This window comes from Nostoc sp. T09 (assembly GCF_002154695.1).
GTDB lineage: Bacteria > Cyanobacteriota > Cyanobacteriia > Cyanobacteriales > Nostocaceae > Aulosira.
The window spans coordinates 57,672-115,342 of sequence record NZ_MTAV01000078.1; the positions used below are offsets into that span (position 1 = coordinate 57,672).

The window sequence follows — 57,671 nt, forward strand, 5'->3', positions numbered from 1 at the left end:
GCTTTACAACAGCATCCAGAAGCAGGTGTTGTTTATAGCTGGACGCTATTCATGGATGAACAAGGAAAATCGTTTCATCCAGATAAACCTATATTTTTTTCAGGAAATGTTTACGGTAATCTATTAGTCAAAAATTTCCTTGCCAGTGGCTCAAATCCCCTGATTCGTAAGCAAGCAGTTGATTCTGTGGGAGAGTTTTATCCACCAGCAGGAGGCTCTGCTGATTGGGATTATTGGTTAAGGTTAGCAGCTCGCTGGCATTTTGTTGTTGTTCCAAAACCACAAATTTTCTATCGTCAGTCTTCAAGCTCAATGTCATCTAAAATTGAGTTTATGGAAGAATGCAAATCGATTGTGCTTGAACGAGCGTTTGAATCGGCTCCACCCGAATTACAAGCCCTGAAAAACCAAAGCTTGGCTAATACATATCAGTATTCAGCCCATTTATGCTTAACGCGTATTTCTGGAATTGATGGAGTTAGGCAAGCTGGTCAAAAGTTGATGATGGCAATCCGAGTCTATCCGAAGACTTTACTAGATAGGCAAACTCAGAAATTATTGTTTAAGGTTCTCTTAAAGCGAGTACTTTCACCAAAAGTTGCTAATAATTTTCTCCAAGGAATTAGTAAAATTCGTGCTACTCGTCTCAAAAACTCTGGCAATAGAGAAAACTTTTCTATCTAAGAATACTTTCTCAGAATTGTAGAGATAGCAGATAGATTTGCGTTAACTTTAGAATTGTCAAGCATAGAGCAAGCATTAAGGATTTATTATGAATATTCAATCTAACGATACCATCTTCCAAGCAAACAACAGCTTAGAGAATCAGAATAAACAAGAAATTTTTTTTACTACCAAACTGGTCAAATCTGGATTGGCAGATATGCTGTGGCAGCTATCTCTGCTATATAGAATTGGTCAATTATTCGATTACACTTATGTACACACACTAATTTCCCATGATAAACGGCACAGGTTAAGTTTATTTGGAAAGATTACCAAAAAACTTGAAAATGTTATAGCCAAGTTTCTTAAGATTGATAGATATTCTTATAAAATTAGTAATTTCATGGGTCTTGATACGATAGGACCTAATATAAATGACAAAAATTTTATTGACTATAAAGTTATTGAAATACCCATTGATAAAATTTATCAAGAATCTGAAATTTCAGATATTGCTCAGCTAAAAAAACGTCTTAAAAAATTTATCGACGAGATAACTCCATCCTCAAAAAAAGTTATTTATCGTTTAGCATTTACACCTGAATTATATAAATCATTACGTGCTTATCAGCTAGATGAATTACTCAAAAGTGCAGATCCAGAGGCAATCCAGCTTAAACCCCTTAAGTTAAAACTATCCGAAGGTTACCGCAAAGCAAGAGAAAATAGACCTATCAATATACCTTTTGATGCTCAAAAAGTTAAGATTGTAGTGCATTTGAGGAAAGGTGATAGGGTCCGGCTCAATATAAATAAAAAAATCCTTGGAGTTTTTAGCACAAGAGTTAAAGTATTTGAGAATACAAGTGACTTGAATGAATGGGAAAGTACTAACTACTCAAGTTCTAATGATACCTATAGTGCTTATAATCTTATTCAAAGAATATTTGATAAATATGGCAAGGAAAATTTCTCTGTGATAGTAATTTCAGATGGCTATGAGAGGACATTTCAAAATATTAGACATGCTATGTCTAAGGGGGAGATAGAACTGAGTCAAAACGAAAAAAATAAATTAGATGAAATTGAAAAAATAGCAAATAAAGAATTTGATATTTTTGCTAAATATTCAAATATTTTTACTATGATTGGTGAATCAGAACAAAATACATTTCCAAGTATCCATGCGGTCATTAGTGCTGATATCGTAATCAAGACAACAGGGGGCTTTGCTTGGGTCTTGCATAGCCTATTCAAAAATCAAAATCGCCCTTCAACCATAATTCAATTGGAACAAGATGAAGACAAGAGTATTGAGAATATTGGACTGTTTTTAGCAGGAAATGTTTCAGGCAATAAAAAATATAAATAATTTTTATTGCCTGCTCTACTAAAACAGTAGCTTTAACTCCTACGCATTAATCAAACATCTTTTTCACATTTAAACTTAGGAGCATTAAGCATGACACAACAGAAGCGAGCGTTAATCACTGGAATTACAGGACAAGATGGCTCCTACTTAAGTGAGTTTTTGCTGGGGCAAGGTTATGAGGTACATGGCATTATCCGACGCACTTCCACATTCAATACAGATCGGATTGACCATATTTATGAAGATCCTCATAACGAAGGAGCGCGCTTGTTTCTTCACTACGGAGATTTAACTGATGGCACTACTTTGCGCCGGATTTTAGAAGAAGTCCAGCCGACAGAAATTTATAATCTGGGATCTCAGTCCCATGTGCGAGTAAGTTTTGACTCGCCAGAATACACTGTAGACTCTGTAGGTATGGGAACCCTCCGTCTACTAGAAGCCATTCGAGACTACCAGCAGCGCACAGGAATTGAAGTCCGATTTTACCAAGCTGGTTCTTCTGAGATGTTCGGTCTGGTGCAGGAAGTACCCCAAAAGGAAACAACACCGTTTTATCCCCGCAGTCCATACGCTTGTGCCAAAGTTTATGCTCATTGGCAGACAGTAAATTATCGAGAATCTTACGGTTTATTTGCATGTAATGGCATACTTTTTAACCACGAAAGTCCACGTAGAGGCGAAACATTTGTAACGCGCAAAATTACACGAGCAGTCGCTCGCATAGTTGCTGGAAAACAGAAAAATCTTTACATGGGCAATCTAGATGCTAAACGAGACTGGGGATATGCCAAAGACTATGTAAGAGCAATGTGGTTAATGCTACAGCAAGCCCAACCTGATGATTATGTCATTGCCACTGGTGAAACTCATTCAGTAAGCAAGTTTCTGGAACTAGCTTTTAATTATGTCAATCTCAATTGGCAGGACTATGTAGAGTTTGATGAGCGCTATCTCAGACCAGCAGAAGTGGAATTGTTAATTGGCGACCCCAGCAAGGCACGGCAGAAGTTGGGCTGGGAACCTTCAGTTACGTTTGAGCAATTGGTCGCCTTGATGGTAGAAGCAGATTTACAAGCACTGGGTTGCACTTCATCGAATGGTAATGGTTCACAAGTAATTCAGGATATTGCTACTATTCGGCAAGAATTGGGCAGTTTGCACTTCTAATCAGCGAACAGCAAACAGTTATTAGTTGAAAACATGACTACTACTGATCTGAAAAACAAAAGAATTCTCGTCACTGGTGGAGCTGGATTTCTGGGCCGTCAGGTGATAAACAAACTCTGTAAGGCTGGGACAGATTTAGCAAAAATTACAATGCCGCGATCGCGTGAATGTGATTTGCGTATCTTAACAAACTGCCAGCGAGCAGTCGATCAACAAGACATTGTCATTCACCTGGCAGCCCACGTCGGCGGTATTGGACTTAATCAAGTCAAGCCAGCCGAGCTGTTCTACGACAACTTGATGATGGGCACTCAATTGATTCACGCTGCCTATCAAGCCGGAGTGGAAAAATTTGTTTGTGTTGGCACTATTTGCGCTTATCCCAAGTTCACCCCAGTGCCATTTAAAGAAGACGATCTCTGGAATGGCTATCCAGAGGAAACCAATGCTCCCTATGGAATTGCCAAAAAAGCTCTATTAGTTCAACTCCAAGCTTATCGGCAGCAATATGGCTTTAATGGCATTTACTTATTGCCAGTGAATTTATACGGGCCGGAGGATAACTTTGACTCCAGTAGTTCCCACGTCATACCTGCTTTAATTCGCAAAGTACACGAGGCTCAAATTAAGGGAGAAAAGAAACTGAGAGTTTGGGGTGACGGCAGTCCCACCCGTGAGTTTCTCTACTCAGAAGATGCGGCGCAGGGAATTGTTATGGGTACTCAATTCTATCAAGAGTCTGAACCCGTTAACTTGGGAACGGGGTATGAAATCTCGATCCGGAACTTGATTACCTTAATTTGTGAACTGATGGAGTTTGACGGCGAAATTGTCTATGAAACTGACAAACCTAACGGTCAACCGCGTCGTTGCTTAGATACAGAACGGGCAAAAAAAGCTTTTGGTTTTGTCGCTCAGGTGGACTTCAAACAGGGATTGCGGAACACGATTGACTGGTATCGGCAGCACGCTGCATAGGTGTAGTGATTGTTTGGAAGGTTTGCACACTACGACTAAGCGGTTAACCAGGTGGATAATTTTCGTATTTCCTTGGATGATATCAGCTTCATGTGCGATCGTAGCCAGCAGATAGTATTTCTATTGCTATCTCAGAGATTACTGTACTAACAGTACAACCTGAGAAGGTGACTGAAACAAAGTCAGTCTGAAAGATGAAAAAAGTTTCTGTAATTATTCCAGTTTATGGAGTCGAGAAGTACATAGCAGCTACGGTACAATCCGTTCTTGATCAAACTTATAAAAATTTTGAGCTTCTGATTATTGATGATGCTTCTCCTGATAGGAGTATAGAGATTTGTCAGCAATTTACAGATTCTAGAATTAAAATCATTCATCAGGCAAATCGAGGACTGGCTGGAGCTAGAAATACCGGTATTCGCCATGCCCAAGGGGAATATTTAGCTTTTTTAGACGCAGATGACCTTTGGTTACCAGAAAAGCTAGAACAGCACATTAGTCACTTAGAAAACTCACCAGCTGTCGGTGTTAGCTTTAGCCGCTCTGCTTTTATTGACGAAACTGGAAAATCCTTAGGTACGTATCAGATGCCTAAGCTTAAAGAAATTACCACACCTTATTTACTATGCCGTAATCCCGTTGGTAATGGCTCGGCGGCGGTGATTCGCACAGAAGTTTTTGAAGCAATTAAATTCCAAGATAATCTGCACGGTACTATCGAGGATTTTTATTTTGACGAACACTTTCGCCGAACAGAAGATTTGGAATGTTGGATTCGCATTTCCATTAAGACGGATTGGCAAATAGAAGGTATTCCCGAAGCCCTGACTCTATACCGAGTTAATTCAGATGGGCTTTCTGCAAACTTGCTTCAGCAGTTAGATTCTTGGGAAAAAGTAATTGAAAAAACACGCTCCTACGCTCCAGGAATAGTTACTCAATCGGAAAAACTAGCCAGAGCCTACCAGTTGCAGTATTTAGCTCGCAATGCAGTTCGTCTGCAAGCTGGTGCAATGGCTGTGAAACTCATCAATCAAGCTTTAGTAAGCAACTGGCGTATTCTGCTGGAAATTCCACGCCCTACAATTTTGACCTTGGTTGCAGCCTATTTTCTTTGGCTCCTACCTCAGTCTCTTTACAGTTCTATTGAGACAGTTGCTTTAAAGAGCACAGGAGCTAGCCAAAAACGCCGCATTCTGCAAGAGCAGCTGGCTCGTTAAGAAGTTTGCATATACAGAGCCTAATCAAATCTCTTAGATGTTAATTCACTCAAATTAGTAGGAATAATCACAAATGAACAAAGTTTCTATCATTATTCCGGTGTACAAAGCCGAGAAATATATAGCTGCTACATTGCAATCCGCTCTTGACCAAACTTACAAAAATATTGAAATTTTAATTATTGATGATGGCTCTCCCGATCGGAGTATAGAAATTTGTCAGCAATTTACAGACTCTAGAATTAGAATTATTCGGCAGGAAAATCGTGGATTAGCTGGCGCTAGAAATACTGGTATTCGCCAGGCCCAAGGAGAATTTTTAGCTTTGATAGATGCCGATGATTTGTGGCTACCAGGAAAATTAGAAAAACATATTGCTCATTTAGAAAAATCACCAGAGGTGGGAGTTAGCTTTAGCCGTTCAGCTTTTATTGATGAAGCAGGGCAACCTTTAGGAACTTACCATATGCCTAAACTCACTGGCATCACCCCACCTTATTTACTTTGCCACGATCCAGTAGGAAATGGCTCAGCAGGTGTATTCCGGCGAGAGGTGTTTGAAGGCATTCGGTTCCAAGATAATCTTCGTGGTTATCTAGAAGATTTTTATTTTGAAGAACGGTTCCGGATGTCACAGGATATGGAACTTTTGCTGCGGATTGCGCTTCAAACCCCTTGGCAAATTGAGGGCATTCCTGAAGCTTTAACGCTTTATCGAGTTACTAGTGGAACAATTTCAACTAACTGGTTTAAGAAAATAGAGGCTTGGGAAAAGGTAATTGAGCGAGTACGCACCTATGCACCCGAACTGATTGCCCAATGCGCAAACCAATCTAGAGCCTATCAACTTCGTCATTTAGCTCGCAGAGCAGTACGTCTGCAAGCTCAGGGAAATATAGCTATGCAATTAATTAATCGGACTTTGGCTACTCACTGGCGCATCCTCTTGGAAGAGCCTCGTCCTACGCTTATGACTTTGGCAGCGGCTTATTTGCTTTGGCTGCTACCCCAATCTGGCTACGCTAATATTGAGACTATTGTAGCAAAAATTACAGGATTTCTCCAAAGACAATACATTCCTGAAAGTCAGTCAGAACCAAGTATATAAGCAAATGTATTTTATGCAGCTTACATATCGTTACTAATATAGAAAAAGGTGTATGTCAAAATGAAAAAAGTTTCTGTAATCATCCCAGTATACAAAGCAGAAAAGTATATAGCTTCTACACTACAATCGGCTCTTGACCAAACTTACAAAAATATTGAAATTCTGATTATTGATGATGGCTCTCCTGACCGGAGTATAGAAATTTGTCACCAATTTACAGACCCTAGAATTAAAATTATCCGTCAAAAGAATCGGGGATTACCTGGGGCTAGGAATACTGGTATTCGCCATGCTACAGGTGAATATCTGACTCTTTTAGATGCTGATGACCTATGGTTGCCAGAAAAATTAGAAAAACATGTTCAGCATTTAGAGAATTCACCTAAGGTAGGAGTAAGTTTTAGTCGCTCTGCTTTTATCGATGACAATGGACAACCCTTAGGTATTTATCAAATGCCTCAACTTAAAGGAATTACCCCATCCGTTGTCCTTTGCCGAAATCCAATTAGCAATGGTTCGGCAGCAGTGATTCGTAGAGAAGTTTTTGAAGCAATTAAATTCCAAGACAATCTTTACGGTACTGTTGAGGATTTTTACTTCGATGAGCGATCGCGCCATACCAATGGTGACTCAACAGATGTTGAATGTTGGTTTCGGATGTCTGTTAAAAGCAATCTGCAAATAGAGGGTATTCCTGAAGCTTTGACCTTATATCGGGTAAATTCAGGGGGACTATCAGCAAACTTGCTCAAGCAGTTAGATTCTTGGGAATTGGCAATCTCTAGAGCACGTTTATACGCCCCAGAAATAGTTAATCAATGGGAAACACTGGCTAGAGCTTATCAGTTCCGGTATTTAGCTCGCAGGGCTGTAACTCTGCAAGATGGTGCAATGGCTGTAAAACTAGTGAATAAAGCCTTGGCAACTAACTGGCGTATTCTGCGTGAGGAACCGCGCCGTACCCTGATCAGCTTGGCTGCTGCCTATTTCCTTTGGCTACTACCCCAGTCTGTTTACAATTCAATTGAGGCTGTTGCTTTAAAGACAACAGGAGCTAACCAAAAACGCCGTATTTTACAAGGTCAGTCTAGTTAGCGATCGCCGCGCGCTCTCTGCCCTAAGATAAGTGCCTCGGGCATCTTGCCTTGAGGTTCCCTCTGAGCAGATATGGGCGGGCGATATCGCATTACTATGAAGAGCATTGAAACTGACCATACTATCTAGGTAAAGCTAAACCACAAGACCTTCTAATGGCTGTAATTAATTAGCAAACTATGAGAATTTTAGTCACAGGCGGTGCTGGATTTATTGGTTCTCATCTCATCGACAGACTAATGGCGCAGGGACACGAAGTTATTTGCTTGGATAACTTCTACACTGGTCACAAGCGTAACATCCTTAAGTGGTTAGAGCATCCATATTTTGAACTGCTCCGCCATGATATTACTGAACCAATTCGTTTAGAAGTCGATCAAATTTATCATCTAGCTTGCCCTGCTTCTCCAGTTCACTACCAGTACAACCCAGTCAAAACGGTTAAAACCAATGTGATGGGAACGTTAAATATGTTAGGGCTGGCTAAGCGCGTAAAAGCGCGTTTCCTTTTAGCCTCAACATCAGAAGTCTACGGCGATCCAGAGGTTCATCCGCAGTCGGAAGAGTATCGGGGTAACGTCAATCCAATTGGAATTCGCTCATGTTACGACGAAGGCAAGCGGATCGCTGAAACTCTAGCATTTGACTATCATCGACAAAACGATGTGGACATTCGGGTTGCGCGAATCTTCAATACCTATGGTCCAAGAATGTTGGAAAATGATGGTCGAGTGGTGAGCAACTTTGTTACTCAAGCTCTACGTAATATTCCTTTGACTGTGTATGGTGACGGTTCGCAAACCCGCAGTTTCTGCTATGTTTCAGATTTAGTAGCAGGGCTAATGCGGCTGATGAATGGCAACTTCATTGGTCCTGTAAATTTGGGAAATCCGGAAGAATACACGATTTTAGAATTGGCTTCTACTGTTCAACAATTAGTTAATCCCAACGCCGAAATTCAGTTTAAGCCATTACCTCAAGACGATCCGCGTCGTCGTCGCCCAGATATTACAAAAGCGAAAACTCATCTCAACTGGGAGCCTACCGTTCCTGTAAAAGAAGGTTTAAAACTAACCATCAAAGATTTTCGGACTCGCAGCAAGGATGAGCACTCGTTAGGGGTCATTGAACTAGCAAAGTAAAAAATGAGAGGAAAAGAATATGCGTGTATGTGTAATTGGTACTGGGTACGTAGGTTTGGTAACAGGTGCTTGCTTAGCCCATATCGGGCATCAAGTAATCTGTGTGGATAACAACGAAGAAAAAGTCAAGTTAATGAAGGCTGGGCGATCGCCAATTTTTGAGCCAGGACTCTCAGAAATTATCCAATCTGCTATTGAGTCTGGCAACATTGAATTTACCACTGATCTTGGTGCAGGAGTTGCCCACGGAGAAATTTTATTCATTGCTGTAGGAACACCACCTTTACCTACAGGTGAAAGTGATACACGCTACGTAGAAGCTGTTGCTCGTGGAATTGGTACGCACCTCAACGGCGGTTATAAGGTAATTGTGAATAAATCCACTGTGCCGATTGGCTCAGGTGACTGGGTACGCATGATTGTCATGGACGGAATTGCAGAACGTCAAAAAGTTCTAGTTACAGCTGATGGTACGAGTAGTAGCGAGACCTTTTTAGATAAGCTGCCAAAGTTTGATGTAGTCAGCAATCCCGAGTTCTTGCGCGAAGGCTCGGCAGTATATGACACATTTAACCCAGATCGCATTGTACTGGGTAGCAATAATCCCAAAGCGATCGCGATGATGGCAGAATTGTATGCCCCAATCGTAGAGCGCCAGTTTGCCGCCGATTCATCTTTACCACCTGTACCTGTAGTTGTGACTGACATTAGTTCAGCGGAGATGATCAAGTATGCTGCTAATGCGTTTTTAGCAACTAAGATTAGCTTTATTAATGAAGTTGCTAATATTTGCGATCGCGTTGGTGCTGATGTCACCCAAGTTGCCAAAGGAATTGGTTTAGACTCCCGCATTGGTAACAAGTTCTTACAAGCTGGTATTGGCTGGGGTGGTTCTTGCTTCCCTAAGGATGTCTCTGCTCTGGTTCACACTGCTGATGACTATGGCTACGAGGCTCAGTTGCTCAAAGCTGCTGTCAGTGTTAATGAGCGTCAGCGCCTAATTGCCCTGGAAAAACTCCAGCAGGTACTCAAAATCCTTAAAGGTAAAACTGTAGGACTATTAGGTCTTACCTTCAAACCAGACACAGACGACATGCGCGATGCTCCAGCACTCAAGCTCATCGACAGCCTCAACAGACTAGGAACCAAAGTTAAAGCATACGATCCAATTGTTTCGCAAAGTGGTTTGCGTGATGGTTTATCAGGCGTGCTAGTAGAAACCGATCCAGAACGTTTAGCAGACGGCTGCGATGCGTTGGTACTTGTGACAGACTGGCAGCAATTCCAGAATTTAGACTACCGTAAGATGGCGACTTTGATGAACAATCCCGTCATCATCGACGGTCGTAACTTCCTAGACCCGAAAGACTTGCAGCTAGCTGGGTTCCATTATGTAGGAGTTGGACGATAAGCAAACTTTTGTTATGTCTACAAATGAGGTAACTATGGCTAAATATCAAGAAACAACACAAATTAACGCCCTGTCCATACTTCCATCTGTCACTTCGACAGGTATTAGCGGAACTGAGTTACGCCCTTGGGGTTCTTTTACGGTTTTAGAGGAAGGACGTGGATATAAAATCAAGCGCATAGAAGTTAAGCCTGGACAGCGTCTCAGCCTGCAAATGCACCACCACCGCAGCGAACATTGGATAGTTGTCTCTGGTACAGCTAAGGTAACTTGTGGCGATCAAGAACTGTTGCTGAGCAATAATCAGTCTACTTATGTACCTCAGTGTACAACTCATCGTTTGGAGAATTCTGGCGTAATTTCCTTAGTCTTGATTGAAGTTCAAAATGGCGAATATTTAGGAGAAGATGATATCATCCGCTTTCAAGATGACTATGCTCGTATCCAAAATTAACAGTTGAAGAGCAATGGCACTATAGATTTGATTAGCAGATGCTGCCAAAGTTAATTAGTAATGCGAATAGATAAATGGATTTACCCTATCTAAAGGCTACAATTTATGTATGAATTAGAATTTACAGCTGACATTTTCACCGTTCTAATTTAAAGTGGGGACTTAACAATGTGTGCCTGCACGCTATTAAGAGTAAGCTAGCTAAATGAGATCTATATTGGCTGAAAATGAAATAGCGAGGCTGGAGGTTCTTCGGCAATATCGGATTCTAGATACTGCCTGCGAAGTTGCTTTCGATGACCTCACCCTTTTAGCAGCACAAATTTGTGGCACTCCTATAGCTTTAATTAGCTTGATTGATAACTGCCGTCAGTGGTTCAAATCGAAAGTCGGATTAGATGTTGAGTCAACACCACGGGATATAGCGTTTTGTGCCCATGCTATTTTGCAGCCTAATGAAATTTTAATTGTTCCGGATACATTACTTGACCAGCGGTTCGCTAACAATCCACTGGTAACTTCCGAGCCTTATATTCGGTTTTATGCTGGTGCTCCGTTGGTTACATCCGACGGATATGTGCTGGGAACACTTTGTGTAATTGATCGTATCCCACGAGATCTCAGTCTAGAACAACAAAATTCATTGCGGATCTTAAGTCGTCAGGTTATGTCCCAATTTGAGCTTAGACGTAATTTAGAGAAGCTGGAACTTATAACCACCACAGAACGCCAACGGACTGAAGATTTAATTTCTGCGCTTTCCCACGATATGCGTACTCCCTTGCTAGCAACTCGTGGTACTCTGCGCGCTATGCTAGGTGGGGCTTTTGGCACCGTGAGTGATAGTTGCAGAGAAGGACTTGAGGATTGTCGTCAGGCTAACGAAGATGTCTTAAAGCTTGTCGAGGTGCTATTAGATATTTCTCGCCATCACACTCCAGTTTTGAAGAATCTGAACTACGAGATCCTTAACTGGAAAAATATCTTTGCCGAAGCCATTATCCGCAGCAACGCCAATTGGCAGCAAAAGCAAATAATTAAACATCAAATTTCTCCTTCACTACCAACTGTCTACGGTATTGAGTTAGAAATTCAACGGGTAGTGCAGAACCTACTTGAGAATGCTTTACGAGTCACCAAGCCAGATCAGTCAGTTAGCTTGGCGGTGGTAGCGCGGGGAGATACCGAAGTCAAGGTATCAGTGCACGACTATGGGCCAGGGATTGCTCTCCAATACAAAGAAAGGCTTTTTCAACGCTTTAGTCAACAACGAGGTCGCAGTGATTTATCTGAACTCAATCTCTACTTATGCCGCCTCATTGTAGAGGCTCACGGAGGCACGATCAACGTTGAAAGTACTTTTGGTGAGGGTAACACTTTCTGGTTTACCTTACCTGTTACCCCACAGTCTAGGCTTCAGAATCGACACGAGATATAGTCATTGATTACAAGTTGAGATCGCATCAGCTTTGCGAATATTTTTTATCTAAAATTACCTTTTATACTAAAAACTATAGGCAATCGGTATGAGCGATCGCAATTTCTGCGCTGTGTTAGTCAAAGCAAGCTGCATTAGTACGATTGCACTGGCTACTATCATAGCACTTGCACCCCTTAAGCCTACTTGCAGCACTACATCGACGTATCGCTGGAGTAATGTAGCTATCGGGGGAGGTGGCTATGTCACAGGCGTTTATCTGCATCCGCTACAGCAGGATCTCGTTTACATCAGAACTGATATCGGTGGCTTTTATCGTTGGAATTCAATAGATAAAAAATGGATTCCACTAACTGATCACTTTGGGCTAGAACAGAGCAACTACTACGGGGGAGAAGCCCTAGCACTTGACCCAAGCAACCCCAATATTGTCTATATTGCTGCTGGTAAATACACTGCCAGTTGGTCTGAATTGGGGACAATCTTTAAGTCCACCGATCGAGGTAAAACCTGGAGCAAGCTGAATATAGACTTGCCAATGGGGGGTAACGAGAATAAGCGATGGCTGGGAGAAAGACTAGTTATTAATCCGTTAAATTCCAATGTCATCTTCTTCGGTTCGCGGTTGAATGGGTTATGGAAGTCTGCGGATGCAGGGAAAACATGGGACAAAGTTACCTCTTTCCCAGGAAAGCCTAAAGTAGATATTGGTATTGCAGGCATCTTGTTTAACAAAAAAGTGCCTGGTCTTGTCTATGCCAATGCCTACGGAGATGGGATATATAAATCCACTGACATGGGTGTTACCTGGCGCAAAATAGTCGGAAGTCCATCACGAGTTAATCGAATGGCTCTCGCTAGTAACTCAGTCCTGTATGTGACGCACGCATGGGGCGTCAGCAAATATGCGAACTCAGTCTGGAGCCGAATCACCCCAACTCATGCGAAAACTGGATTCAATGCCGTTGCTGTAGATCCAAATAATCCCGATCGCGTTTTAATTGCTTACGACCAGTACCAAAAAACAAGAGATTATTGTAGAGTATTTCAATCGGCGAACGGTGGAGCTACATGGGAACAGAAAAGGCATTCGTTGAAGCCTCAAGTGCCTTGGTGGCCTGAGTGGTATTTTGGCTCCGCAGCTTCGGCTATTGAATTCGATCCCAAAATTCCTGGCAAAGTCTGGTTAACAGACTGGTTTGGAACATGGCAAACAGATAAAATTAATGCACAAAGATCTGTTTGGTTGAACTATGAAAAAGGACATGAGGAAGTAGTTAGCTTTGCGTTAGCCTCACCTCCAAGAGGATCTCTATTGTTGAGTGGCGTAGCTGATGTAGACGGGTTTAATCACAACAATAGCCTAGATGTCTACCCGACTGCACAGTTTGGTGGCACTAGCAGCCCCAGATTTCAGGACACATACAGCCTTGCCTACAGCGAAAGCAATCCTTTACGAATGGTTCGTGTTGGTGGTAACCGTTGGAATCATACTTACACAGGAGCAACTTCTACAGATGGCGGACTTACTTGGAAAAGCTTTTCCTCATTTCCGCGGAACATAATACCCTTGCGCGTAGCTATATCGGCAAGTAATCCAAATCTATTTGTGGCGATCGCCAGTGAGAAACAGCCTATACGCACAACTAACGGCGGAGTTTCTTGGAGTAAAGTATCAGGATTGCCTAATGGGCCCAAGGGACCGTGGTATTGGGGTCAACCCTTGGCAGCAGATAAAGTCAGCAGTAATATCTTTTACTACTACAGTAGAGGCAAAGTTTATCGCAGCACCAACGGAGGAGCATCCTTCAGCGTTGTAAACTCATCGCTTCCCAGCGAAGACTGGTCCATGCTCAAAACGGTTCCGGGGAGCAGTGGTAAAGTCTGGGTCAGCCTCAACTGGCATGGACTTTATCGTTCAACAGATGGCGGTGCAAAGTTTACAAAGATTGTTGGAGTGGAGAGAGCTTATTTATTTGCGTTTGGCAAGCCGCAAAACGGAAGTATAATTCCAGCACTGTATCTGTATGGTAAAGTCACTGGTCTTGGTGACGGCATCTTTCGTTCTCTGGATGATGGAAAAACCTGGTCAAGCATTGGCGAACCGCACAAGCCTATTGGCGATCGCCCAAATGTCATGGAGGCTAGCAGACAGCAATTCGGTCTAGTCTTTATTGGTACTAACGGTAGGGGAATTTACTATGGAATACCCTAACCTCATCAACTATATAGGACTCATATTTGATTTTTGAAAAAAACTCAGTACAGTTTTATTCCTTCTTCCCTGTTCCCTGTTCCCTGTTCCCTCCCTACGTAAATAATTTTAGTAATCAAATCGGATTGCTATAGCAACCAAGTAATCAATTTTTTATAATAGTTATTTTTATTAATTGACAAAAGTAATAAAATATGCACCTTGAATAAATAAAAACAATATATTGCTCAACATATCAACTTTACTATATTGCCTACTAAAAATAATATCGATAAAATTATTCGATAGTATGAGTACTTTCTTCGATTAATTGCTCGTAATGAAATACATTATGATGATGAAGTTTAGTACTTTGAAAGCAGATAATTAACTTAGTCTTGGAAATAAACTGCTGATAGCTGGGCTGAGTGCAATTACTTTAAGCATTCAAGTATTCAATAAATAATGAATCTACTACCTACAAGGGATTTTTCAGTATTTTCTCAATCATCTTTTGAATGATTAGTGCCTGCTTAATAAGCGTCAAAAATCAGGTTATATTCCTGAAATACTACACCATATCTGCCAGTTTCTGTCAATACATATTTTCATAAATAAAATGCATATTTTTTAGCATTTTATCTATGAAAAGAAAATTGTTAAATTTTATGGTACATTTACGTATGTAAAGCCGTAAAATAAACTCGGAAATTGTATTATAAAATTTATGAAATTAACAAAAGGCATAATTCTTAAGATAGATAAAAAATAAAATAAGTACTGTTAATTTTTAAGTGTTATTTGATACAAATGCTTATTAATAGATATAGTTAATGTAATGATTATGATTAAAACTATTTTTACTTAATCTTGTATGAGACGATGAAGTTTCTACTAGGTGTCTACAAACGTAGAGGAGAGTATGTAATATATGGCATAGCTACACTTTAATAAGTACTACCAAAATCTATGACTGGCAGAAGCTTTAGGGTATAGCAAATATGTCAGTTAAGTCTTAGGTATTGCCTGTAATAAACTTACGGATTGGCTAAATAGTGTTGGCGACTAATTTACTACGTTCAATAAGTCCATTGACTCGCAAAAGTCATTTATTTAGACCTGTTTATACTAGCTTGTTCATGTTGGTTTTACTGATATTTGGTCAACATGGTTTAAACCTTTGGCTAGGATATCTTAATCACAAAGCATGTGAAAGGGTTACTCATACTTTAGTAGTAGAAAGAGAAGGACAGCATCTACTCAACGCTGTAATAGATAAGGAAAGAAGCACACTAGAGGGTTACCAGCAAGAGCAATTCGTTTTCAACAACAGCTTAAACCACCTATACCAGCTACTCAAAGATGACCCTAGCCAACTCAAGCAACTTGATAGAATCAAATATCTCTATAACCAGTGGCAAAGTGAGTTGAGCCAAGAAAAGGTTGCTAATTCTCCCAGGAGCCATAGCGGGGAGGAAATAGCTTTATTCGATGCTTTGCGCACTCAGATTGATAACTTGATTGTGTACGAAGAAAAACTTTTGAGCGATCGCAAGAATTTTTTATCCAATCTATACCAGATAAACATTTTTATAAATTTCTTTAGCTCAGTAGCAATCTTGCTATTAGCAAGTTTTAACATCCAGGTTTTGCATCGCCGCGCCAAGGTTCCTTTGCACAAATTGACACAAGTGAGCAAACTGTGGCGGAAAGGAGAGATGGAGGTGCAAACTGGCTATTCCTATCCCGACGAAGTCGGCGAATTAGCAGAAGTTCTGGATGCAATGACAAGTGAGATTAATCAGCGTCAAATAAGTATTAAAGAGCGCAACCAGCATCTTGAAGATCTGATCTGCGCCCTCTCTCACGACCTACGTTCACCTCTGCTTGCCACCCGCAATACGTTGGATGCCATGCTCAGAGGAGCTTTTGGTCCCGTAAACGATACCTGGAGGGAAGTGTTTGAAGAGTACCACCAGGCTAATACTGATCTTCTCAAGCTTGTGGAAGCCTTAGTAGATGTTTCCCGTTATGAAGCTGGTTGTGGGATTCAACTCAACTATGAGCCTCTTAATTGGGAACAGATTTTTGTGAAAGTAATTGCTCAGATTAAAGCCACTTCAAAGCCTGAGTTAGCTTTTATCTATAGAATTTCTCAATCACTACCGACCATTTATGGTGATGAGTTAGAGATTCGACGAGTTTTACAAAATCTGCTAGAAAATGCGGTGCGAGTGAGTGATGCTAACAAGGAAATTGTTCTAGAGGTAGCAACCCTCAAGGAGGAGCAAGTACAAGTTTGTGTGCGCGATCAGGGTTTAGGAATTGCGCCAGAGGAGAAAGAACGACTCTTCCACCGCTTTATTCAGGGACGAACTCGCCGTGGGAAATCTGGGCTTGGTCTTTATTTGTGCCGTCAAATCGTCGAGGCTCATGGAGGTAGCATTGGCGTTGAGAGTTCCCTAGGAGAAGGTAGTACCTTCTGGTTTACTCTGCCAGTTCACACAGATGAGGCTAGATTTCAGGATGAAAGCAAATTGAGGAGAAGTACAGATGTCCGAGAGTGTAGAACAGAACACTGTGAAGATTTTGCTGGTAGATGACCATGCTTTGATCCGTCGAGGGATGAGAGGCCAATTTACTCTACAATCTGGCTTTAGTGTAGTTGGAGAGGCATATAATGGTGCACAGGCTATCGAATTGGCGGCTCAACTCCAGCCTGATGTTATTTTGATGGATATTGATATGCCAGTTATGGATGGGATCACAGCTACGCAGCGGATAAAAAGCGATCGCCCTACCATTCGTATTCTTGCTGTGAGTGCATTTGACAGTGATACCCAAGTAATGGGGATGCTAGCTGCTGGTGCTGATGGTTACTGCCTTAAAACTATTGAATGGGAACAACTTATCGCTGTTATTCAATTGATCCTCCAAGGTGGTGCTTATCTAGATCCTCAAATAGCTCAAAAGGTCTCCCGGATGTTTAAACCGACCCTCGTAACCCCAGCGGTTCCTGAACCTGAGCCACTCCAACAACCACTTCTTAGTCCTCGTGAGCTAGAAATCCTCAAACTTATTGCCAAAGGACATTCAAACCAAGAGATTGCCAATCAGCTCTACCTCTCTCTTGGAACCATTAAGTCCTATGTGCGTATGCTACTCAACAAACTCAGCGTTGACGATCGGGTCCAAGCGGCAGCTCTAGCTGTCCGTGAAGGGTTAATTTAAGCTGCTAGGACTTTCTCTAGATAAATATACAGTTCTGTAGGGGTAGAAACTAATGATAATTTCCTCTCAATAGGTTGTTCTGACCAAAAAATACAAGGTTGAAGTAGCTGGGACTGGAAGTCATCAGGTATGGGTAGACATAATACCAAAACATGGGGGGCGAACAGAGTCATCTCTTCAACTGTGGGAAGACCATAGTAGGGAAAAACCTCTAAATTCTTTTTCAAACAGTAGCTGCTAACGCTTTGTACAGTAGTGACATCACTACCAATGACCATAATTCGAGGCCTTTCCATAGCAACTATAGGTTTAATAAGAGGATGTTGCACATATAGGGATGACGCAAGAGACATAGCGATCGAGAGAAATAAGATGAGTAGAGTCTTTTCTTCTTGATTAAGTCTAAATGAATAAACCAGAGTAATAGCCTAGATGCTGCATTTCTAGAATAATCATCTAGTCGTGTAACCCTGATTATAGCTAAGACTTTGAACCAAAATTTGGCTTGGCAATTTTGGCGTTGGGCGTTGTTGCTTCAATAGAATTAGTATGATGCTTAGTGTCTTGGTACGATACAGCCAAGTGGATAGCTAGGTGGACAATTTTATTCTCATAAGAGGATGCTGTATACGTCAGACTTTAAGTAGCCATCAGAAATAGTCATCAGGTAGTATTTGCGATCGCTACTTAAGTAGAAACTATAAGAAGACTTACAAATCAAGTCTCAGACCAGACCAAGTCTTTGATTACGGTTACGCATAAGCATGTACTGCAACTATGCTGAAAGCCCCGATAGATAATGATTTGAACCTGTTGCAAGGTATCGCTTTCATCCAAACAATTGAACGAGCTTGATATTACCTAAGTAAGAGGCAGTATATGAACTGCCTATGCTTTGCATTGCAGTATTTCTTGATTTGAAATGAGGAGCTTCATATGGCAGACCGAGTTAGTTTTCTCAACACCCATTTTGATCGTATGTCCTTGCCTGAGACAATCGATGTGTTACTGGCGCGGTTACTGAAGCGGGAAGGCGGTTGCGTGTATTATGCCAACGCGCACACTATGGTAACTGCCGCCAATAACCCAGCACTGGCGGAGGCATTAGAGCAGGGTGATTTGGTGTTAGCGGACGGAAGTGGAGTTCGCTGGGGTAGTGCCTTGCTAGGTACACCGTTGCTGCACAACCTCAATGGCACTGACCTAGTTCCAGCTCTATGTAAGGATGGAGCAGTAAAAGGCCTATCAGTCTATCTGCTTGGTGCTAAGCCAGGCGTAGCCGAAGAAGCAGCAGCTAACCTGGCTAAAGCATGTCCTGGCTTAACAATTGCAGGAACTCAGCACGGATATTTTTCTCCAGCACAAACCCAGAAGGTATTAGAAAACATTCGGGTCGCCAAACCGCATCTGCTATTAGTAGCAATGGGCGTACCAACGCAAGAAATTTGGATTGATAAATACGCTAACCAACTACCTGGTATCACTTGTATGGGTGTGGGTGGTCTATTCGATTTCGTTGCGAAACGTGTACCTCGTGCCCCACATTTGATCCGTGCTGCTGGTATGGAGTGGCTGTGGCGGCTAGCAATGGAGCCTAACCGACTATGGAGACGCTATATCATAGGCAACGTTGTCTTTTTGAGTTTGGTTATGACCTACGCCTTTGCCCCACGTCAAGACGAACAAACAACATAAAAACGCAAAACTTACAGCCAAGACCCGCCAACATTTTCTCAATCTTGCAATAGAGATTTAACAGGGGAATCAATAACAAGATTTATGGCTCTCACACAAGAATATCAATTGATTGTGCTTCAACCGCAGGGACGTTTAGACTTGCAGCATAGTAAGGTATTGAGGGAGCAACTGGCTACTTTAGAGCCTCAAGCTAACCATCTCTGGGTAATTGATCTAGCTCAAGTTGATTTTATGGATAGTTCAGGGTTAACCACTTTAGTAACTGGTCTTTCCACTGCACGTTCTAGAGGCTGCCGTTTGGTAATTTGCAATCTCCAAGCACCTATCCGAATCATCTTTGAATTGACTCAGATGGATTCAGTATTTGAAATTTTTGAGAGTTACAACGCTGTCCTGACCGATATTAACCAAGTACTACCGTCTTAGCCATTTGCTTGCTCTACCAACTTGGCAATTCTATAAAATCTGAGCAAGTTCCTGAAATTACCGACTTTATTAGCTGACTCACGGAAACTGTGATTACCATGTCTAAGCCCTCTACTTCCCACCCCATTCCCATACCATTTCTAGATAATGCCTACACTGCTCATTTTGCTGAGCTTCCAGTTCATCCTTCTGTTACTAGCAAAACAAAGCGGATGATTGACATCTTGGGTGCTGTTGTAGGGCTAGGAATAATAGCGCTGATTACGATTCCACTTGCTATAGCTATTCAATTAGATAACCCTGGCCCTATCTTCTACAGTCAAATTCGCTGTGGTCTGAACGGACGCTCTTTTCGGATTTGGAAATTCCGCTCTATGGTGGTTGGGGCTGAGCAACTCAAGCATCTGGTGAATAACGAAGCCAAAGGTAATCATATCTTCAAAAACGAGAATGACCCTCGCATTACCCATGTAGGCAGGTTTCTTCGCTGCACCAGTTTAGACGAACTTCCTCAGTTCTGGAACGTACTGTTAGGGGACATGAGCCTAGTAGGTACTCGTCCTCCCACTATTGATGAAGTGATGCATTACTCAAATCACCATTGGCAAAGGTTGAATGTCAAACCGGGTATTACTGGGGAATGGCAGGCTAATGGTCGCTCTAGCATTAAAGATTTTGAAGATATTGTTTCTCTGGATATTAGATATCAACGTAAGTGGTCTATTGCTTACGATATAAAATTGATCCTCAAAACTCTAAAGGTTGTTTTAAAGAAAAGTGGTGCTTTCTAGATCAGAATATTAATGTTACATACTGCATTGTTCATACAAAGATAATAGGGTGCATTCCCAAACCAAGCGTGGTTGGGCGTAACAAAGTAGAGATTTACGAGCTTGTTCTAGCTGTTGGATAATCCCTACTTTATACCACTGATGCCAATATGATTGTTGGAGATAATCAACTAACCACAGTTGTGCTTCTGTATCTAAATCTTTATCAATTTTCTTAGCTAGTTCCAAAGCGTGGCGGTAGGATGAAGGCGCTTTTGTCAAATTTTGGAGTAATTCAGGAGGGATGGCCTGTAATTGTTGGTAAGATGCGATCGCACTCCCTGGGCTACCAGCTGCTATATTCAACAATGCCTGATTTTGTAAAATCTCCTGATGCCCAGTTTGAGTTAATACTTGAGCTAAAGATGCTGTATCTAAGCGATAAAAAGGAATGCGTTGACAGCGTGATACTAAAGTTGGCAACACCAAATCAGGTGAAGGTGCAATTAAAATTAATGTCGCCTGTCCTGGTTCTTCCAAAGTCTTCAGCAAAGCATTGGCTGCTGCTTCTGCCATTGTTTCTGCTTGTTCTAGCACTACCACATTTTTCTGTGCTTCCAAAGGCGGTCGTCCAAGAAATTCGGTAATTTGCCGAATTTGCTCTAGCCTGATTACTGGGGGTGCTTTGCGCTTCACTCCTTTCTCGGCTGCTTCTGCTGCTGTTAGTAGTTGCCCTTGGTATTGGTAAGTTGGCTCTAGCCACAATACATCTGGATGGTTGCCTTGACGTAAGCGGCTTTGTAAAGACGCAATTATTCTTGCCTCCACATCACTAGAAAATAGCAACTCTACAAAACACCGTGCTGCTAAACTCCGTCCCACACCATCTGGACCTACAAATAAATAGGCTGGAGCAACTCGCTTTTGTCTGACAGCCTGAGTGAGTAATTCTATAGCTTGCTGTTGTCCTAGAACTGGTGTAAATGGGTCATTAGTCATTATTCCATTTTAGATTGAGTAACATAGTACCGACATAGAGAAAGCGCTCAAAACTTAATCTCAAGCGCTTTTACTATTGACTATTGCAGCTAAATTATTTTTCTAGCAAGTGTGCAGTTCTTCAGTGGAAAGGACAACCTGTTGCCAGTTTATTCAAAAAGGAACTGGTATCAAAAAAATGTTCTAAGGATAAAATTTTCAAGTCATCGTTGACGCGTGCAATACTGATGCCAACTATTTCTACAGTCTCGCCTGTAGGTGCTTGTTCTTTGTATGGGCCGCTAAAGGTTCCCCAATGACGCCACTTGAATGTCACGTTTGGCGGTCCTGATAAAACTTCAACTAGCTCCCATAAAAATCCGTTGGGAAATGCTTGATGGAAGATTTGTGCTGATGATTCAAAGTCTTCTTCTGAGGATTTATATTGTGCTGTATCACCGAGAAATAAATTGTATGTTCCTGCATCTACTATATCCTCAGCAGTGTAAGCTGGTCCAGCATTTGTCATCATCCGAAACTTGTCCGTCACAATCGAGATCCACTGCTGGGGATTGCTTTTAAAAGATGCTTCCATCTCAAAGGTTCTCACAAGGTTTTGGACGATCGCTTCTAAAGAACCTTCAAGGTGATTGTATTGGCTCTGTTTTTGCAGAAATTGATTGGTATGGGAGTAATCAGGACGTGTTTGATATCGCCACTCAACATTAGCATCATTCGCAATCACAGTATCTCTGTCCTGTATCCAAAGAGGCTGGTTTGTAGCTTGTTCTGAACTCATAATTGTAAATCCAAAAAATTTCCGAAATCTTATTTGGCTCAAAGCTCGCGATCGCATAACTTGCGATCAATGTGGAAAATACAGCTATTCAGTTACCAGAATATACTTTAAGATGGTCATACTATATCAACCACACAGTAATACTTATGCATCCTGTGTAAAATTAAAAATATTACTATGCTACGAGTTGATCTAAAAGGCAAGCCAAGATTGGAGGCGATCGCGCAAGTTTGCCTGAATTATCTGGTGTACAGCTTCCTTGCTCAAACTTCCATCTATCCGGATAATGCGTTGTGGATATAATGCAGCTAACTCTACATATCCTTGCTGTACTCGGTGATGAAAGGCGATAGTTTCTTGTTCGATGCGGTCAAATACTTGCTCATCTCCGCGTTTGCGAGCCAGTCCCACTTCCACATCGACATCTAGCCAGAGAGTTAGGTCACTTTCTAAACCACCAGTAGCAATATAATTTAGTTGCTTAATTAAACTCATGTCCAAACCCCGACCATAACCTTGGTAGGCAATAGTAGATTCAGTGTAGCGATCGCATAAGATATATTTCCCTTTTGCTAAATTTGGCCTAAGTTCTTGTTCAACGTGTTGCGCTCGGTCAGCAGCATATAACAATATTTCTGTCAACTCTGCAATTGGTTTGTTATCCGCTTTTTCCAGCAATAAGCGACGAATATCCAAACCTAATTCTGTTCCCCCCGGTTCACGAGTGATTACCACAGAAATACCTAGACTTTGTAACCACTGGGCACAAAGCTTCATTTGGCTAGTATTAAACTCAATGAAATTGTCACCAATTCCATTGGTCTTCAAAACCGGACGTGAAACTTTCGCTTCATCCGGCTCCTCAGTGACTTGGCGTTTGTCATACGTACCTCAGATTACCATCGTTGGCTGTCTTTGTGTCGTGGCAATGTCTGTGTAGAAGTTGACAATTGTTGTAATCATCCTTTCCACCTTGCGATTTCGGGATAATATGGTCAATTTCCAGCACATCGTTTTCGCGGAAGTATAATTCGCAGTGGGCGCATTTCCCTTTTTGCTTTTTCAGGAGTTTTGTTATCCTGATGGGCATTTCTGGGTTGTTTCCCATTCTTGTACTCCAGTAAACTAGGTTTCCATCGTAAGGAGATGCTTCGCCTTGAGCTTTAACATGACGGACAATTGGGGTAGTATCATGTCTGAGTAGGCGACAATATTCCTCTCCCTTTTTGGTAGCGAAAACCCAGCTAAAGCTGCCTATGGGTAGCCAATATTTTTTAAGTACCCATTCCGCACTTTTCTTCGGATGTCGGCGGTTTGCCCAAGCTCTCAGTTTCAGGTACATGAGGTTGTCAATATCCGCGTAAGTGTCCTTACTTACTACGGTCGCATAGTAATTAGCCCATCCCCTAATAATCGGGTTTAGTTTATTAATCAGTGCCTCTTGAGGTGCTGATTTATGGCTTTCAATGATACTAGCGATTCGGTCATAATGTACCTTTTGCTTTTCCTTGCTTGGGGTAATGATTGTTTTATAGCCAAGTTTTGAGTGTGTTTTTCCTACGGTGAATTGCCGTATGTTGAAACCAAGAAAGTCGAATCCTGGTTCTTCTCCCTGATACTTGTTGAGAGTATGGGTGAGTCTCGTTTTGCTTGGCTTTAATTCCAAACCCATGTCATGTAACCATTCCGAGATAATTTCTCGACATCTTTGGACTACGGTTATGTCTTCATGAAGAATCACGAAGTCATCGGCGTAGCGAATTAGGCTCAGGGAGTTTCTTTTGTCCCTTTTGCTTTGTTGCCGTCCGTAGGTATTTTTCATATCTAGCGTTTCGGCAAATTGTTTAATTCGCTCTTCCATCCCGTGGAGGGCTATATTTGCCAATAATGGAGAAATTACTCCCCCTTGTGGCGTTCCCTCAGATGTTGGAAACAACTGCTCCGAGTCTATTACACCCGCCTTTAACCATGCCCGGATTTGTCGGCGTAGGTTAGGGAAGGTATTTAATTTTTTCAGCAGCGCTTTATGGTTAATACGGTCGAAGCATTTGGCAATGTCAGCATCCAAGACAAACTTGGGTTTTTGCTTAATTGACCCGAAAATTGCTTCCACAGCATCATGACACGAGCGCCCTGGTCTAAACCCGTATGAGTTAGGTTCAAATCGCGCTTCCCATTCTGGCTCAAGAGCCATCTTGACAAGTGCTTGCAAGGCGCGGTCGTTCATTGTAGGTATTCCCAAAGGTCGTTTTTCGTCTTTACCAGGTTTTGGAATCCATACTCGTCTGGTAGGTTTGACCTTTGTACCCAGTTGTATTTTTTCAATTAGCTCCAGACGTTGCTTTGGGGTCAGTGATTTAACACCATCCACACCTGCCGTCTTTTTGCCTTGATTATCCTGGGTAACTCTACGAACCGCTAAAGCCTTGGCGTACCAGGACTTCATTAACAGCTTTTGGAGTCTGCGAAATGTTTTTACATCACCACGCTTCGAGGCTTGATAAATTCTCTTTTGGAGCTTATACACCCGACGCTCTAGCTTTCGCCAGTTAATCTTGTGCCATTCCACCGTAGTCTTTAAACTCGTCTTAGACATTTTAACCCTTTAGTTGAGACTTTATCTTCCAAATCACCGTGAATCTGTCTGCATATCCTGGGCATTACCCCAGGCTTTCGCTTCTGACTCAATCTTTCCTGCTCGTAGTATCCGGTTAGCACCTACTCAGGACATCGACCTTCCTGAGAACATACGAGAGGTTACTTCGTTCCGAATGACCATACTATGTACCTTTAGAGTGACGCTATTCGCCGGGTTTATCGGAAGTGCAAGTTGGTCGAGGCAAAAACCGCCAACTCCTTATCCTTTGCCTTTTGGCTTCAGCGTATCAGCCTTATTTCGCTGATTAGGTCTAACGACGATTCAAACACGTCTTCAAGCTGTTGCTTTACTCATGGGTACTTTGCTCGGCGGGTACTGAGGGATTGGGCTTTCAGTACTTTCGCTTTTCATCCCCGCTTCAGGCGTTGATGGCTAGTCTCGAACCTGGGGGAAGTGCTTTCACCGCTGCACCTGCGGGGTAGGACTTACACCTACATGGTCATTCAGTTGTCAAGGTTCAGAACCTTGCGGCTAATCCTCCAAGCCCTTACGGGTTGTGGTTTCTAGCCAACGAATCGCACTTTACCGCAGCCTTCCACTCCTTCAAACACAATTAATTTGCCATCCATGCTTTGTTAATTTTGCTACTACTGACTTTTAAGAACATGCTTTATTAGGCTACCAGGTATGTTGATCGATCCTACAGAGTGGGAACTCTAACTAGTATGGTTGACAGACTTAAGACCGCTACTTATGCCCCATTCTGATAGTGCAACTTTGCATCAATTACCATTTCGGGATTTGCCACGAAGCTTGAGTTCTTGGGAAACTTGGGCTTTTGGGCTAACATCCCATCTTGCCTGGACATCAGTGGTGCCGGCAGTTCATGCTGCTTTGGGAACGCAAGCTATTTTTGTTTGGGTTCCAGCTGTGATTGTTGGGATGCTGCTGAATTATCAGATGAAGCATTTAGGTAGAAATTTAGTTGATGTAGCTGGAGGAACTCCTAACTATACCACTCAACTTTGGCAACGCCATCCATTGATTGCCCGCTATGCAGCAATTGGATATCTCCTAGGTTGGCTTTCCTTTCTCTCGGTCAATGCTGTTGTACTCACAGATATTATCAAAGTCAATCTTGAAGCATTAAGTATTAACTGTCCAGAGGCAATTCTCAAAATTAGCTTTATATTACTGCCTTTTATTGTTGCTTTCAGTGGTACAAGAGCTTTAAGTATTCTGCATTTGTTTTTTGCTATTCCCGCCTTCATTTTGCTATTTACCTTCTGTCTGCAAGGTTTAGGATTTTTAGCATTCTCTAGCCATAGCCCTGGTTTTTTTCCTAGTCAATGGTCATCTTTTAGTTTTATTGACTGTGCAAAATGGTTCTATTTTGTGAGCTATACAACTTATAGTTGTGAAACTGCTACCTCTTTTGTAGCTGATAGTCGCGATCCGCATAAAACTCTTAGCTTTCTAAACATAGCTGCTTGGTTAATGCCACCTGTGTTTGTGGGTGGTTCTTGGGTAATTATGCGTTTAGCAACTTCCCCAGATCTCAGTGACAATGCTTTTTTGAATTTTGTTGCAGCTTCTACACCTTTTTGGGGAAATTTTGCCCCAGCGATCGCCACTTTTTTGCTAGCAGGTTCCTGTTTATTAGGTTCGGCAACAACAGTTTCTAATAGTCCCCGCATCATCTATCAGTTAGCTATAGACAAACACTTAGCACCAGTGTTTTCTGTCGTGTCACGTCGCGGAGTCTTTGGTTCATCTTTGGCTCTCAGCCTGATTTTGGGCATGATTTATTTTATTTGGGGAGATGTAGCTCACATCGTTGCAGCTGCAAATTCTGCTTGGTTTATATCATTCATGCTGCTGCATTTAGGTTTATGGCGACAACGAGCTAAGTTGGATATAGTGCTTCCCCGTCTGACTTTGGGTATCTTTTTCCTAGAGATAGTAATCTTATTAGTCGGAGCCTATGCTTGGGGTTGGAAAGATTTTTTTACCGGATTATTAGCTCCCTTTATTGTATTAGCAATCGATGCCTTAGTGCGCTACATTGCTATTGCTATTTTTCGCCCTAGTTGGTGGTTTAAGCTATATCAATTACGGCGGACAAATCAATTCCAAGATTCTGTGATGCTACAAGTGAGTATCCTGATTTTTCTTTTGTGCAATGCTGTTTTAGTTGGCTGCTTATTTGGTTGGCAGTTGAATAAAGTTGCTACCACTAATTTTGGCAATTTGGTTGTAGTTTTGCTGATGACAGTAGCATTTGTTGGGGTAGCGATCGCCTGTTGGACAAGTTTACCTCAGGTAGTTGCGATCGCAGAAGCACGAGAAGCTGCCGAACACTTATTTACTGTGGCCCAAGATGGCATTTTAGCAGTGGACGATCGGGGTATTATCCTACAAGCTAATCCAGCAACTGAATCTTTTTTTAGCGTCAACCGATTGGAATTGCGGGGCAATCATCTTAATAAATGGTTCCCAGAATTAGCCTACTACCCAGAACAGTGGACAACACGCAGCGAACAGACACTACTGTACAAAGGTCACGTTAGGACTCTAGAATTTTCGATTTCAGACCGACCCCATCAAGATTTTCGGGAATATGTTGTTATTCTCCACGACATTACTGAGCGCAAACAAGCAGAGGAGATATTAAGACACTCAGAAGCACAGTTAAAAGAAGAAGCAAAGCAGTTAGCATCCCAACTAGTGCAAAGTGAAAAGATGTCTAGTTTGGGTCAGTTAGTAGCTGGAGTAGCACACGAAATCAATAATCCAGTTAACTTTATTCATGGCAATCTTACTCCAGCCAATGAATATATTGAAGATTTACTTAGACTACTGCAACTATACCAACAACACTATCCCGATCCAGTCCCAGAAATCCAAGAGGAAGCAGAGGCAATTGACTTAAATTTTTTAATGACAGACCTGCCAAATTTATTAACTTCTATGAAAGTAGGAGCTAAACGAATTACAGAAATTGTACTGTCTCTGCGAAACTTTTCTCGCTTGGATGAGGCAGAAATGAAAGCAGTAAATATTCATCAAGGTATCGACAGTACTTTGATGATTCTGGAACATCGCCTCAAGGCTACAACTAACAGTCCAGAAATTGCAGTTATCAAAGAATACGGCAATCTCCCTTTGATAGAATGCTATGCTGGACAACTCAATCAAGTATTGATGAATATTCTGGTGAATGCCATTGATGCTTTAGAAGAAGCAAAAATCAATCATCCTCAGATTCATATTGCAACTAAAGTTATAGAGAATAAACATCTAATTATTGGCATTACCGATAATGGTATTGGTATTCCAGAAAATTTACAACAGCGATTATTTGAACCATTTTTTACTACTAAACCAATTGGTAAAGGTACTGGTTTAGGTTTATCTATTAGTTACCAGATTATTACAGAAAAACATCGAGGAAAAATCAAATGTTTTTCTACTCCTGGTAATGGTACAGAATTTGTGATTGAAATTCCTCTACATCAATGAAAAGATAAAAAGCGATCACACTTTAATTCTGCCTTTTTATAGCATTGGCGATCGCTTTCTCATAAATCCCAACTTCTACATTCTTTCTAGTACCTGAATTCCCAACAGGGATAAACCTAACTTGAGGGTTCTAGCAGTCAGATCGCATAGAACTAGGCGAGATGTCCGCAGAGGTTCCTCCGCACTTAACACCGGAACACCGCGATCGCGATCGTAAAACTGATTAAACTTTTTACTCAGCTCGTACAAATACTCGCATAAACGATTAGGCATTAAGTCTTGCTCTACAGTACTAATAACTTCATCGAGTTGCAGTAAATATTTTGCCAGTGCTAATTCTGTTTCATGTTGCAACAGAACTTTGGCGTTATCTCCCAACTCATCAAAGTTGATACCACCTTTGCGGCTAATTCCATGAATCCGTGCATAAGCATACAGCATATAAGGTGCCGTATTGCCTTTGAGATCGAGCATTTTGTTGTAGCTGAAAATGTAGTTACTGGTGCGGTTTTGGCTTAAGTCAGCATATTTAACTGCACTGATACCAACTACCTCAGCAACTTTATTAATGAATTCTTCAGTTTCTTCGCGTTCTTCTTCTTTTAATCTAGCCTCTAATTCTGCACGGGTATGAGAAATTGCTTCATCTAACAAATCTCTTAACCGGACTGTATCTCCGGAACGTGTTTTGAATTTCTTACCGTCTTCTCCTAGCACCAAACCAAAAGGTACATGAACCAATTCCACATCATCGGGAATCCATCCGGCTTTACGTGCTACCTGAAAGAATTGGGCAAAGTGGTTTGATTGTCCAGCATCCGTTACATAAATTATCCGCTTCGCTTCATCTTTTTGAATCCGGTAGCGTAAGGCGGCTAAATCTGTTGTCGCGTAGTTATAACCACCATCAGATTTTTGCACAATTAAAGGTAGAGGTTCACCTTCTCTATTGGTAAATCCTTCCAAGAATACACACTTCGCTCCTTGATTTTCTACCAGTAACCCAGATTTTTCTAAATCTTCCACAATTCCTGGTAGTAAGGGGTTGTAGAAAGATTCGCCACGTTCTGTTACCTTAACATCCAGCAAGTCATAAATTACCTGAAACTCCTGCCTTGACTGTTCGCACAGCAGTTTCCAAGCATGGATTGTATCTTGTGCACCTGCTTGTAATCTGACAACTTCTTGCCGTGCTGTCTCTTGGAATGCTTCATCTGCATCAAACCGCTGTTTCGCTTTACGGTAAAAAGTCACTAAATCGCCAATATCTAAAGCATTAGCAGTGGTAAGTGCTTCTGGGTAAACTTCCCGCAAGTAGGCGATTAACATCCCAAATTGAGTACCCCAATCACCCACATGGTTTAACCGCAAAACATCATGTCCCAGAAATTCCAAAATCCGGGCAATGGAATCACCAATAATAGTTGAGCGCAGATGCCCAACGTGCATTTCCTTAGCAATATTCGGACTGGAAAAATCTACAACTTCTCGCTGTGGTGTTTTTGCCGTTAGCACACCTAATCTGGAATCTGCTTGAATAGCGTTTAATTGTGCTTCCAAGTATGCAGTTTTCAGTTTCAGATTGATAAACCCAGGCCCGGCTATCTCTGGCGGTTCACAGATTTCTGATACATCTAGTTTATCAGCGATCGCAGCTGCAATCTGCCTTGGTTGCTTTCCTAATCTTTTACTCAGGGATAAAGCCACATTCGCCTGATAATCACCAAACTTAGGATTGCTAGCAGGAACCAAAATCGGATCTACTCCAGCATACTCAGCGCCAAACGCAGCCACCAAGGCCTGTTCAAATTTATGTTTTAGTTGTTCTTGTGTAGCGTTCATATATAAATGTTATCTGTAACAGGCGTAATGTGACTGTTGAGAGGTGGATATTCTCAGAAGCTTGATTATTTTAACCTTAAAATATAATCATCTAATCCAACTCAAGACTGTCATGGCACAGTACAACCCCCTTGACTGTCTGCCATCTTCGGCAGAACTTCCCGACTCTGACGATACCCCAGTGGATAACGAACTGCAAAACCTTATCCCTAATTTATTAGAAGCGATTTTGGCTTTAGCATGGAATGAGCGTGCTGACTGGTTTTTTGGTGTAGATATGGGCATTTATTATGCACCATTACAACCGCCATTAGTACCAGATGGATTTCTCAGCTTAGGAGTAGAACGCTTTGTCGAAGAAGAGGGGCGCTTAAGTTATGTACTTTGGGAAGAGGCGGGTACTGTTCCTATCTTAGCCCTAGAAGTCGTCTCGAAAACTTATGGTGGTGAGTACGAACAGAAAAAGATTGATTACGCCCAACTAGGAATTTTGTATTATGCAATTTATGTACCTAGTCGCAGATATCGCCGTAAAAGAGAACCTTTAGAAGTCTATCGCTTAGTTGATGGTAACTATATTTTACAACCAGGCTCACGGGTGTGGATGCCAGAAATTGGTTTAGCAATAGGGCGAGAACGCGGTACTTACTTGGGACGAACGCGAGAGTGGTTATACTGGTACGACCAGGAGGGGCGGAAATTACTGACACCAGAGGAATTGGTGCAACAAGAAAGAGAACGCGCACAACAAGAAAGAGAACGCGCTGATAGACTGGCGCAAAAGCTGCGGGATTTGGGAATTAACCCAGAAGATATTTAGGGAATTGCAGAGTGCGTAGACACAAAGTCGCTTGTCCTAGACATCGCATTTTCTCCCATTTAATTGTTATATCGTTACAAGAAAACAGAGTTAGTAGCTTAACACCTTCCTTCCCAAATCAAAAGTTGTCTTGAAGCTGCAACAAAGCAGTTGAGATGCTTAGGTGGGTAAAGAAAATGATCGTAGGCTAATGCCATGTGTCTAGCAGCCTCACTATATAGTACTCTACCGATTCCTGTACCTAAGCCAGGACAAGCAATGCTACTAATCTTGTACTGTGAGTGTTGGTTATGTTGGCGCACAGACAAAAGCATCGCCCACATCGCTACATAAGGAATGTCTGTCCCAATAATAGACATAGGAACTCGCATTGTCGGTGTGTGAGCCAAATACGGGTGCAATGGATGACCAGTCTCTACAATCATTGATGTTCCTACTGGCTGTTCACCTAAATACTTAACAAGTATGTTTTGCTGGACTTTTTCCATCAAGGAACTACCAAAATAATTGATAATGGCAGCATCCAACCCACCGTCCATCATGCCAAATGAATTACCAGGGCTAACTAAACAGTCATAGTTAGTTAGCCACTCAAAGTAGTCATTAACGATTTCAACATTAGGTAAATAATAGAAATGTTCTTGAAATGCTGCTGCTAATGATGAATCGGGCGCTACTAATATCAGTTTCAAGCTTTATTCCTCCGCTTGAATACTTATTGTACACTCATTCATTTTTCAACAATCATAAAGAACCGTTTTTGTCGGGCTATCAAAAATTACAGAATTTTACGCAGCTTTGGGACAGTTCATAGCATATAGAGGAGCCTTACGCACCCAAGAACCACAACGAGTTTTGTATCTAGCAGTCTCCAGTGATATTTACGATCGCTTTTTTGTCACTCCATTTATTCAGGGACTTGCTGAGCAAAACCATCTTTGGTTGTTAATTTACGATATTGATGGGGAGGTGATTGAACGATGGCTACCATTGATAAATACCGAAAACATATCCAAAACCTGCTAACCGAACACGCCAAACTGGTGTGGGACGAACGTATTCAAGGCCAAACTATTTTCGATACCGAACACGACCATTACCAACTAGTGTACGTTGGTTGGCGCGGCTCAAAGCGAATGTATGGTACTGTCCTTCACCTCGACATCACTAATGGCAAAATCTGGGTTCAGCAAGATGGAGCGGAGGTTGGCATTGCAAATCAATTGGTTGAACTGGGTGTTCCTAAACAGGACATCGTTTTGGGCTTTGACCCTCCAAAGATGCGGCATTACACTGACTTTGCAGTAGGCTGATAACAGCTTACTTAAAAACAAAATCCACCTTGATATCAAATTATCAGGTGGACTTGTTCAATATTTTTAGTGGATCCGAGCAGAGTCGAACTGCTGTCCAAATTGGGTATTGACCCTCCGCTCATTCACAGGTTTAGCCTATCTGACCCTCAAGGCGGGAATCGTTCATTATCCCGAACGTAGGATGCTCTGATTAAGTCTTTTCTAGCAAGCCAACCAGAGAACACTTGCTAAAGCATCCGTTGGGGTTTGTCCTTAGCCCTTAACGGAGTCGGACTAAAGACGCTCGAACCTATAAGAGGCGTTTAGGCAGCTACTAGAGCTTCCCGACGAGCAAATTTAACGATGTTATTCGCATTTACTTTTGTTTTGAGCCTTGGATTTCCGAGAGGAGACTCACTCTCGACCTGAATCACAGAGCAGCGTTCGCCAACCTGTCGAAACCGTGACGGACCCATGTGCTTCATACTCCAATTATAATACGCCGTTTTTAAAATGTGTGTTAAGACAAAAAATTTTGAGCAACGTAATGTCCATAAGCTCATACAAGCGATTAGACATGAGCGATCGCTGTCGACTACAGATTTGTACATCCCAAAGCTGAATATTTTCATTTTCGCTGTCACTGGGCAAGTAATGTCCCATAGCGCTTACTAAAACTACAGAAACAGTCCTGCCCCAAAGTAACTCAACTATTTAGCCATTGTGTCTAACGGAATTTTGCAAGCCTCCTTCTTAAGTTGAAAGTTCAAAGGAGATGAAGGATAAGACTTGAAGTTTACAGATGCTCCGCAGTCAGATGATGCAACTATAGACAAGGCGTACAGTCCTACTAGCCCACCGAGAATAATGCTAACAACAACAATAGGCGAAGTTTCTTTGAAAGTTTTTCCTAGACTACTTCTGGCTCTTGAGGCAAGTGAAGCTCTTAGCTTCTTAGTCTTTGGCTGCTCATGAGAGTTCGTCTGTTTAGAGTTGGTTTTGTTAGTCATACTGACCTCATAGTTTGTTGGGAAGTAAGAGGCAGCTTGGTTATTTTTTAGACCACCAAGTTGTTTCTACTTTTATGGAACACTAGTGCTGTTTCAATAACTAGCCCATAACTAGTTCTACTTTTAGGTCGCTGCGTTCCAAGCCTCAAACGTCCTCCAGATACTTGAGGCACTCTCTCTATGGTCGATTCTAGTTAGGTATAATAACCTCAAACTGTGATATTTAAAACGTATGGGCATGAAGGCATCTGACGAAGGCAAGCGTAAAATTAAAGTTGCCCTTGAAAAGAAAAAATTGAAGCCTCTAGCTAAAGAAACTTTGCAAAAAGTGACATTAGAGCTTCACATATCAGAAACCACTTGGAAAGCTTTTGTATATGCAGAACGTCTTCTTGGCAATGAAACCTTTAAGCGATGTTGTGAGTTATTGGATTTGAATTGGGTAGAAATTGTTGATTCCTTACAAACATCTAAATATAACTGGAATTCAGCCCCGTCACCTGAGCCTAACTTTTATGGGCGTGATAGGGAACTAGCAATATTGAAACAATCGGTATTGAGTGATCGCTACCGTTGGGTGATTCTTTATGGTTTTGGTGGAATTGGTAAAACTCAATTAGCAGTGAAATTGGGAGCACAGGTGCAGAATCAATTTGACAGATTGATTTGGCAAAAGCTATCTTATACCACTCCTAAAGACAAGTTATTGACTGATTTACTTGAGCGCTTATCGTTAGATAATGCTCAAATAACGAGCAATTTAGTGGAAGGGTTTTTAGAAGAGTTAAAACGGCAACGGATATTAATAATTCTGGATGAACAAGACTTATACGAAGAAGGAAAGCATACTGATGGAAATCGAGACAGCTACAAAGACTATTGTAATTTTTTGCATCAGTTAAGCTTGGAACGTCATGAAAGTTGTATTGTATTGACTAGCCGTGAAAGACCTGAAAATATTGGTGCAGCAGCAAGTTTAATAAAAGCTTATGAGATTAAAGAATTAGATGTTGATGCAGGTTGCAATATTTTAAAATATATCGAACTTCCAAAGGATCTTACATTTAATGAACAAACTGGAAGTGAGTTAGTACAGAGATATGGTGGAAATCCTTTGGCGCTAAAACTGGTAGCTTTTTTGATTCATGATTCATTTGATGGCAATGTGCGAGAGTTCCTCAATAAACATGAAAGGAGCCTAGTTGTACCAGATGGCATTGAGATTATACTTAAATCGCTGACTAAAACCTTAAGTAAATTTGAAAAAAACATTTTGCAATACATAGCAAAAGCATCTGATTCAGTTTCTCTTGATGAACTGTATGAAAATTTGCCTACTGAAATGTATTATTCTGACCTTTCAAAGGTGTTGCAAACACTAAAGGGGCGATCGCTAATAATAGGAGATTCCGAAGGAAATGAAGTTTTTTGTACGTTGCAACCAATGGTAAGGAAGTTTGTACAGCGACAACTGACATAGTATTCTAGTTGAAGCTTAGTGTTAGTTGGGTAGAGCAACTACATCCTTAAGTCTTATATTTTGAGTTTTTATGGCAAAATAAAGCATTTTTGCTTAAATAATCTTACTTCGCAGATCAAATCTATGACTTACTGCATAAATCCGTGGTGTCCTGTCGATGATCGTCGGCTCAATCCAGAAAATGCCTCTTCATGCCAGTATTGCGGAACCAATTTGGTAATTAACAATCGCTACCACTTACTCGAACCGTTAAGGTCGCTTTCTGTGGATGATAACTATCAGATATTTAAAATTATCGATATTACTAATAATGAACAAAGTGTCTTGAAAACTCAGATAGTACGTGGGGGTGATGTTGACAAACTATTTAATCGAGAAATTCAATTACTACTGAATTTGGATAATCCTGCTGTTCCTAGAGGAAAAGATAGTTTTTCTGTGATGATTCTCAATCCTGAACGCCGTGAAATTCGCTGTTTAGTGATGGAATACATTCAAGGAGAAGACCTAGAGAGATGGATAACCAATAATGGAAAAATAGGCTCTGATTTATCATCTAGAGAAGCTAAGGTCAAAACGTTGGATTGGCTATACCAATTAACAAATATCTTGAGTTCGATTCACAAGAGAAATGTCATCCATCGAGATATTAAACCCTCTAATATAATGCTGAGATTGAATGGTGGAAATGGTAAAGAACTTGCAATAATTGATTTTGGCATAGCTAAACGTTCCATTCCTGCCGCTAATCAACCAACTTCGACAACACTTGTAGGAGGGTCTCGGGGTTACACTCCTCCAGAAATACACAAGGGTCAGCCTGTTCCCAAATCAGATTTTTTTGCTCTAGGAAGAACCTTTGTTTATCTTCTAACGAGAAAGCACCCTCGTGACTACGGAGACAATCTACAAGCCTGGAGGAAAGATACTGTATTTTCTGATTCTGGAATTATTCAGTTAATTAATGACCTGATGAAAGAAAGGCATGAAGAACGACCTGAATCAACAGAAATAATTCAAAGAATTGAAAAAATTCGTGCTAAGGAATTGCAACCAATTACTTTCTTTCCCCCATATTACCTTTGGCTTCGTGAAATTCTAACTGTAATTGGTGCAGTTGTAGTACTGGGTTTAGCATTTTATGGACTCTTTTCATTAATATCAGGAATTCTAGATCCAACAAATACTGTGCGTGATGTTTCAGCAAGCCCCAATCCATCCCCTACCAAATCAACCTCTTCCCCTCCACTATGGTCTGCTCAAAAACTAATTAGTGCTGGAGAAAAGCCGCTTTATGAGGAAAGCCGCCCACTTAGCGGTGATTATGCACAGTTAAAGGATAAGGGAATTAATGCATTTAAAAGTGACAATTATCTTAATGCTGAAAAATTTTTCACTAACCTTCGCAAAAATGCAAAGCAAAATAAGGAATTTACAGCACTCACAGATCCCGAAGTCCTGATTTTCTTAAATAACGCTATAGCAAGGCAGCAGAGAAAAAACGGAGGGCCGATACATACTATTGCTGTTGCTATTCCCATAACTCATAGAAATCAAGCCGGAAAAGACGTATGGTTTCATCAAGGGCAACAAATTCTAATGGGTGTGTCTCAGGCACAAACTAAAGCGATCGAACAAGGAATCAACCTGGAAGTCGTGATTGCAAATGATCGCAACCTTCATGGCCAAGCAGTATCCGTTGCAAAAGAACTGACTCAAATGAATGTTCAAGGTCGATCCATTCTTGCTGTGATTGGTCACTACACTAGCGATGTTACTTGTAATGCACTAAAAGAAGTCTATGCTAACGCAGGCATAATTGTAATTTCCCCAAGTAGTACAAAGACTGACCTACGAAAAACTTGTGGTGGTGGTGCATTCTTCAGAACAGCTTCTTCCACCAAGATAGAAGCGCAAGCCTTGGCTAATTATGTATCAAATTTGAAAGAAAGTGGTGAAATACGAGAGCCGAAAATTGCTGCTTTCTATAATTTAAAAGCCGACTTCAGTAAAGATCTATTTAAGCAATTCCAGTTAGAAATACAACCAAAGGGCATAAAGATACCTTCTGAATCTCAAATTGACTTAGCTGATGACAAGTTTAATGCCGATACAGCACTACATAAGGTCAGCAGTGCGAATATACTTGTCCTATTTCCTGATGGTGCTACGGATACTGATACTGCCTATAAAAATGCTCTTAAGGTGCTTAGAGAAAGTAATGTAAATACAATAAAGAAAATTCTAGGATCAAATCCTCTCTTACAGCTAGAAACTATCACTGGTCAAGTCAAAAAATTGGAAAATAAATTAGTACTTGCGACGGATTGGCATTGGGAATGTGGTAGAGAGAGATTTCGTACCGATGCGACAGGAAAATGGGGCGGAGCTGTGAATCGACTCACCGCTTTATCGTATGAAGCTGTGACGGTCTTGCATACTGCTTTGAAGAACTCGTCGTCAGAGTCAGAGTCAGTATCAAGAGAAACTCTTCGCAAGGCAGTCGATAATCTTTCCCCAGTTCCAAGTGATGTGTTTGATGATAACCTGGGCATCAAAACAATTAGTTTTGATAAAGAGACGGGCGATCGCAAGGAAATCAGCAAGCGGATATTAGTGACTCCGTATTCAGAGACTCAGAATACAAATGTTCAAGATCAAAATCAACAAGAAAAATTTCAATTGCTTGTTAATCAGAAATGTTACCAATGAGTATCGCCAATTACTTCCCAACCATCTAGAGTAATGTTAGCAGTGCGATTTATAAAATCGAGTGTTACAGAATTAAATAAACATTTTTAGAATAAATACTAAAAATAGCCAATTGCTAATTTGAAAACAACTAGCAATTGGCTATTTATCACAACTAACAATTGACAATTCCCTAAGTTAATGCTTCAGCACCACCAACAACTTCTAGAAGTTCTTGGGTAATTGCAGCTTGTCGAGCTTTGTTGTAAGACAACGATAGGGTTCTAATCAATTCACCTGCGTTGTCGCTGGCGTTGTTCATCGCAGTCATCCGTGCTGCTAGTTCACTAGCCGCTGATTCTTGCAGTGCCCGTAATAGCTGGTTGCTCAAATATAGGGGCAATAAAGAATCGAGAATTTGTATAGGATCTTGCTCAAAAATCATGTCGCGGGCTAAAGGACGGGCTTGAGTAGTCACTTTTTGCCGTTCTACTTCAAATTGACCACCACGAGTTGTCAAGCGGAAGATTTCGTCATCTGCTGCTTCTAAACCTTGAGGATCGAGAGGAAGCAGAGTTTGCACCACTGGACGGGAGCTCACCAAGGAGACGAATCTGGTATATATTAACTCAATTCGGTCTACACTTTCTGACAGAAACAAAGAAAGCAATTCATCAGCAATTTTGTTAGCTTCTGCTGCTGTAGGAATTTGTTCTAAGCCACTGTAGGTAGCATCGATTGGTTGATTGCGGCGTTGAAAATATTGGATAGACTTGCGTCCCACCAACACAAATTTGTAATCTACACCTTCGGCTTGGAGTTCCTTAGCACGATTTTCGGCGCGACGGATGACGTTAGTATTGTAACCGCCACATAAACCGCGATCGCCTGCAATCACCAACAGCCCTACTGACTTCACCTCCCGCTTTCTCAGCAGGGGTAAGTTGGCTTCTTCAAACCGCAAACGGGTTTGTAGACCGTATAAAACTTGTGCTAAACGATCCGCAAATGGTCGCGTTGCTAGTACTTGCTCTTGCGCCCGGCGTACTCTCGCCGCAGCTACCAGCCGCATGGCTTCTGTGATTTTTTTGGTATTTTTGACCGACTGAATGCGATCGCGTATTGCTTTGAGATTGGCCATATTCTTGAGTCCTGAGTCCTGAGTTCTGAGTTCCGAGTGGTAGAAAGTGCTGAGTACTAAGCTTTATCGGAATTAAAATTGAGAGAACTCGCAAACTTTATGCTCATGTCTGTTCACTCTTAACTCCTTTAGTTACTCAGCACTCAGCACCCAGCAACGCCAGTTGCTTTAAGTCGGCAGAGCCGCCCAACGCACTGGCTCCTCAGCACTGTATTAAGCTGTTGCTTTGAAGGTCTTCTTGAATTCAGTCAGTGCTTCCTTCAACGCAGCTTCTTCTGCGTCACCCAGTGCTTTCGAGCTTTGCACTGCTTGGGCGTAATTAGGTTTGCCTGTCTTTAAGTAATCCCGCAGACCTCTGGTAAAGGTGGTTACCTTATCCACAGGGATATCATCTAAATAACCGTTGATACCCGCATAGAGAATTGCTACTTGCTCGTATACAGAAAGTGGGTCATTTTGGGGCTGCTTCAGTAGTTCCCGTAAGCGTTGACCCCGTGCCAACTGGTCTTGAGTAGCTTTATCTAAATCAGAAGCAAATTGCGCAAAGGCTTGCAGGTCATCAAATTGAGCTAGTTCCAACTTAATCTTACCAGCAACTTTCTTCATCGCCTTGGTTTGCGCCGCAGAACCCACACGGGATACGGAGATACCGGGGTTTACCGCAGGACGGATACCAGCGTTGAACAAGTCAGAAGACAAGAAGATCTGACCGTCGGTAATCGAAATTACGTTGGTGGGGATGTATGCTGATACGTCACCTGCTTGGGTTTCGATGATTGGCAGGGCGGTCATGCTACCTTTACCCAATTCATCACTCAGCTTCGCTGCTCTTTCTAACAAGCGAGAGTGAATGTAGAATACGTCTCCTGGGTAAGCTTCCCGTCCGGGTGGACGACGTAGCAGCAATGACATTTGACGATAAGCTTGGGCTTGCTTGGAAAGGTCGTCGTAAATTACGAGAGTAGCTTTGCCTTTGTACATGAAGTACTCAGCAATGGTGGCTCCGGTATAGGGAGCGAGGAATTGTAGAGTTGCAGGGTCACTGGCGTTAGCGGCGACGACTACGGTGTAGTCCATTGCGCCTTTGTCTTGCAGTGTTTGTACGACGTTAGCTACAGTGGAAGCTTTTTGACCAACAGCAACATAGACACAAACTACATCTTCACCTTTTTGGTTGATGATGGTGTCAATGGCGATCGCAGTTTTACCAGTTTGGCGGTCACCAATGATCAATTCGCGCTGACCACGACCGATAGGAATCATTGAGTCGATAGCTGTGATTCCTGTTTGCATCGGTTCGTGTACAGACCGACGGGCAATGATACCAGGAGCCGGAGATTCAATCAAACGGCTTTCTGTGGACTTGATATCTCCTTTACCATCGATGGGACGACCCAATGCATCGACAACTCGTCCAATCAAAGCTTCCCCTACGGGCACCTGGGCAATTCTACCAGTAGCGGTAACAGAGCTACCTTCTTGAATTTCCCGTCCCTCGCCCATGAGTACCGCGCCCACGTTGTCTTCTTCTAAGTTTTGGGCGATGCCAACTGTACCGTCTTCAAATTCTAATAGCTCCCCAGCCATAGCCTTTTCTAGACCATAAATCCGGGCAATACCGTCACCGACTTGCAGGACGGTACCGACGTTAGCAACTTTGACATCTTGGTCGTATTGCTCGATTTGCTGTTGAATAATGTTACTAATTTCGTCAGGTCTGATTGAAATGCTCATGTGTCTATCTTTTTTCTTGGGAGACTGAACAGAGTAATCTTTATAGAAGTTAAGAGTTATGAGTTAATAATGCAAAAGCTAAAAGTTAAATGTCAAAATAAATTACTTTTTACTTTTTATTTAACTCTTAACTCCCAACTCCTAACTCCTTACTGTTTAGGAACTAGTTAAGCGTAAAGAAAGGCGGCGTAATTGACCACGTAAACTAGCGTCAATTACCTGCGATCCTACTTTAATGATCAAACCACCAATTAAGTCGCTGTCGATTTTGGTGTCTAGTTCTACTTGGCGAGCATTAGTGATTGCAAGAACCTTATCTATTACAGCTTGTTGTTGAGCTTCTGTGAGGGGAACGGCTGAAGTGACTTCCGCTAATACGGTTTGATTCAGCTGGCGCAACAACGTCAAATACTGCTGTAAAATTGCTTCCAAGAAGAAAATACGGCGTTTGTCTACTAACAACAGCAAAAATCTGCGTAAGTAGGGATTTGCGCCATCACCCAGTATTTGAGTGAGCACTGCCTTTTTCCGTTCAGGCTGAATAAACGGATTGTCAATTAAGTTTTGCAGTGGCGCTGAATTTTTCAACAAATTCACCAACGCACGCGCATCTTCGCCAAACTGTTCGCTCAGATTCTGGGATTTGGCTATTGACATCAAAGCCTGTGCATAAGGTTGGGCTACTTCGGCTGTTTCTACATTACTTTTCATCAGCGTCCTCCCACCTGCGCGATGCTGCGGTCAATTATTGTTTGTTGAACATCGTCAGCAATACCAGTCCGCAGTTCTGACTCGACTTTTTGCAATGCCAGCGCGGCTACTCGCTGCCGCAGTTCGGCAAGCGCTCGTTCTCTTTCTGTGTTCAAATCTGCTGCTGCTGTTTGTCGCAGGCGTTCTACGTCTTGCCCAGCTCGTGCCAACAGAGCTTCTCTAGCCGCCTGGGCGTTTTCTTCAGCAGCTTTGCGGATGCGTTGTGCCTCTGCCTGAGCTTGGGTCAACTGCCCTTGTGCCTGAGATAGAGCAATTTGTGCCTCTTTTAAGCGCTGTTCTGCTTCCTGAACTGCAGTTGCAATCTTTGATCGTCGCTCGTTCAGGATATTGCTTAAAACTTTACGTCCGAAGTAGAATAATATGCCAACCAGAATCGCTAGGTTAATGAGATTGGTTTCAAAAAGGTCTAGGTTTAGACCAAAACCACCTTCTGCTGCGCCTTCTGCCAATTCAGAGTGAACAGCGTTCGCTTCTGCGGCAAGTAATAAGAATGTGCCCATGTTACCCATCTACAAGTGCGCTGCTCGCTTGTTAATACGTTGTATTTTCCCGCAGGGAAATTAAACTGTCTTAATTTCCCGAAGGAAAAAAGTGCCTTTTTTGACACTTAATTATGCGCTTTGGGACAATTGTCCATCTGCGCCTATGCTTTCACAGAACCTGCACTATCGCTTATCTAGCTAGAGTCGGTCCTAATAGTTTTTCTAGAATCTGTCTGCTTAGAGCATCAACGCGTTGTTCTAAGGAACGCATAGCTTCTTGCTTTTGTTGCTCTATTTCAATAGAAGCGCGTTCTCGCTCTTGCTGAGCTTCTTGTTGCGCCTCAGCGATTTTCTGGGCAGTAATTTTCTTAGCTTCAACCTGAGCTGCTTCTATAGTAGCTTGCGACTGCCTGCGAGCTTCTGCTAGCTGCTGCTCATATTCTTGGGTTAAACGCTCAGCTTTAGCCAAGCGTTCCTTGGCATCAAGGGTATTCGTTCGGATGTAATTATCGCGATCGTCCAGTACCTTGGTCAGTGGCTTATAGAAAATTACATTCAACAAAGCTGCCAATAGCAGGAACTGCAATGCCATGAAGGGCAAGGTAGCATCGAAATCAAACATTTCTCTCCTCTTTGGCTGGAGTAGCAGTTTTCATGGCTAGCAACAACATCCAACCTTTCATAATTTTTAGAGACCCATAGCCAAAAAGGGTCAACTTACATCAGAACGACTAAATATCCAAAAGATTTCGATTTGTAGAGGCGTGAGGATTCACGTCTCTACACTTACAAAACTTTTAGGTTTTAGGAAAATGGGTTAGCAAACAGCAATACCAGAGCAATTACCAGACCGTAAATGGTCAGGGATTCCATGAACGCCAAGGTTAACAGCAGAGTACCCCGAATTTTTCCTTCTGCTTCAGGTTGACGGGCAATACCTTCTACTGCTTGACCTGCGGCATTACCTTGACCGATACCAGGGCCAATTGCAGCTAAACCAATTGCTAGAGCAGCAGCCAGAACTGAAGCAGCAGAAACTAATGGATCCATGATGATTTTCCTTGCTTGAAGTACAGAACTAACAAAAGTAGGTTAACTAGTAAAGACGTGTGTTCACGCTGCACCGAGTTCTCACATATCGCGCTTGGCGATGTTTTGAGCTTTGAAGCTCGTCGGAACTGTGCTATCTACTGAGAAGCGTTAATGCTCCTCATGCTCTTCTCCACCATGTCCCTCCATTGCCTCATGAATATATGCCCCGGCCAGGGTAGCAAATACCAGGGCTTGAATGGCACTGGTAAATAAACCTAAAGCCATGACAGGCAGAGGTATAAATAGAGGAACAAGCAGAACCAGCACCGCTACTACTAATTCATCCGCCAATATATTTCCGAATAGACGGAAGCTTAGGGAGAGGGGCTTGGTGAAATCTTCTAGGATCGCGATCGGCAACAGAACAGGCGTTGGCTCAATATATTTTTTAAAGTAGCCCAAACCCCGCTTGCTAAAACCCGCGTAAAAGTACGCTAAAGAAGTTAGCAATGCCAATGCTACGGTCGTATTGATGTCATTGGTGGGAGCTGCCAATTCACCAGAAGGCAACTTGATTAGCTTCCAAGGAATGAGCGCGCCTGACCAGTTCGATACGAAGATAAACAAGAACAATGTGCCAATGAAGGGCACCCAAGGGCGGTACTCTTTCTCACCAAGTTGGTTTTTTGCCAAATCCCGAATAAATTCTAGGGCATATTCCATCAAATTTTGGATGCCACGGGGAATTCTTTGTGCGTTGCGAGTAGCAGCTATGGAAGCCACTACCAAAATGCTAATCACAAACCATGAGGTGAGAAAAACTTGCCCATGAATTTTCAGATTGCCCAATTGCCAATAGAAATGATGACCTACTTCTAATTCGGCTAGGGGAAAAGAATTAAAGGCGTTTAAGACACTAAGCATTTGCATTCTTCAAGCATTTTCCCCAACGAGCGAGGATGGGAGTATTGTCTTTGTGAGCCTGACTTGTTAAGAATCAGGAAGAAACGCAGTTTGCACGGTGTAGACGAGGAGCGTGGCTTTGTAAGTTAGAAATCCCAAGAATATGGGCAAAATTTTTAGCTCATTCCATTGAGTCGCCAATATAATCAACCCAACAAATAGAGCCAAACGACTTTTACTCAGACGCGTTTTCTCACCACCGAGTCGCTCAACGTCTTTGGCCAGCATTTTTAAGTAAATCACACCTGTACACGCCCCAATCAAATAATTCAGAGCAATGTTTAAGGAATAAAAAATCCATACAGAGATAAATATTATCCCTGTCAAGACAAGTGTGATTACCAACAACTTCTGGTAGAGTTGATAGAACTCCTCCATAGAGTTTACTCGTTCTTCGTCCTCAGAACCAGATTGAGCATTTTGCGTTGTTGTTGGAGTCGATGCAGTTGATTCGTCTGACAAGCTCACGGGACTCAAAACCAGTACAGCTAACGATGATGACTGCACATTCAGTCAGCTGAATCATATCACGATCTGGTAACAATACTTTAGAAAAAAACAATTAACTTCTTCTCAGCAGCAAGCAATCAACTAATGAGGCGTTATCAGGAGAAATAGAGACAAGGGAAGAGCAAAAAAGACCTATGTTTACGATTGCTCCCGATTTTCTATGGGTTACTGCTTAGTAGTTTTGTCAAGGTGAATTCCGTGAAACTGTCAGTGCTTGGGTGTGTAGTGCTTAGATTCTAGGACAGTTGATGAGATATTTAGCTACTCTAACTTAAAACTTCCCACAATTTAGAGAGCGATCGCTCTCTACCATGAATATAAATTACATCTAGAAGTTAGGAGTATTGTAAGGACAGTTAAGATGCTGATACCACAAGCTCAGAATTAAGTATGCTCTCTGGTATTGAAAATTCCTAACAACCAAGTTGATATCTAAATTTACAGTATCGTTACACCAAATATGAATGCCCCACAGAGAGAGTCACAGGCAATCTCTGGGGGCATGGGGTTAGATATATTATCAAAGTGGTATTTGCACCCGGTTAACTAAGAGGGTCTCAGTGGTAATAGTTTATGGACTAAGCTTTTTGAGCAGATTCTGCTTTCCTACGCTTCATCCATGTACCAAAGCCAACAGCTAGTAATGAGCCACCAACTGTCATGGGTTCGGGGACATCTGAAGGTCCTGTGGTATTGCCAGCATTGAAGCTAGGACCACTTAGAACTGAGAAACTTACTGGACCTGGCGTCGTAAATGAACTGATTACGGAAAAGTCCAATCCAGTAAATGGGTTTCCTGTCAAGGTATTCGCCGTTGCATTCTTAAGTGACAAGAGAACATTATTGGCATCGAAAAAGAGCACATTCAGAAATGATGAATTTACATTTACTCCAGTTACACCTTCCAAGCCTGAGAGGGTAATGCTACTAAATTTGTTGAGCTTTTCCGCGGGTGTGCCAGTGGCAAGTACATTGTAATTGTATGTACCTCCCGATTGACTAAGAAAATTCACACTTGCTGCTTGTGCAGGTTTAGCACTTACAGCCGCTAAAGAAAGAGCTAAGCCAGCAGCAGCAATACTCAGATTTTTGGCTAATTTCATCCGCAAATTCTCCTTTATGATTAAAGTGGAATACGTAAGTACAAGCTCGTAAACGAGACTCGTTGTAATGTATTATCATTTACTTTTATACGGAAGAAAAAAAACTAATTTTGACTAAATCTTGATGTTGTGGCAGCTTTGTGTAAATTTAAAATGAATGTATATTTTTTCAGTACAAAAAATCCGGAGCGTGTAAAACGTCCGGAGCGCAATCGAAATACAGAACTTTCTGCGTTTAAATTTAAGTTGGTGTTAACAAAATCAGCTGCTGCTTGAGGAGTGTTCTTACTACATCCAACTCCATCTGCACATCTGCCAATATATTTGCTACTGTTAACTCGCCATTACACCTTTGCAGAAACTCAAACTCTTCTGCTGACAAATTGACAATCTGGTAATCGCAGTTAAATATACATTGACTTGGCCATCCATCCATACAAGGATTACGTTCTGGAATCGCCGCTAATAGGCTATTATCATCTGACCAGTCGGTTTTGGTAATAGGGGGACGACCAAGGAAAAATTCGTAATGGGTAACTTCTGGGTCTAGTAATTCTATTAAGCGATAACGTTGGCGATCGCTCAACCCTTTTGCCCGTTCAATTAACTCTGGTGTTTTACTCAAAAGTCTTTCCAATTGCCAAAAAGCAGGATTTGAGAAACTAATAAACTCTAAGCCAGAAGCATCAATTAGTTCAAATAGCGTTTCAATGTTGTAATCAATCTCTTGGGGATGAACGTACATATCGGCAAAGTTTTCATCCCGATGATTTTCCAACGACCAGCGCTCTTTTTCGCGCTTGACAATCCGATTATTTTCTGGCAGCGAAGCAAATATTTGCCGCCCAACCTGTACACCATCGCGGTAGTCACCACGTTTGTCAGCTTGAAGGAGAGCGATCGCTTTTTGCATGAGTTGAATTTCCCAGCGTCCCAACTCTCCATAGACAAAAATGTGCATCAAGCCACCTGGGGCTAACTTCTTCGCCAAGGCTTGAATACCGCGAATCGGGTCAGGTAAATGATGCAAAACACCAACGCAATTAATTAAATCAAACTCTCCTGGCAACTGTTCCACATCGTACAAGCTGAGGTGATGAAACTCAACGCGATTGGCTCCAGAACGCTGACAGCGCTCTTTTGCTACTGCTAAAGCACCAGCACTGAGGTCAATGCCTACAACAGAAGCTTGAGAATTGAGATGAACCAAGTATTCTGTACCTACCCCCGTACCACAACCAGCATCTAAAATGCGGATGTCTTGTTTTTGAGGTTTTTGACCAGTGCAGAAATTGTAAGCAGCTAGCCAATTCCAGCGCCAGTTATAGCCCGGAGGTGGTTCATCTAACAGAGGTTCTGGCGGAAAGGGGTAAGTGTTGTAGAGTTTGGCAACAGCAGCGCTAACAGTTTGGGCGTCGGACATAACAAGTAATTCTGGGGGCAAAATTGAGTTTAGCAGATGTGGTTTGACACTCCCCATTTCTCACGGCAAGAAGGTTCTAGTTTCACGACCATTGCTTGCCTTTGCATGTCTTGCGACCAGAACAGTTATCAGCTTTCTTGCATTAGCCTAAGAGTTTATATAAGAATCCAGTTCTATTACAAAATACTGTGTAAACGCTGTCTTTCTATTGCCTATTACCGATTGCTTGCCTTTACAAGTAAGTTTACAAATTAAATAGGAGTGCTAGATATCGCATTGATGGGTTTGACAAAATTTAGCATTATTTATTTCCTCTTGTAGAGTACTTAAGGTAATAATCTTGAATGCCGAGCCACCTTGTACTTCAGTAGTGATGTAGGCATACTTCTGACCACGAGAGAATTGGTCTCGACCAATCTTGATGATATAGCGAGACTTTTGATAGTCGTTAGCAATGCTGGAATTATAGATATTTTGAATTAATTTCACTGCTTTGCTATTTTTCTGAGTGAATTTGAGATTAGATTCACCACTAACAGTTATTCCCTCTTTAGTCACTGTGCCATTCTGGGAAGTTACATCAGCATAAAAATATAATTTCCCTTTTGTGCCGTCATAACCATGTGCTTCGTTGTTGTACTTTAACGTTGGTAAAGTTGCTCTGGTTTTTGCCCAATTTACGACGGTAGTTATATTTTGTCCTGGTAAGGCATTGGCAGGAGTAAGGGACAGGGATATAGCCAAGGTAGATAAAGCAAAAAAAAGTTTTAAGTAAAAATTATTACTTTTTAGCATGGGTTATTTCCTAATTACATGTATTTATAGCAACAGCATAACTTACAAAAATTCAGTAACAAGTCCTTCGACCTCAAGGTCACTCATTTTGAAAATCCAAAATATCTTTTGTGGGTTTTTGTAACTTTTAGATACAAAACTTAGTATTGATTTCAGAGAAGCAAGAGTATTAGCTCTGGATTAGCTCTGGAACTTATCGTCTAGATACGTCATGTTCTACATACTTCTTAATAAATCAACAGGGAAGCCGCAAAACGTTCTAATCTAAAAGCTGACTGGGTTAATTTACTGGCAGTTTTGAAGGCGGTACTCTTAAGGCATGACTACACCGATGTGTCAAGCCTCAAAGCGACCCAGACTTAACACATAAATGCTTATGATGGGAGTTTTACAAATCCGATGAGTGTTAAGGCAAGTGGTGGAAGCTCAGTTGCGCGTCCGCAACTATATCAAACCCTAGCAGTAGCTACAATTTCCCAAGCGGAGCAGCAAGACCGCTTTTTGGGAACTGGTGAACTGAATGAACTGGCAAGCTATTTTGCATCTGGTGCAAAGCGTCTAGAAATTGCCCAGACGCTCACGGAAAATTCCGAGATTATTGTATCTCGGGCTGCCAACCGAATTTTTGTTGGTGGTTCACCAATGGCTTTTTTAGAAAAGCCAAGAGAACCAGAATTGGCGATGGCCAGTGCTGCTAGTGGGAATGTTCAAGACAGCATGAGACTAGGAACTGTAACCTACGTTGAAAGTCGAGGTGGGTTCCTAGAAAATTTACGCTCCATCTTTAATAGTTCCCCAAGTGGTCCAACACCTCCTGGTTTTAGACCAATCAATGTTGCCCGTTATGGTCCTAGCAACATGGCTAAGAGCTTGCGGGACTTATCCTGGTTCTTGCGCTATGCTACCTATGCGATCGTCGCTGGTGACCCCAACATCATCACCGTAAATACAAGAGGTTTGCGGGAAATTATTGAAAATGCCTGTTCTGGTGAAGCCACAATTGTAGCTTTACAAGAAATCAAAGCTGCGTCACTTTCTTATTTCCGCAAGGATACTGCGGCTGCCGAGATTGTGTCTCAGTACATGGATGTGTTGCTGACAGAATTTCAAGCACCAACACCTTCAACTAAACTCCGCCAAAGACCATCTGGTGACCAACAAGGGTTGCAACTGCCTCAAATTTACTTTGTTGCGGCAGAGCGGCGTCCCAAGTTTGTAATGAAGCCTGGATTATCATCCAGCGAAAAAACCGAAGTTATCAAAGCGGCTTATCGGCAAATCTTTGAGCGCGATATTACTCGTGCTTACAGCTTGTCGATCTCTGATCTTGAATCTAAAGTGAAGAACGGCGATATCTCAGTTAAAGAGTTTGTCCGTCGTTTAGCCAAATCTCCCCTTTACCAAAAACAGTTTTACCAGCCTTTTATTAACAGCCGAGTAATTGAATTGGCTTTCCGTCATATTTTGGGACGGGGACCAAGTAGCCGTGAAGAAGTACAAAAATACTTCGCGATTGTTTCTAACGGTGGTCTGCCAGCTTTAGTTGATGCTTTGGTAGATTCTGAAGAATATAGCGATTACTTCGGCGAAGAGACAGTACCCTACCTCCGTGGTCTGGGCCAAGAGGCACAAGAATGTCGCAACTGGGGACCACAGCAAGATCTGTTGAACTACAGTGCGCCTTTCCGTAAAGTACCTCAATTCATTACCACCTTCGCTGCTTACGATCGCCCACTACCCGATCAGCATCCTTACGGTTCAGGTAACGACCCCTTAGAAATTCAGTTTGGGGCGATTTTCCCGAAAGAAACTCGCAATCCTAGCAGCAGTCCAGCTCCTTTTAGCAAGGATACCAAGCGGATATTAATTCACCAAGGGCCAGGTATTAATAACCAGAACAGCAATCCCCAAGCACGGGGTGCATTTCCTGGTACCTTAGGTCCCAAGGTATTCCGGTTGGATCAACTTCCAGGCACGATTGGTAAAAAGGCTGCTAAAGGTGCAAGTGTTAAGTTCTCCGAAAGCTCTACCCAAGCAGTAATTAAAGCTACTTACCTGCAAGTTTTTGGTCGTGATGTTTACGAAGGTCAGCGCCTAAAAGTCCAAGAAATCAAGCTGGAAAATGGAGAAATTTCCGTGCGGGAATTTGTCCGTGCTTTGGCTAAGTCGGATTTATTCCGTAAGCTGTACTGGACATCGCTGTACGTTTGTAAAGCGATCGAATACATCCACCGCCGCTTGTTAGGTCGTCCAACCTACGGTCGTCAAGAAAATAATAAATATTTTGACATTGCCTCTAAAAAAGGCTTTTATGCCGTAGTTGACGCGATCATTGACAGTGTGGAATACACCGAGGCATTTGGTGAAGATACAGTTCCTTACGAACGCTATCTAACTCCAGGTGGTGTGGCGTTGCGACAACTGCGGGTTGGTAGTATTCGCGAAGATGTTGGTGGCAGAGTCCAGAAGGAAGAAACACCACGCTTTGTCGCCTTGGGTGCTGTTACAGAACAGCGGACAGAACCGGATATTCAATTCCGCATTAACCAAGGTGTTAGCAAGCAACGGGAACAAACAAAAATCTTCAAGCAGGTGGCAAATATCAGCGACAAAGTTGCTGTGCAAACTTTGATCAGCGCCGCTTATCGCCAGATTTTTGAACGTGATATTGCACCCTACATTGCCAAGAACGAATTTACAGCTCTAGAAAGCAAACTAGGTAACGGCGAAATCACTGTTAAGGAATTCATTGAAGGTTTGGGCAACTCTAACCTGTACATCAAAGAGTTCTATACACCCTACCCCAATACCAAGGTGATTGAACTAGGAACTAAACATTTCCTAGGACGGGCACCGCTAGATCAGGCAGAAATCCGCAAGTATAACCAGATTTTGGCTACTCAAGGTATTCGTGCCTTTATTGGGGCTTTGGTGAACAGTGCAGAGTATCGCGAGGTGTTTGGTGAAGATACAGTGCCTTATCGCCGCTTCCCAACTCTACCTGCGGCCAACTTCCCGAATACTGAAAAGCTGTACAACCAGCTGACTAAGCAAAATGATGATGTGGTGATACCTAGCTTTAAGCCTGTAAAACCACGCCTTGAGTCTGCTAAGACACCGATTTTGGCGAAGGCGATCGCAGATTTGGCAGCCCAAGCAAAACAAATCGATAAGAGCAAGCCGCTGTTTATTGAATTAGGTCGCTCTTACAACGATGGTCGCGGTCAGTCGGTGGAAGTTGGTGTAGGTACAACCCGCCGTAAACCTGCACGTATTTACCGCTTAACAGACGGCACAAACCAACCAGAAAGACAACTGGTGATCAACGCCATTTACCGTCAGGTATTGGATGTATTTAGCGGTCAAGTGCCTGAGTACTATCGTCGGACTGAACTAGACAGCAAACTCCGGAACGGAGAAATTTCTGTTCGTGAGTTTGTACGTGAACTGGCCAGTTCGGAAATCTATCGCAAACGCTTCTATACGCCTTATCCCAACACCAAGGTGATTGAGTACCTGTTCCGTCACCTATTGGGACGCGCACCTGCAACTCAGGGCGAAATCCGCCAATACAATAAGCTGCTAGCCGATAAGGGTTTGCGAGCTGCTGTAGAGGCAATTGTCGATAGCGCAGAGTATGCCCGCTACTTTGGTGAAGATGTAGTGCCCTACCCACGCTTCCCATCCCTGCCCGCAGGTAACTACCTCGGCAGTGTAGAGGCGGCAGCTGACTTGGTGAAACAATCCTGGTCTAGTTTGTCTCCGTCTATACTAACGGGACGTCCTAGCGCTCGCTAAATAGTTAATTAATCAACAGTCAAGGGAAGCCAGCGCCGGAGGCTGGTTTCCTGACTTGAGGCGACTGGCGTTCAAGAATCAAAAACCTTGGACTCTTGACTGTTTGTTGTGGACTTTTAACTCAGTGACGCAACTTTTCGTAATATTGCTTTCAGATTGTAGAAATTGACGTAAATCTGAAAAGGAATGTTACAAACTATTAAGAGCAGTCATAAATGCTCAACATAATGCCGGAGAATATTTTGCGGAAGGTAGCTGAGTTTTAGTGCTTGTGTAACCGTAATCGCTCAAGCAATTCGTAATGCACTAGCTATAGCAGTTTGTCAACTGTTATTTCTCAGTAAAAGCGAAAAAACATAGCTACTCTCAACCAAAGTTAAAGTCGCACCAGTTTCATCAAATACTGGTTTCATTCTTAGTTGGAGGAATCCATTAATGAGTATCGTCACGAAGTCCATCGTGAATGCTGATGCAGAAGCCCGCTATCTCAGCCCTGGTGAGCTAGATCGGATCAAGAGCTTTGTTAGCAGTGGTGAGCGCCGTCTGCGGATTGCTCAAGTTTTAACCGACAACCGCGAGCGTCTGGTTAAGCAAGCTGGCGAACAACTGTTCCAAAAGCGTCCTGATGTTGTATCTCCTGGTGGCAATGCTTACGGTCAAGAATTGACTGCTACCTGTCTGCGCGACTTGGATTACTACTTGCGCCTAGTTACCTACGGAATCGTTGCAGGCGACGTTACCCCCATCGAAGAAATCGGTGTTGTAGGTGTTCGTGAAATGTACAAGTCCTTGGGCACTCCTATCGAAGGCGTTGCTGAAGGTGTGCGTGGTCTGAAGAGTGTTGCTGCTTCCTTGCTGTCTTCTGAAGACGCTGCTGAAGCTGGCTCTTACTTCGACTATGTAGTCGGTGCCTTATCGTAAGTTGAAGCTGTTTCTCTGCTGAAACCGAAGTATTGCAATACGGTTGGAAATAAGGAATTAACAATATGGCTCAAGACGCAATTACCGCTGTAATTAACTCTGCGGACGTTCAAGGTAAGTATCTAGATACCGCTGCTCTAGAGAAGTTAAAAGGTTACTTCTCCACTGGCGACCTGCGGGTACGTGCTGCTAGCACCATCAGCGCCAATGCTGCTGCGATCGTTAAAGAAGCTGTAGCAAAGTCTTTGCTGTACTCTGACATCACCCGTCCCGGTGGTAACATGTACACCACCCGTCGCTATGCTGCTTGCATCCGCGATTTAGACTACTACCTCCGCTATGCTACCTATGCTATGTTGGCAGGCGATCCTTCCATTCTGGATGAGCGTGTGCTGAATGGCTTGAAAGAAACCTACAACTCCTTGGGTGTACCCATTGGTGCTACCGTGCAAGCTATCCAATCCATCAAGGAAGTAACCGCCAGTTTGGTAGGTTCTGATGCCGGTAAAGAAATGGGTGTTTACCTAGACTATATCTCCTCTGGCTTGAGCTAAGAGCTAGTTTGCACTTAAGAATTTAGGTGCGGCTTTATTAAGGACTGGAAATCAATCGTGAGTGCTAGAGCGTTCTATCGCTTACCTTGTTGAAACAATCAATAATGATGAGTGTTAGCGGTCTAGTATTGATGCTTGATTTCCAGCCTTGGAGCTATTAATTTTTAAAGATTCGCACTCAAGATTTTTCAAATAAAAAAGTTTTCACAATTACACAGGAGATTACAAAGCATGGCCCGGTTGTTTAAAGTTACTGCTTGTGTACCCAGCCAAACCCGAATCCGTACCCAACGCGAATTGCAAAATACCTATTTCACCAAGTTAGTTCCCTATGAGAACTGGTTCCGCGAACAGCAACGGATTCAAAAAGCTGGCGGCAAAATTGTTAAAGTGGAACTGGCAACTGGTAAGCAAGGTACTAATACTGGTTTGCAGTAATTTTTATAGACAGAAGATTATTATTAGGGAGTTATGAAGAGGCTTATATAAGCCTCTTTTTTGTTACTTATATTTTTCTTTGAATAAGCCAAGAGTCATTAGTTATTTTTGCTTTGCCCCCAATCCTCAGTTCCCTTTTATGACACGTCTTCTTTTAATTACGGAAAGATTTGCACCAGATTTGGGAGGTTTGGCTAGGAGTGCAACACGGCTGGTGGCGACACTCTCGCAACTAGGTATAAAAATTGATGTTGTTACTTGGAGTCGTTTCCTACAACCAGGTGAAGTCTTCCCACCTGAAATTGGAGAAGCAAATACTCGTGTCTATCGAATAGGGCTATACCGCCACTGGGACATGACGATGCCCCATACCTTGAATGTTTTGGACTGGTTACACTCCTCTCATGCTTATGATGCTGTATGGGGTCATTATTTGTTTCCGAGTGGTTTTTTAGCTACCTGGTTTGCGGCGCTTAAGGGATTGGCAAGCACAGTTAGCGCCCGTGGTAATGATATTGACCGCGAAATGTTTCCACCAGGAGATTTTGCCCGTTTGCAATGGACATTGCAACACGCTAAGGCGGTAACAGCGGTAAGTGCTGATATGTCCCGTAAAATTCAGCTACTGAGTGGGCGGGATGACGTATTGCTACTAAAAAATGTGGTTGATACAGAAATATTTTCTCCGCAAGCAAGGAGGGGAGAAATTAATAAAGAAACTTTAGGAATTGCTTCAGATGAAGTGGTATTGGGTTTTTGTGGAGAATTGCGAGAAAAAAAAGGGCAACAATTTCTGTTGAATGCTTTAACAACAGTTCGTCAAGTACGTCCTGCTTGCTTGTTAATCATTGGTGAGGTACGGACATCTCAGGAATCTGTACTGCAATTATACAAAACTCATCAGCCAGAAAATGCCCAGAGGATAATTATTACAAGGCATCTATCTAACCATGAAGCTGTAGCTGAATACCTGCGGCTGTGTGATGTTTATCTCCAACCTTCACTCTGGGAAGGTATGCCGAATGCGTTATTAGAAGCGATGGCTTGTGGTTGTTGCTGTATCGCCAGCGATGCAGGTGGCATTCCGGAGGTAATTATACATGGTAAAAATGGCTTTCTGCTGCCGCGTTCTCATCTGCATAAGCTGGGTGAGGCGGTTTTGGAATGTTTGACAATGACAACAGAAGAAAAAAATCAAATTGTCCAAGCTGCACGCGATCGCATTTTAACTGAATATTCCCTAACTCAGGAAAAACTGCAACTTCAAACTTTAATTGACCGTTTGATTCCCAATTCTGTATAAACATTAGTCAAAGCTTCGCCTGCACGTTGCCAAGTATAATACTCCTCAATCCGCTGACGGGCATTTACCGCCAGTTGCATTGCTAATTCTGAATCATTTTGCAAATGTAACACAGCATCTTTAACAGACTTCGCTGAACCTGGCTTGACTAATAAAAAATGTACTCCGTCTTCTCCTAATTCCCTAACTACTGGCAAATCACTAGCAATTACAGGTATTCCTGTTGCCATCCCTTCTAAAATTTTCAAGGGACAACAACCTTGAACTAAGTTGCGATCGTTGGGCGTTAGCGGTGCCAAAATCAAATCACAGGCGTGGATATGTTCAACCAATTGTGTTTGTGACATTGCTGATAGAAGATTGAGCTTATCTGCTACTCCTAGCTTGAGGGCTAGCTGCTTGATTGCTTTAATTTGATAGTCTCTAGCCTGCCCAATTATCGTTAGACAAGCAGGCAATTCTCGGTTGATCAGTGCCAACGCCTCAACCGCCAGATTGACACCTTGCCAAGGTGAAAGCGTACCAAAATATATTATCTGTAATATCTTTTGTGGGTTAAGCGAATTCCCAACTACAAAAGGATGAGTTTGGTAATCTTTAATCTCTAAATAAGAGGTAAATATATTTAAATCCACTCCATTATGAATTACGCGAATTTTATTTGCAGGTATACCTCTACTTTGTAAGTATTCGCCTGTGATACTGCTGGGTGTGACAATTAAATCGGCTACTTCTAGACAAATTTGTTCTTGGGAATGTAATTTATGCAGTAGTTCCCGATCGTCCGCAACAGCAGGATAGCGATATTTTAACTCTATTGAAGGTAAACCGTTCACTTCAAAAATTAGGCGATCGCAGTATTTTTGTTTATTGAGGGCGATTGGAAAGCCTTCGTAAATCGAACGAATCTGTATTACCTCAAATCGCCGTCCTTGCAACCATGCTATGAGTAATCGGCGAAAATATAAAACTCTTTGAATTAAAGTATCACCTATGGCTGGTAATTCGGTCTGTCTAACTTGTGGATAAATTTTATCGAAATCTATCCTTGTTGCTATTGGAGAAACTGTTACTAACTGGATATTATCAAACGCTGCTGCTAAAGCAATAGAAAAAGCTGTTATATGAATTGCTGCACCTTTCGGCGCAGGAACAGTATCAAAGGCAATATAAGCGATTCTTGATTGGTTCATTAATGTATATAAATTTCGTTGACACGTAATTTTGTGTTTGGTATACTGACAGCCAAATTGTATATATTGCTAATACATAGTAATTATATTGAGTTGTGAAAAATACGTTAGAGTAACGAATTACAAAGGGCACATACTGCGAAGCAAAACCCAAAGGTAAAAAGAGATAAGAATAGTTTTACGATTGAATTCAAATTGATATATATTTTATCAACAAAATTAATAAAAATTGATATAAAGATTTCTTAGATTGCATTTATGGAGTTTTAATAAAATGCCGATTAATTTTCTCCAATTCAGAAAAAATCTAACTTATACGGCAAAAGCAAATGTGAGTACTATCATCGCTGATTTGCAGGAATTAGCAGGAATAGATCAATTGGCAGAGTTACAGCAAAGTAAATATGCTAAACGAGCGCTACATTATTTTTATGGAGTCATTGGCTGCTTTGTATTAGGTTTTATGTTGTTGTTTTTAATGGAGAAGTTTCCCGCCGTCTCTTTATTAATATTGGCGCTGTTTTTAGGGATTATCATCTTGTTATTTGCGATAATTTATGAATTATTTAAGAAATTCAAACTTCGGAAATTAAATATTATTAATTATCGCTATAAAGTAACTCAGCAGATTGTGGAAATGCTAGCGCGAGATATGGATGCAGCTAGCGAACTTGAAATCCAACTATCTTTTAAGCCTACAAAAATTAAGGAGAATATAGCAGAAACTATCCCTCATCCAACTAAGCGCGACTGGAAGATAGACCAGTATCAAAATGAATGGTTGAGATTAAAAGGACAGTTGTTAGATAAAACTCGCTTTTTATTAACTGCTACTGACGTTTCTAAAACTCAATATGGTTGGAAACGTAGTAGTGGTAAAAGTAAGTATAAAACGAAAACCAATGATATGGGGTTGGATGTAATTTTAAGTTTAAATTATCCACAACGCCGTTATGGAGCAATTAAGATTTTGCAAAATGAAATCAGCAGTGCGATAAATCTGCCTTACCTATGTTCTATGAGAAATGTAAAGCTGACAGAAAAAGCTTTACATCTAAGCGTGAGGATGGCTCCACAGGTAGCAGATAATGGCAAACACATATATGAAACAATTATGATGATGTTTCTCAGCCTTTATCAAGTATTAAATTTAGCAAAAGTGCTTTCTAAATAATTGAAATTATGAAAATAGTAATTTTTAGAAGTTTGCTGGCATTATTTTTAATTACTACTATTGTTAGCTGTGGTAGTAGTAAATCTGGGAGAGATGGAGCTAATAACAGTAGTCCTCAAACGAAACCTGTGGCTACTAATGTAGCTGCTAATCAGAATAAAATTCAATTTAAAACAGAGGGTGGCGCGGAATTATTTGCGATGAAGATGGAAGCTGATGGAGCTAAATTAGTTGATGGCAATAATCAGGAATTAGCCAGGATTAAAGCAGATAAATCGGGAAAAATTAAAATTAAGAATGCAGCAGAAAAAGTATTAGGTTATATAGTGAGCGAAAAAGGAGGATGGAAACTAAAAGATGCTAATCAAAGCCAAGATTTATATATCCTTAGAAGACAGAATGATAGAGAGTATAAGTTAGAAGATGCGGCTAAGAAAGATATTTATCGTATTCAAGCAAGCAATGACGGTTTTGATATACAAACACCAGAAAAAAATTTAGTTTACCAAGTAAAAGTTAAAAATGGGAAAACTTTTTTAAGAAAAGCATCAGCAAAAACAATTTTCTCGACTAAATCTCAGTTATCGCCTATTGCATTTACCTGCTTTGGATTTGATGTTCTCACACGCGAACAGCAAGCAGGTCTAGCTTATGCTGTCAATTTAACAGGAGGAAAGTAAACTTTGCAGATTCAGCTAAGTTGGATAGATCCAAATACCGAAGAGAGGCGAGAACCATTATTAGAAACTCCAGTGGCGATTGGACGAGTATTTCAGGAAATGCCACAACAAATTAATGAACAAAGAGTTTCTAGAATAGCGATCGCGGATGACTTAATTGCAGATTACCATGCTTTAATAGACTGGCAAAACCAAGAGTTAATTATTACAGACCAGACTAGTAGCAGTGGCATCAAAATTAACGATG

49 protein-coding genes, 1 other RNA gene and 1 pseudogene (2 of these 51 cut by a window edge) are annotated in these 57,671 nt (G+C 41.8%); 31 read left to right on the forward strand and 20 right to left on the reverse strand.

Features of this window, described 5'->3' with window-relative positions; translation table 11 throughout:
• The 14 genes from BV372_RS16605 to BV372_RS16670 all read left to right on the forward strand — a co-directional run.
• A protein-coding gene (locus tag BV372_RS16605; protein WP_086687603.1) for a glycosyltransferase family A protein crosses the window boundary here: on the forward strand, window positions 1-684 show its 3' portion. The gene continues 306 nt to the left of window position 1, outside the view; only the last 684 of its 990 coding nucleotides appear in the window; its start codon lies beyond the left edge, outside the window; the stop codon is at window positions 682-684.
• 88 nt (window positions 685-772) lie between these two features.
• Window positions 773-2,038, forward strand: coding sequence for a hypothetical protein (locus BV372_RS16610; RefSeq protein ID WP_086687604.1), 1,266 nt, complete (start codon window positions 773-775; stop codon window positions 2,036-2,038).
• 90 nt (window positions 2,039-2,128) lie between these two features.
• Window positions 2,129-3,208: a GDP-mannose 4,6-dehydratase gene (gmd, locus tag BV372_RS16615; protein WP_086687605.1), complete on the forward strand. Its 1,080-nt coding sequence runs from the start codon at window positions 2,129-2,131 to the stop codon at window positions 3,206-3,208.
• A gap of 33 nt (window positions 3,209-3,241) precedes the next feature.
• Window positions 3,242-4,186 (forward strand): GDP-L-fucose synthase, encoded by a 945-nt coding sequence (locus BV372_RS16620; protein ID WP_086687606.1) that lies wholly within the window; start codon window positions 3,242-3,244, stop codon window positions 4,184-4,186.
• Between the two features lie 194 nt (window positions 4,187-4,380).
• Window positions 4,381-5,406 (forward strand): glycosyltransferase family 2 protein, encoded by a 1,026-nt coding sequence (locus BV372_RS16625; protein WP_086687607.1) that lies wholly within the window; start codon window positions 4,381-4,383, stop codon window positions 5,404-5,406.
• 73 nt (window positions 5,407-5,479) lie between these two features.
• Window positions 5,480-6,514 (forward strand): glycosyltransferase family 2 protein, encoded by a 1,035-nt coding sequence (locus BV372_RS16630; protein WP_086687608.1) that lies wholly within the window; start codon window positions 5,480-5,482, stop codon window positions 6,512-6,514.
• A 60-nt stretch (window positions 6,515-6,574) separates the two neighbouring features.
• A complete protein-coding gene (locus BV372_RS16635) occupies window positions 6,575-7,609 on the forward strand; it encodes a glycosyltransferase family 2 protein (RefSeq protein WP_086687609.1) in 1,035 nt (344 codons plus the stop codon).
• A gap of 179 nt (window positions 7,610-7,788) precedes the next feature.
• The gene (locus BV372_RS16640; protein ID WP_086687610.1) at window positions 7,789-8,751 is read left to right on the forward strand and encodes a UDP-glucuronic acid decarboxylase family protein; all 963 of its coding nucleotides are present in this window, start codon (window positions 7,789-7,791) and stop codon (window positions 8,749-8,751) included.
• A gap of 19 nt (window positions 8,752-8,770) precedes the next feature.
• Window positions 8,771-10,162 (forward strand): UDP-glucose/GDP-mannose dehydrogenase family protein, encoded by a 1,392-nt coding sequence (locus BV372_RS16645; protein WP_086687611.1) that lies wholly within the window; start codon window positions 8,771-8,773, stop codon window positions 10,160-10,162.
• A 34-nt stretch (window positions 10,163-10,196) separates the two neighbouring features.
• Complete coding sequence (locus BV372_RS16650; RefSeq protein WP_086687612.1) at window positions 10,197-10,616, forward strand: cupin domain-containing protein; 420 nt, start codon at window positions 10,197-10,199, stop codon at window positions 10,614-10,616.
• A 205-nt stretch (window positions 10,617-10,821) separates the two neighbouring features.
• Window positions 10,822-12,054 (forward strand): GAF domain-containing sensor histidine kinase, encoded by a 1,233-nt coding sequence (locus BV372_RS38210; protein ID WP_143845159.1) that lies wholly within the window; start codon window positions 10,822-10,824, stop codon window positions 12,052-12,054.
• Window positions 12,055-12,142: 88 nt separating this feature from the next.
• Window positions 12,143-14,269: a hypothetical protein gene (locus tag BV372_RS16660; RefSeq protein ID WP_086687613.1), complete on the forward strand. Its 2,127-nt coding sequence runs from the start codon at window positions 12,143-12,145 to the stop codon at window positions 14,267-14,269.
• Window positions 14,270-15,387: 1,118 nt separating this feature from the next.
• Window positions 15,388-16,851: an ATP-binding protein gene (locus BV372_RS16665; RefSeq protein ID WP_256973272.1), complete on the forward strand. Its 1,464-nt coding sequence runs from the start codon at window positions 15,388-15,390 to the stop codon at window positions 16,849-16,851.
• Window positions 16,802-17,479 carry a response regulator transcription factor gene (locus BV372_RS16670; RefSeq protein WP_086687615.1) on the forward strand — a complete coding sequence of 226 codons (678 nt, stop codon included), beginning with the start codon at window positions 16,802-16,804 and terminating at the stop codon, window positions 17,477-17,479. Before BV372_RS16665 ends, BV372_RS16670 begins: the two co-directional genes overlap by 50 nt.
• Here BV372_RS16670 and BV372_RS16675 read toward each other — a convergent pair.
• Window positions 17,476-17,775, reverse strand: coding sequence for a hypothetical protein (locus tag BV372_RS16675; RefSeq protein WP_256973273.1), 300 nt, complete (start codon window positions 17,773-17,775; stop codon window positions 17,476-17,478). The genes BV372_RS16670 and BV372_RS16675 overlap by 4 nt on opposite strands.
• A gap of 640 nt (window positions 17,776-18,415) precedes the next feature.
• Between BV372_RS16675 and BV372_RS16680 the strand changes: the two genes are divergently transcribed.
• The 3 genes from BV372_RS16680 (at window position 18,416) to BV372_RS16690 (ending at window position 20,394) form a co-directional block, all read left to right on the forward strand.
• A complete protein-coding gene (locus tag BV372_RS16680) occupies window positions 18,416-19,174 on the forward strand; it encodes a WecB/TagA/CpsF family glycosyltransferase (protein ID WP_256973275.1) in 759 nt (252 codons plus the stop codon).
• Between the two features lie 84 nt (window positions 19,175-19,258).
• Window positions 19,259-19,603: an STAS domain-containing protein gene (locus tag BV372_RS16685; protein WP_086687617.1), complete on the forward strand. Its 345-nt coding sequence runs from the start codon at window positions 19,259-19,261 to the stop codon at window positions 19,601-19,603.
• A 98-nt stretch (window positions 19,604-19,701) separates the two neighbouring features.
• Window positions 19,702-20,394, forward strand: a complete 693-nt coding sequence (locus tag BV372_RS16690) for a sugar transferase (RefSeq protein ID WP_086687618.1) — start codon at window positions 19,702-19,704, stop codon at window positions 20,392-20,394.
• A 15-nt stretch (window positions 20,395-20,409) separates the two neighbouring features.
• Here the strand turns inward: BV372_RS16690 and holB are convergent, their stop codons facing one another.
• The 4 genes from holB to ltrA all read right to left on the reverse strand — a co-directional run bounded on the left by holB (window position 20,410) and on the right by ltrA (window position 24,746).
• Entirely contained in the window at window positions 20,410-21,372 is a 963-nt protein-coding gene (holB, locus tag BV372_RS16695) for a DNA polymerase III subunit delta' (protein ID WP_086687619.1), read from the reverse strand.
• A gap of 121 nt (window positions 21,373-21,493) precedes the next feature.
• The gene (locus BV372_RS16700) at window positions 21,494-22,150 is read right to left on the reverse strand and encodes an ester cyclase (protein ID WP_086687658.1); all 657 of its coding nucleotides are present in this window, start codon (window positions 22,148-22,150) and stop codon (window positions 21,494-21,496) included.
• 192 nt (window positions 22,151-22,342) lie between these two features.
• A complete protein-coding gene (gene tmk, locus BV372_RS16705; protein ID WP_086687659.1) occupies window positions 22,343-22,927 on the reverse strand; it encodes a dTMP kinase in 585 nt (194 codons plus the stop codon).
• Between the two features lie 103 nt (window positions 22,928-23,030).
• Window positions 23,031-24,746, reverse strand: a complete 1,716-nt coding sequence (ltrA, locus tag BV372_RS16710; protein WP_086687620.1) for a group II intron reverse transcriptase/maturase — start codon at window positions 24,744-24,746, stop codon at window positions 23,031-23,033.
• Window positions 24,747-25,502: 756 nt separating this feature from the next.
• Between ltrA and BV372_RS16715 the strand changes: the two genes are divergently transcribed.
• Complete coding sequence (locus tag BV372_RS16715; protein WP_086687621.1) at window positions 25,503-28,271, forward strand: ATP-binding protein; 2,769 nt, start codon at window positions 25,503-25,505, stop codon at window positions 28,269-28,271.
• Window positions 28,272-28,346: 75 nt separating this feature from the next.
• Here the strand turns inward: BV372_RS16715 and argS are convergent, their stop codons facing one another.
• On the reverse strand, window positions 28,347-30,113 hold the full coding sequence (argS, locus tag BV372_RS16720; RefSeq protein WP_086687622.1) for an arginine--tRNA ligase: 1,767 nt from the start codon (window positions 30,111-30,113) through the stop codon (window positions 28,347-28,349).
• 112 nt (window positions 30,114-30,225) lie between these two features.
• On the opposite strand from argS, the gene BV372_RS16725 reads away from it, so the two are divergent.
• Complete coding sequence (locus BV372_RS16725; RefSeq protein WP_086687623.1) at window positions 30,226-30,933, forward strand: Uma2 family endonuclease; 708 nt, start codon at window positions 30,226-30,228, stop codon at window positions 30,931-30,933.
• 98 nt (window positions 30,934-31,031) lie between these two features.
• Here BV372_RS16725 and BV372_RS16730 read toward each other — a convergent pair whose 3' ends face one another.
• Window positions 31,032-31,625 carry a macro domain-containing protein gene (locus tag BV372_RS16730; RefSeq protein ID WP_086687624.1) on the reverse strand — a complete coding sequence of 198 codons (594 nt, stop codon included), beginning with the start codon at window positions 31,623-31,625 and terminating at the stop codon, window positions 31,032-31,034.
• A gap of 79 nt (window positions 31,626-31,704) precedes the next feature.
• Here BV372_RS16730 and BV372_RS16735 point away from each other — a divergent pair.
• Window positions 31,705-31,959 (forward strand): annotated as a pseudogene (locus BV372_RS16735) (element excision factor XisH family protein); the annotation flags it as partial.
• Window positions 31,914-32,246, forward strand: coding sequence for a XisI protein (locus tag BV372_RS16740; protein ID WP_086687626.1), 333 nt, complete (start codon window positions 31,914-31,916; stop codon window positions 32,244-32,246). The pseudogene BV372_RS16735 and the gene BV372_RS16740, both read left to right, overlap by 46 nt.
• Window positions 32,247-32,313: 67 nt before the next feature.
• Here the strand turns inward: BV372_RS16740 and ssrA are convergent.
• Window positions 32,314-32,702: a transfer-messenger RNA gene (gene ssrA, locus BV372_RS16745) on the reverse strand.
• Window positions 32,703-33,476: 774 nt separating this feature from the next.
• Here ssrA and BV372_RS16755 point away from each other — a divergent pair.
• Window positions 33,477-34,718 (forward strand): NB-ARC domain-containing protein, encoded by a 1,242-nt coding sequence (locus BV372_RS16755; RefSeq protein ID WP_179198121.1) that lies wholly within the window; start codon window positions 33,477-33,479, stop codon window positions 34,716-34,718.
• A 123-nt stretch (window positions 34,719-34,841) separates the two neighbouring features.
• A complete protein-coding gene (locus tag BV372_RS16760) occupies window positions 34,842-37,430 on the forward strand; it encodes a bifunctional serine/threonine-protein kinase/ABC transporter substrate-binding protein (RefSeq protein ID WP_086687629.1) in 2,589 nt (862 codons plus the stop codon).
• Window positions 37,431-37,602: 172 nt separating this feature from the next.
• Here the strand turns inward: BV372_RS16760 and BV372_RS16765 are convergent, their stop codons facing one another.
• The 11 genes from BV372_RS16765 to BV372_RS16815 form a co-directional block, all read right to left on the reverse strand.
• Window positions 37,603-38,550, reverse strand: coding sequence for a F0F1 ATP synthase subunit gamma (locus tag BV372_RS16765; protein ID WP_086687630.1), 948 nt, complete (start codon window positions 38,548-38,550; stop codon window positions 37,603-37,605).
• Between the two features lie 213 nt (window positions 38,551-38,763).
• A complete protein-coding gene (atpA, locus tag BV372_RS16770; RefSeq protein WP_086687631.1) occupies window positions 38,764-40,284 on the reverse strand; it encodes a F0F1 ATP synthase subunit alpha in 1,521 nt (506 codons plus the stop codon).
• A gap of 156 nt (window positions 40,285-40,440) precedes the next feature.
• Window positions 40,441-40,995 (reverse strand): ATP synthase F1 subunit delta, encoded by a 555-nt coding sequence (gene atpH, locus BV372_RS16775; protein WP_086687632.1) that lies wholly within the window; start codon window positions 40,993-40,995, stop codon window positions 40,441-40,443.
• Complete coding sequence (locus BV372_RS16780) at window positions 40,995-41,564, reverse strand: F0F1 ATP synthase subunit B (protein ID WP_086687633.1); 570 nt, start codon at window positions 41,562-41,564, stop codon at window positions 40,995-40,997. The genes atpH and BV372_RS16780 overlap by 1 nt, the downstream gene beginning before the upstream one ends.
• Before the next feature lie 163 nt (window positions 41,565-41,727).
• Window positions 41,728-42,159 carry a F0F1 ATP synthase subunit B' gene (locus BV372_RS16785; RefSeq protein ID WP_086687634.1) on the reverse strand — a complete coding sequence of 144 codons (432 nt, stop codon included), beginning with the start codon at window positions 42,157-42,159 and terminating at the stop codon, window positions 41,728-41,730.
• A gap of 182 nt (window positions 42,160-42,341) precedes the next feature.
• Window positions 42,342-42,587 carry an ATP synthase F0 subunit C gene (gene atpE, locus BV372_RS16790; RefSeq protein ID WP_008233924.1) on the reverse strand — a complete coding sequence of 82 codons (246 nt, stop codon included), beginning with the start codon at window positions 42,585-42,587 and terminating at the stop codon, window positions 42,342-42,344.
• 150 nt (window positions 42,588-42,737) lie between these two features.
• Window positions 42,738-43,499 (reverse strand): F0F1 ATP synthase subunit A, encoded by a 762-nt coding sequence (atpB, locus tag BV372_RS16795; protein WP_179198122.1) that lies wholly within the window; start codon window positions 43,497-43,499, stop codon window positions 42,738-42,740.
• A 60-nt stretch (window positions 43,500-43,559) separates the two neighbouring features.
• The gene (locus tag BV372_RS16800) at window positions 43,560-44,000 is read right to left on the reverse strand and encodes an ATP synthase subunit I (protein WP_086687635.1); all 441 of its coding nucleotides are present in this window, start codon (window positions 43,998-44,000) and stop codon (window positions 43,560-43,562) included.
• A 620-nt stretch (window positions 44,001-44,620) separates the two neighbouring features.
• Complete coding sequence (locus tag BV372_RS16805; RefSeq protein WP_086687636.1) at window positions 44,621-45,145, reverse strand: PEP-CTERM sorting domain-containing protein; 525 nt, start codon at window positions 45,143-45,145, stop codon at window positions 44,621-44,623.
• 241 nt (window positions 45,146-45,386) lie between these two features.
• A complete protein-coding gene (locus BV372_RS16810; protein ID WP_086687661.1) occupies window positions 45,387-46,568 on the reverse strand; it encodes a class I SAM-dependent methyltransferase in 1,182 nt (393 codons plus the stop codon).
• 264 nt (window positions 46,569-46,832) lie between these two features.
• Window positions 46,833-47,363 (reverse strand): hypothetical protein, encoded by a 531-nt coding sequence (locus tag BV372_RS16815; RefSeq protein ID WP_086687637.1) that lies wholly within the window; start codon window positions 47,361-47,363, stop codon window positions 46,833-46,835.
• A 399-nt stretch (window positions 47,364-47,762) separates the two neighbouring features.
• On the opposite strand from BV372_RS16815, the gene BV372_RS16820 reads away from it, so the two are divergent.
• From BV372_RS16820 to BV372_RS16840, 5 genes are all read left to right on the forward strand, one after another.
• On the forward strand, window positions 47,763-51,161 hold the full coding sequence (locus tag BV372_RS16820) for a phycobilisome rod-core linker polypeptide (RefSeq protein ID WP_086687638.1): 3,399 nt from the start codon (window positions 47,763-47,765) through the stop codon (window positions 51,159-51,161).
• 435 nt (window positions 51,162-51,596) lie between these two features.
• Window positions 51,597-52,082 carry an allophycocyanin subunit alpha gene (apcA, locus tag BV372_RS16825; protein ID WP_086687639.1) on the forward strand — a complete coding sequence of 162 codons (486 nt, stop codon included), beginning with the start codon at window positions 51,597-51,599 and terminating at the stop codon, window positions 52,080-52,082.
• Window positions 52,083-52,147: 65 nt separating this feature from the next.
• A complete protein-coding gene (gene apcB, locus BV372_RS16830) occupies window positions 52,148-52,636 on the forward strand; it encodes an allophycocyanin subunit beta (RefSeq protein WP_086687640.1) in 489 nt (162 codons plus the stop codon).
• 231 nt (window positions 52,637-52,867) lie between these two features.
• Window positions 52,868-53,074: a phycobilisome linker polypeptide gene (locus BV372_RS16835; RefSeq protein ID WP_086687641.1), complete on the forward strand. Its 207-nt coding sequence runs from the start codon at window positions 52,868-52,870 to the stop codon at window positions 53,072-53,074.
• Between the two features lie 139 nt (window positions 53,075-53,213).
• Window positions 53,214-54,377 carry a glycosyltransferase gene (locus BV372_RS16840; RefSeq protein WP_086687642.1) on the forward strand — a complete coding sequence of 388 codons (1,164 nt, stop codon included), beginning with the start codon at window positions 53,214-53,216 and terminating at the stop codon, window positions 54,375-54,377.
• On the opposite strand, the gene BV372_RS16845 is transcribed toward BV372_RS16840, so the two are convergent.
• Window positions 54,338-55,570 (reverse strand): glycosyltransferase family 4 protein, encoded by a 1,233-nt coding sequence (locus tag BV372_RS16845; RefSeq protein ID WP_086687643.1) that lies wholly within the window; start codon window positions 55,568-55,570, stop codon window positions 54,338-54,340. The two genes, BV372_RS16840 and BV372_RS16845, sit on opposite strands and share 40 nt — an antisense overlap.
• A 274-nt stretch (window positions 55,571-55,844) precedes the next feature.
• Here BV372_RS16845 and BV372_RS16850 point away from each other — a divergent pair, with 274 nt between their 5' ends.
• The 3 genes in view from BV372_RS16850 to BV372_RS16860 are tightly spaced (at most 8 nt apart) and all read left to right on the forward strand, a layout consistent with a single transcriptional unit that may run on beyond the window.
• The gene (locus BV372_RS16850) at window positions 55,845-56,744 is read left to right on the forward strand and encodes a hypothetical protein (protein WP_086687644.1); all 900 of its coding nucleotides are present in this window, start codon (window positions 55,845-55,847) and stop codon (window positions 56,742-56,744) included.
• An 8-nt stretch (window positions 56,745-56,752) separates the two neighbouring features.
• Window positions 56,753-57,424: a hypothetical protein gene (locus BV372_RS16855; RefSeq protein WP_086687645.1), complete on the forward strand. Its 672-nt coding sequence runs from the start codon at window positions 56,753-56,755 to the stop codon at window positions 57,422-57,424.
• A gap of 3 nt (window positions 57,425-57,427) precedes the next feature.
• Window positions 57,428-57,671 carry the 5' portion of an FHA domain-containing protein gene (locus BV372_RS16860; protein WP_086687646.1) on the forward strand. The gene runs 365 nt beyond the window's last position, so the window shows 244 of its 609 coding nt (coding positions 1-244); it begins with the start codon at window positions 57,428-57,430; the stop codon falls past the right edge of the window.

What these genes read in the sequence shown, in the direction of transcription:
- BV372_RS38210 (WP_143845159.1), top strand. Translation starts at nt 10,822, where the DNA reads ATGAGATCTATATTGGCTGAAAATGAAATAGCGAGGCTGGAGGTTCTT.
- BV372_RS16805 (WP_086687636.1), bottom strand. Translation starts at nt 45,145, where the DNA reads ATGAAATTAGCCAAAAATCTGAGTATTGCTGCTGCTGGCTTAGCTCTT.
- atpB (WP_179198122.1), bottom strand. Translation starts at nt 43,499, where the DNA reads ATGCAAATGCTTAGTGTCTTAAACGCCTTTAATTCTTTTCCCCTAGCC.
- BV372_RS16765 (WP_086687630.1), bottom strand. Translation starts at nt 38,550, where the DNA reads ATGGCCAATCTCAAAGCAATACGCGATCGCATTCAGTCGGTCAAAAAT.
- BV372_RS16740 (WP_086687626.1), top strand. Translation starts at nt 31,914, where the DNA reads ATGGCTACCATTGATAAATACCGAAAACATATCCAAAACCTGCTAACC.
- BV372_RS16815 (WP_086687637.1), bottom strand. Translation starts at nt 47,363, where the DNA reads ATGCTAAAAAGTAATAATTTTTACTTAAAACTTTTTTTTGCTTTATCT.
- BV372_RS16610 (WP_086687604.1), top strand. Translation starts at nt 773, where the DNA reads ATGAATATTCAATCTAACGATACCATCTTCCAAGCAAACAACAGCTTA.
- apcB (WP_086687640.1), top strand. Translation starts at nt 52,148, where the DNA reads ATGGCTCAAGACGCAATTACCGCTGTAATTAACTCTGCGGACGTTCAA.
- tmk (WP_086687659.1), bottom strand. Translation starts at nt 22,927, where the DNA reads ATGAAGCTTTGTGCCCAGTGGTTACAAAGTCTAGGTATTTCTGTGGTA.
- BV372_RS16820 (WP_086687638.1), top strand. Translation starts at nt 47,763, where the DNA reads ATGAGTGTTAAGGCAAGTGGTGGAAGCTCAGTTGCGCGTCCGCAACTA.
- BV372_RS16625 (WP_086687607.1), top strand. Translation starts at nt 4,381, where the DNA reads ATGAAAAAAGTTTCTGTAATTATTCCAGTTTATGGAGTCGAGAAGTAC.
- BV372_RS16680 (WP_256973275.1), top strand. Translation starts at nt 18,416, where the DNA reads ATGGCAGACCGAGTTAGTTTTCTCAACACCCATTTTGATCGTATGTCC.
- BV372_RS16835 (WP_086687641.1), top strand. Translation starts at nt 52,868, where the DNA reads ATGGCCCGGTTGTTTAAAGTTACTGCTTGTGTACCCAGCCAAACCCGA.
- BV372_RS16855 (WP_086687645.1), top strand. Translation starts at nt 56,753, where the DNA reads ATGAAAATAGTAATTTTTAGAAGTTTGCTGGCATTATTTTTAATTACT.
- BV372_RS16700 (WP_086687658.1), bottom strand. Translation starts at nt 22,150, where the DNA reads ATGAGTTCAGAACAAGCTACAAACCAGCCTCTTTGGATACAGGACAGA.
- BV372_RS16755 (WP_179198121.1), top strand. Translation starts at nt 33,477, where the DNA reads ATGAAGGCATCTGACGAAGGCAAGCGTAAAATTAAAGTTGCCCTTGAA.
- BV372_RS16685 (WP_086687617.1), top strand. Translation starts at nt 19,259, where the DNA reads ATGGCTCTCACACAAGAATATCAATTGATTGTGCTTCAACCGCAGGGA.
- BV372_RS16640 (WP_086687610.1), top strand. Translation starts at nt 7,789, where the DNA reads ATGAGAATTTTAGTCACAGGCGGTGCTGGATTTATTGGTTCTCATCTC.
- atpE (WP_008233924.1), bottom strand. Translation starts at nt 42,587, where the DNA reads ATGGATCCATTAGTTTCTGCTGCTTCAGTTCTGGCTGCTGCTCTAGCA.
- BV372_RS16850 (WP_086687644.1), top strand. Translation starts at nt 55,845, where the DNA reads ATGCCGATTAATTTTCTCCAATTCAGAAAAAATCTAACTTATACGGCA.
- BV372_RS16630 (WP_086687608.1), top strand. Translation starts at nt 5,480, where the DNA reads ATGAACAAAGTTTCTATCATTATTCCGGTGTACAAAGCCGAGAAATAT.
- holB (WP_086687619.1), bottom strand. Translation starts at nt 21,372, where the DNA reads ATGACTAATGACCCATTTACACCAGTTCTAGGACAACAGCAAGCTATA.
- BV372_RS16690 (WP_086687618.1), top strand. Translation starts at nt 19,702, where the DNA reads ATGTCTAAGCCCTCTACTTCCCACCCCATTCCCATACCATTTCTAGAT.
- BV372_RS16650 (WP_086687612.1), top strand. Translation starts at nt 10,197, where the DNA reads ATGGCTAAATATCAAGAAACAACACAAATTAACGCCCTGTCCATACTT.
- BV372_RS16785 (WP_086687634.1), bottom strand. Translation starts at nt 42,159, where the DNA reads ATGTTTGATTTCGATGCTACCTTGCCCTTCATGGCATTGCAGTTCCTG.
- BV372_RS16665 (WP_256973272.1), top strand. Translation starts at nt 15,388, where the DNA reads ATGTTGGTTTTACTGATATTTGGTCAACATGGTTTAAACCTTTGGCTA.
- BV372_RS16840 (WP_086687642.1), top strand. Translation starts at nt 53,214, where the DNA reads ATGACACGTCTTCTTTTAATTACGGAAAGATTTGCACCAGATTTGGGA.
- BV372_RS16645 (WP_086687611.1), top strand. Translation starts at nt 8,771, where the DNA reads ATGCGTGTATGTGTAATTGGTACTGGGTACGTAGGTTTGGTAACAGGT.
- atpH (WP_086687632.1), bottom strand. Translation starts at nt 40,995, where the DNA reads ATGAAAAGTAATGTAGAAACAGCCGAAGTAGCCCAACCTTATGCACAG.
- BV372_RS16810 (WP_086687661.1), bottom strand. Translation starts at nt 46,568, where the DNA reads ATGTCCGACGCCCAAACTGTTAGCGCTGCTGTTGCCAAACTCTACAAC.
- BV372_RS16675 (WP_256973273.1), bottom strand. Translation starts at nt 17,775, where the DNA reads ATGGAAAGGCCTCGAATTATGGTCATTGGTAGTGATGTCACTACTGTA.
- ltrA (WP_086687620.1), bottom strand. Translation starts at nt 24,746, where the DNA reads ATGTCTAAGACGAGTTTAAAGACTACGGTGGAATGGCACAAGATTAAC.
- BV372_RS16620 (WP_086687606.1), top strand. Translation starts at nt 3,242, where the DNA reads ATGACTACTACTGATCTGAAAAACAAAAGAATTCTCGTCACTGGTGGA.
- BV372_RS16760 (WP_086687629.1), top strand. Translation starts at nt 34,842, where the DNA reads ATGACTTACTGCATAAATCCGTGGTGTCCTGTCGATGATCGTCGGCTC.
- BV372_RS16635 (WP_086687609.1), top strand. Translation starts at nt 6,575, where the DNA reads ATGAAAAAAGTTTCTGTAATCATCCCAGTATACAAAGCAGAAAAGTAT.
- gmd (WP_086687605.1), top strand. Translation starts at nt 2,129, where the DNA reads ATGACACAACAGAAGCGAGCGTTAATCACTGGAATTACAGGACAAGAT.
- BV372_RS16780 (WP_086687633.1), bottom strand. Translation starts at nt 41,564, where the DNA reads ATGGGTAACATGGGCACATTCTTATTACTTGCCGCAGAAGCGAACGCT.
- atpA (WP_086687631.1), bottom strand. Translation starts at nt 40,284, where the DNA reads ATGAGCATTTCAATCAGACCTGACGAAATTAGTAACATTATTCAACAG.
- apcA (WP_086687639.1), top strand. Translation starts at nt 51,597, where the DNA reads ATGAGTATCGTCACGAAGTCCATCGTGAATGCTGATGCAGAAGCCCGC.
- argS (WP_086687622.1), bottom strand. Translation starts at nt 30,113, where the DNA reads ATGAACGCTACACAAGAACAACTAAAACATAAATTTGAACAGGCCTTG.
- BV372_RS16725 (WP_086687623.1), top strand. Translation starts at nt 30,226, where the DNA reads ATGGCACAGTACAACCCCCTTGACTGTCTGCCATCTTCGGCAGAACTT.
- BV372_RS16660 (WP_086687613.1), top strand. Translation starts at nt 12,143, where the DNA reads ATGAGCGATCGCAATTTCTGCGCTGTGTTAGTCAAAGCAAGCTGCATT.
- BV372_RS16715 (WP_086687621.1), top strand. Translation starts at nt 25,503, where the DNA reads ATGCCCCATTCTGATAGTGCAACTTTGCATCAATTACCATTTCGGGAT.
- BV372_RS16670 (WP_086687615.1), top strand. Translation starts at nt 16,802, where the DNA reads ATGTCCGAGAGTGTAGAACAGAACACTGTGAAGATTTTGCTGGTAGAT.
- BV372_RS16845 (WP_086687643.1), bottom strand. Translation starts at nt 55,570, where the DNA reads ATGAACCAATCAAGAATCGCTTATATTGCCTTTGATACTGTTCCTGCG.